Annotated in this window: 49 protein-coding genes, 2 pseudogenes and 1 CRISPR repeat array (1 of these 52 cut by a window edge); of the genes and pseudogenes, 28 read left to right on the forward strand and 23 right to left on the reverse strand. The window is 69.7% G+C overall.

Translation table 11 applies throughout. From position 1 onward, the window contains the following. Positions 1 to 133 precede the first annotated feature (133 nt). Positions 134 to 496 carry a hypothetical protein gene (locus PV679_RS11710; RefSeq protein ID WP_319680070.1) on the forward strand — a complete coding sequence of 121 codons (363 nt, stop codon included), beginning with the start codon at positions 134 to 136 and terminating at the stop codon, positions 494 to 496. Positions 497 to 1198: 702 nt separating this feature from the next. On the opposite strand, the gene PV679_RS11715 is transcribed toward PV679_RS11710, so the two are convergent. The 3 genes from PV679_RS11715 to PV679_RS11725 are packed head-to-tail and all read right to left on the reverse strand — an operon-like array spanning position 1199 to position 3890. Beyond that, complete coding sequence (locus tag PV679_RS11715; protein WP_319680071.1) at positions 1199 to 2434, reverse strand: hypothetical protein; 1236 nt, start codon at positions 2432 to 2434, stop codon at positions 1199 to 1201. Then, positions 2434 to 3261, reverse strand: coding sequence for a YwqG family protein (locus tag PV679_RS11720; protein ID WP_319680072.1), 828 nt, complete (start codon positions 3259 to 3261; stop codon positions 2434 to 2436). The genes PV679_RS11715 and PV679_RS11720 overlap by 1 nt, the downstream gene beginning before the upstream one ends. 47 nt (positions 3262 to 3308) lie before the next feature. After that, positions 3309 to 3890 (reverse strand): DUF5958 family protein, encoded by a 582-nt coding sequence (locus tag PV679_RS11725; protein ID WP_319680073.1) that lies wholly within the window; start codon positions 3888 to 3890, stop codon positions 3309 to 3311. A 351-nt stretch (positions 3891 to 4241) separates the two neighbouring features. On the opposite strand from PV679_RS11725, the gene PV679_RS11730 reads away from it, so the two are divergent. After that, positions 4242 to 5381: a DUF3103 family protein gene (locus PV679_RS11730; protein ID WP_319680074.1), complete on the forward strand. Its 1140-nt coding sequence runs from the start codon at positions 4242 to 4244 to the stop codon at positions 5379 to 5381. 147 nt (positions 5382 to 5528) lie between these two features. On the opposite strand, the gene PV679_RS11735 is transcribed toward PV679_RS11730, so the two are convergent. Continuing rightward, entirely contained in the window at positions 5529 to 6812 is a 1284-nt protein-coding gene (locus PV679_RS11735) for a cytochrome P450 (RefSeq protein WP_319680075.1), read from the reverse strand. A 277-nt stretch (positions 6813 to 7089) separates the two neighbouring features. On the opposite strand from PV679_RS11735, the gene PV679_RS11740 reads away from it, so the two are divergent. After that, positions 7090 to 7596 carry a DUF5949 family protein gene (locus PV679_RS11740; RefSeq protein ID WP_319680076.1) on the forward strand — a complete coding sequence of 169 codons (507 nt, stop codon included), beginning with the start codon at positions 7090 to 7092 and terminating at the stop codon, positions 7594 to 7596. Between the two features lie 437 nt (positions 7597 to 8033). Further along, positions 8034 to 8669: a vitamin K epoxide reductase family protein gene (locus tag PV679_RS11745; protein ID WP_319680077.1), complete on the forward strand. Its 636-nt coding sequence runs from the start codon at positions 8034 to 8036 to the stop codon at positions 8667 to 8669. Between the two features lie 119 nt (positions 8670 to 8788). Here the strand turns inward: PV679_RS11745 and PV679_RS11750 are convergent, their stop codons facing one another. Both PV679_RS11750 and PV679_RS11755 read right to left on the reverse strand, forming a co-directional pair. Then, the gene (locus PV679_RS11750; RefSeq protein ID WP_416069699.1) at positions 8789 to 9073 is read right to left on the reverse strand and encodes a hypothetical protein; all 285 of its coding nucleotides are present in this window, start codon (positions 9071 to 9073) and stop codon (positions 8789 to 8791) included. Positions 9074 to 9391: 318 nt separating this feature from the next. After that, entirely contained in the window at positions 9392 to 9631 is a 240-nt protein-coding gene (locus tag PV679_RS11755) for a chaplin (protein WP_319680079.1), read from the reverse strand. A gap of 272 nt (positions 9632 to 9903) precedes the next feature. On the opposite strand from PV679_RS11755, the gene PV679_RS11760 reads away from it, so the two are divergent. From PV679_RS11760 to PV679_RS11795, 8 genes are read left to right on the forward strand one after another with little or no spacing between them, the layout of a single operon-like run. Next, positions 9904 to 11091 (forward strand): glycosyltransferase, encoded by a 1188-nt coding sequence (locus PV679_RS11760; protein WP_319680080.1) that lies wholly within the window; start codon positions 9904 to 9906, stop codon positions 11089 to 11091. Continuing rightward, positions 11088 to 12599: a sugar transferase gene (locus PV679_RS11765; protein WP_319680081.1), complete on the forward strand. Its 1512-nt coding sequence runs from the start codon at positions 11088 to 11090 to the stop codon at positions 12597 to 12599. Before PV679_RS11760 ends, PV679_RS11765 begins: the two co-directional genes overlap by 4 nt. Next, positions 12599 to 14005 carry an O-antigen ligase family protein gene (locus tag PV679_RS11770; RefSeq protein ID WP_319680082.1) on the forward strand — a complete coding sequence of 469 codons (1407 nt, stop codon included), beginning with the start codon at positions 12599 to 12601 and terminating at the stop codon, positions 14003 to 14005. Before PV679_RS11765 ends, PV679_RS11770 begins: the two co-directional genes overlap by 1 nt. Positions 14006 to 14058: 53 nt before the next feature. Further along, positions 14059 to 15651, forward strand: coding sequence for a murein biosynthesis integral membrane protein MurJ (gene murJ / locus PV679_RS11775; RefSeq protein WP_319680084.1), 1593 nt, complete (start codon positions 14059 to 14061; stop codon positions 15649 to 15651). Further along, positions 15641 to 16456 carry a polysaccharide deacetylase family protein gene (locus PV679_RS11780; RefSeq protein ID WP_416069700.1) on the forward strand — a complete coding sequence of 272 codons (816 nt, stop codon included), beginning with the start codon at positions 15641 to 15643 and terminating at the stop codon, positions 16454 to 16456. Before murJ ends, PV679_RS11780 begins: the two co-directional genes overlap by 11 nt. Then, positions 16453 to 17595 (forward strand): glycosyltransferase, encoded by a 1143-nt coding sequence (locus PV679_RS11785; RefSeq protein ID WP_319680086.1) that lies wholly within the window; start codon positions 16453 to 16455, stop codon positions 17593 to 17595. The genes PV679_RS11780 and PV679_RS11785 overlap by 4 nt, the downstream gene beginning before the upstream one ends. Then, positions 17592 to 18287, forward strand: coding sequence for a lipopolysaccharide biosynthesis protein (locus tag PV679_RS11790; protein ID WP_319680087.1), 696 nt, complete (start codon positions 17592 to 17594; stop codon positions 18285 to 18287). The genes PV679_RS11785 and PV679_RS11790 overlap by 4 nt, the downstream gene beginning before the upstream one ends. Next, the gene (locus PV679_RS11795) at positions 18287 to 19468 is read left to right on the forward strand and encodes a GNAT family N-acetyltransferase (RefSeq protein ID WP_319680088.1); all 1182 of its coding nucleotides are present in this window, start codon (positions 18287 to 18289) and stop codon (positions 19466 to 19468) included. Before PV679_RS11790 ends, PV679_RS11795 begins: the two co-directional genes overlap by 1 nt. A gap of 36 nt (positions 19469 to 19504) precedes the next feature. Here PV679_RS11795 and PV679_RS11800 read toward each other — a convergent pair whose 3' ends face one another. From PV679_RS11800 to PV679_RS11815, 4 genes are all read right to left on the reverse strand, one after another. Beyond that, positions 19505 to 20755, reverse strand: coding sequence for a glycoside hydrolase family 26 protein (locus tag PV679_RS11800; protein ID WP_319680089.1), 1251 nt, complete (start codon positions 20753 to 20755; stop codon positions 19505 to 19507). A gap of 333 nt (positions 20756 to 21088) precedes the next feature. Next, the gene (locus PV679_RS11805; protein ID WP_319680090.1) at positions 21089 to 21871 is read right to left on the reverse strand and encodes a chaplin; all 783 of its coding nucleotides are present in this window, start codon (positions 21869 to 21871) and stop codon (positions 21089 to 21091) included. Between the two features lie 135 nt (positions 21872 to 22006). Beyond that, positions 22007 to 22240, reverse strand: coding sequence for a chaplin (locus PV679_RS11810; RefSeq protein WP_319680091.1), 234 nt, complete (start codon positions 22238 to 22240; stop codon positions 22007 to 22009). A 321-nt stretch (positions 22241 to 22561) separates the two neighbouring features. Continuing rightward, positions 22562 to 22975: a rodlin gene (locus PV679_RS11815; protein WP_319680092.1), complete on the reverse strand. Its 414-nt coding sequence runs from the start codon at positions 22973 to 22975 to the stop codon at positions 22562 to 22564. Between the two features lie 239 nt (positions 22976 to 23214). Between PV679_RS11815 and PV679_RS11820 the strand changes: the two genes are divergently transcribed. From PV679_RS11820 to PV679_RS11830, 3 genes are all read left to right on the forward strand, one after another. Then, on the forward strand, positions 23215 to 23625 hold the full coding sequence (locus tag PV679_RS11820) for a rodlin (RefSeq protein WP_319680093.1): 411 nt from the start codon (positions 23215 to 23217) through the stop codon (positions 23623 to 23625). 179 nt (positions 23626 to 23804) lie between these two features. Continuing rightward, positions 23805 to 24212: a rodlin gene (locus PV679_RS11825; protein ID WP_319680094.1), complete on the forward strand. Its 408-nt coding sequence runs from the start codon at positions 23805 to 23807 to the stop codon at positions 24210 to 24212. Positions 24213 to 24385: 173 nt separating this feature from the next. Continuing rightward, positions 24386 to 25183: an exodeoxyribonuclease III gene (locus tag PV679_RS11830; RefSeq protein ID WP_319680095.1), complete on the forward strand. Its 798-nt coding sequence runs from the start codon at positions 24386 to 24388 to the stop codon at positions 25181 to 25183. Positions 25184 to 25399: 216 nt separating this feature from the next. Here the strand turns inward: PV679_RS11830 and PV679_RS11835 are convergent, their stop codons facing one another. Further along, on the reverse strand, positions 25400 to 25597 hold the full coding sequence (locus PV679_RS11835; protein ID WP_319680096.1) for a hypothetical protein: 198 nt from the start codon (positions 25595 to 25597) through the stop codon (positions 25400 to 25402). Positions 25598 to 25879: 282 nt separating this feature from the next. Between PV679_RS11835 and PV679_RS11840 the strand changes: the two genes are divergently transcribed. After that, positions 25880 to 26461 (forward strand): XRE family transcriptional regulator, encoded by a 582-nt coding sequence (locus PV679_RS11840; protein ID WP_319680224.1) that lies wholly within the window; start codon positions 25880 to 25882, stop codon positions 26459 to 26461. A 24-nt stretch (positions 26462 to 26485) separates the two neighbouring features. On the opposite strand, the gene PV679_RS11845 is transcribed toward PV679_RS11840, so the two are convergent. The 3 genes from PV679_RS11845 to PV679_RS11855 all read right to left on the reverse strand — a co-directional run bounded on the left by PV679_RS11845 (position 26486) and on the right by PV679_RS11855 (position 30235). Further along, positions 26486 to 27862, reverse strand: a complete 1377-nt coding sequence (locus PV679_RS11845) for a helix-turn-helix transcriptional regulator (RefSeq protein ID WP_319680097.1) — start codon at positions 27860 to 27862, stop codon at positions 26486 to 26488. Between the two features lie 274 nt (positions 27863 to 28136). After that, on the reverse strand, positions 28137 to 29384 hold the full coding sequence (locus PV679_RS11850; RefSeq protein ID WP_319680098.1) for an MFS transporter: 1248 nt from the start codon (positions 29382 to 29384) through the stop codon (positions 28137 to 28139). A gap of 206 nt (positions 29385 to 29590) precedes the next feature. Further along, entirely contained in the window at positions 29591 to 30235 is a 645-nt protein-coding gene (locus PV679_RS11855; protein ID WP_416069705.1) for a MerR family transcriptional regulator, read from the reverse strand. A 172-nt stretch (positions 30236 to 30407) separates the two neighbouring features. Between PV679_RS11855 and PV679_RS11860 the strand changes: the two genes are divergently transcribed. From PV679_RS11860 to PV679_RS11875, 4 genes and pseudogenes are all read left to right on the forward strand, one after another. Next, entirely contained in the window at positions 30408 to 31922 is a 1515-nt protein-coding gene (locus PV679_RS11860; protein ID WP_319680100.1) for an NAD(P)/FAD-dependent oxidoreductase, read from the forward strand. Then, positions 31919 to 32860, forward strand: coding sequence for an alpha/beta hydrolase (locus tag PV679_RS11865; protein WP_319680101.1), 942 nt, complete (start codon positions 31919 to 31921; stop codon positions 32858 to 32860). Before PV679_RS11860 ends, PV679_RS11865 begins: the two co-directional genes overlap by 4 nt. Beyond that, positions 32857 to 33743 (forward strand): annotated as a pseudogene (locus PV679_RS11870) (SDR family oxidoreductase). Before PV679_RS11865 ends, PV679_RS11870 begins: the two are co-directional and overlap by 4 nt. 75 nt (positions 33744 to 33818) lie before the next feature. After that, on the forward strand, positions 33819 to 34133 hold the full coding sequence (locus PV679_RS11875) for a hypothetical protein (RefSeq protein ID WP_319680102.1): 315 nt from the start codon (positions 33819 to 33821) through the stop codon (positions 34131 to 34133). Positions 34134 to 34253: 120 nt separating this feature from the next. On the opposite strand, the gene PV679_RS11880 is transcribed toward PV679_RS11875, so the two are convergent. Continuing rightward, positions 34254 to 37574 (reverse strand): S41 family peptidase, encoded by a 3321-nt coding sequence (locus PV679_RS11880; protein WP_319680103.1) that lies wholly within the window; start codon positions 37572 to 37574, stop codon positions 34254 to 34256. Between the two features lie 222 nt (positions 37575 to 37796). Here PV679_RS11880 and PV679_RS11885 point away from each other — a divergent pair, with 222 nt between their 5' ends. Further along, entirely contained in the window at positions 37797 to 38369 is a 573-nt protein-coding gene (locus PV679_RS11885; protein WP_319680104.1) for a TetR/AcrR family transcriptional regulator, read from the forward strand. Between the two features lie 144 nt (positions 38370 to 38513). Beyond that, positions 38514 to 40748 carry an MMPL family transporter gene (locus PV679_RS11890; protein WP_319680105.1) on the forward strand — a complete coding sequence of 745 codons (2235 nt, stop codon included), beginning with the start codon at positions 38514 to 38516 and terminating at the stop codon, positions 40746 to 40748. A gap of 117 nt (positions 40749 to 40865) precedes the next feature. Here PV679_RS11890 and PV679_RS11895 read toward each other — a convergent pair whose 3' ends face one another. Continuing rightward, on the reverse strand, positions 40866 to 41279 hold the full coding sequence (locus tag PV679_RS11895) for an SsgA family sporulation/cell division regulator (RefSeq protein ID WP_319680106.1): 414 nt from the start codon (positions 41277 to 41279) through the stop codon (positions 40866 to 40868). Between the two features lie 322 nt (positions 41280 to 41601). On the opposite strand from PV679_RS11895, the gene PV679_RS11900 reads away from it, so the two are divergent. From PV679_RS11900 to PV679_RS11925, 6 genes are all read left to right on the forward strand, one after another. Continuing rightward, on the forward strand, positions 41602 to 42660 hold the full coding sequence (locus PV679_RS11900) for an energy-coupling factor ABC transporter permease (protein WP_319680107.1): 1059 nt from the start codon (positions 41602 to 41604) through the stop codon (positions 42658 to 42660). A 1-nt stretch (position 42661) separates the two neighbouring features. Next, positions 42662 to 43423, forward strand: coding sequence for a cobalt ECF transporter T component CbiQ (gene cbiQ, locus PV679_RS11905; RefSeq protein ID WP_319680108.1), 762 nt, complete (start codon positions 42662 to 42664; stop codon positions 43421 to 43423). After that, positions 43420 to 44202 carry an ABC transporter ATP-binding protein gene (locus PV679_RS11910; RefSeq protein WP_319680109.1) on the forward strand — a complete coding sequence of 261 codons (783 nt, stop codon included), beginning with the start codon at positions 43420 to 43422 and terminating at the stop codon, positions 44200 to 44202. The genes cbiQ and PV679_RS11910 overlap by 4 nt, the downstream gene beginning before the upstream one ends. Positions 44203 to 44252: 50 nt before the next feature. Continuing rightward, positions 44253 to 45410 carry a serine hydrolase domain-containing protein gene (locus PV679_RS11915; RefSeq protein ID WP_319680110.1) on the forward strand — a complete coding sequence of 386 codons (1158 nt, stop codon included), beginning with the start codon at positions 44253 to 44255 and terminating at the stop codon, positions 45408 to 45410. Positions 45411 to 45568: 158 nt separating this feature from the next. Further along, entirely contained in the window at positions 45569 to 46339 is a 771-nt protein-coding gene (locus tag PV679_RS11920) for an SDR family NAD(P)-dependent oxidoreductase (RefSeq protein ID WP_319680111.1), read from the forward strand. Between the two features lie 205 nt (positions 46340 to 46544). Continuing rightward, positions 46545 to 48056, forward strand: coding sequence for a GMC family oxidoreductase (locus PV679_RS11925; protein ID WP_319680112.1), 1512 nt, complete (start codon positions 46545 to 46547; stop codon positions 48054 to 48056). A 289-nt stretch (positions 48057 to 48345) separates the two neighbouring features. On the opposite strand, the gene PV679_RS11930 is transcribed toward PV679_RS11925, so the two are convergent. From PV679_RS11930 to cas7e, 7 genes and pseudogenes are all read right to left on the reverse strand, one after another. Continuing rightward, complete coding sequence (locus PV679_RS11930) at positions 48346 to 49791, reverse strand: MFS transporter (protein ID WP_319680113.1); 1446 nt, start codon at positions 49789 to 49791, stop codon at positions 48346 to 48348. Positions 49792 to 50456: 665 nt separating this feature from the next. Further along, complete coding sequence (locus PV679_RS11935; RefSeq protein ID WP_319680114.1) at positions 50457 to 50969, reverse strand: DinB family protein; 513 nt, start codon at positions 50967 to 50969, stop codon at positions 50457 to 50459. Positions 50970 to 51287: 318 nt separating this feature from the next. After that, positions 51288 to 53024: a CRISPR direct-repeat array (repeat unit 29 nt; unit sequence GGGAACAACCCCGCGTGCGCGGGGACCAC). Between the two features lie 164 nt (positions 53025 to 53188). Beyond that, a pseudogene (cas2e, locus tag PV679_RS11940) lies at positions 53189 to 53550 on the reverse strand (type I-E CRISPR-associated endoribonuclease Cas2e). Then, positions 53547 to 54497, reverse strand: a complete 951-nt coding sequence (gene cas1e, locus PV679_RS11945) for a type I-E CRISPR-associated endonuclease Cas1e (RefSeq protein ID WP_319680115.1) — start codon at positions 54495 to 54497, stop codon at positions 53547 to 53549. Before cas1e ends, cas2e begins: the two are co-directional and overlap by 4 nt. Positions 54498 to 54500: 3 nt before the next feature. After that, positions 54501 to 55211: a type I-E CRISPR-associated protein Cas6/Cse3/CasE gene (cas6e, locus tag PV679_RS11950; protein ID WP_319680116.1), complete on the reverse strand. Its 711-nt coding sequence runs from the start codon at positions 55209 to 55211 to the stop codon at positions 54501 to 54503. Further along, positions 55211 to 55915, reverse strand: coding sequence for a type I-E CRISPR-associated protein Cas5/CasD (gene cas5e, locus PV679_RS11955; RefSeq protein ID WP_319680117.1), 705 nt, complete (start codon positions 55913 to 55915; stop codon positions 55211 to 55213). The genes cas6e and cas5e overlap by 1 nt, the downstream gene beginning before the upstream one ends. Further along, positions 55912 to 57115, reverse strand: the 3' portion of a protein-coding gene (cas7e, locus tag PV679_RS11960) for a type I-E CRISPR-associated protein Cas7/Cse4/CasC (protein WP_319680118.1). It continues 5 nt past the right edge of the window; the window shows 1204 of its 1209 coding nt (coding positions 6-1209); its start codon lies off the right edge, out of view; the stop codon is at positions 55912 to 55914. The genes cas5e and cas7e overlap by 4 nt, the downstream gene beginning before the upstream one ends.

The raw sequence follows: 57115 nt of genomic DNA on the forward strand, positions 1-57115 counted from the left end.
GGGGCTACCTCACGCCCCACGAAACACGCCTGCGCTACCAGCAGGGACAGGCCCTCGCGGCATAACGGAAACGTGTCCATGATCACGGGGAAACTTCACCGCGTCCTACCTCACCAACGCACCGGAAGACCTGTTGAACGCCGTCTGCCGCCTGCTGACCGGGCAGGCCGAGGTCCGCACGCAGTTCGAAGCCGAGCCCACCGCCTACCGGTGGGTCCTCTACCGCCAGAACACCACAGTGTGGATACGCATCGTGCAACTCAGCCACGGCGAACTGCACGACAACGCCGGCACAGAGCTGTGGAACAGCTGGCAGCCCGTCGACCAGCTCGCCCGAGCAGTCATCCGCTGCTTCGACAAGGTGGCAGACACATACGGAGAGAGCGCCTACCGAGGCACATGGGGCGAGCATTTTCCGCGTACCGAGCTCGAAGCCCTCCGACGCCTCTGGCATACCTACCTCACGGGGAACGATCACTGCCACCACGGGGAATGATCTCCAAGAGCTACCCAGCAGCCCTGGTCAGACCCACTCGTGAACACCCCACAACAGGGCCGTTCACGAGTTAGCTCGTCAGCGGTTTACGAAATCCCGTCCGATCTGTGTGATCGGGCGGGATTTCGTCGTTTCTGGGCTGGCTGGAAGGTCTGGGTGCGCGGGTTGGGGTGGATGGACACGCGCGCTGTCGGGCCTGTTGGTGCGGTGTGGGTATGGCTGAGCACGCCGATCTGCGAGGTGATCGGCGTGCTCAGGTGGGCTGGGGAAGTGCGCGGCGAGGTTCCAACGACCTCGCTGGTGGGCAGTGGGCCGTCCGCCAGGAGCTCGGCGAGAGCCTCATTCTGCTGATCGCGAGTGCTCGCGTACTTCGCTGCCTCGACTCGGAGGTTCGCGAGTTCTGCCCCGAGCTCCGAGATCCGCGCCAGCGTTCGGTCGGTCCTGCGGGAGTAAATCCCAACAGCCGTGCGCAACCCGGGAGCCGCATCCGGCTCGCCACCCTCTGCAACGTCCAACCGCTCCTCCTCGACCCTCCCGTACGACAGGACAACGGCAGCCGTCGTAGGGAATGCCAGTCGTGCCCGGCAGTCAAATGGCCGATGAAGTCTGGCAGTTGAGGCATGCCGGAGAAGGAGCTTGATGTCTGGCGCCCCTGACCTGTGTGTCTGCGACGCCAGTCGTCATGCTTAACATCGTCAACAGTTACGGCTGATCATGCTCTGCCACGATTCCCGACGCCACGTCTTCGAGGACGAGGTTCGGAAGGATGGCCAGTCCCAGACTCTGAAGATCCACGTTCGGGCTGGCTGCCTTCTCCGCGACGCTGGGCAGCCAGGAGGCCAGCCGGTCCAGCGCAGATACCAAGCCTCCCTGGTCGCCACCGAGCAGCGCTGCCACGAGCGACACGACATCAGCGCGGGAACTGCCTGCTGGAGCCGGGAGAGCGGCCAGCCCTGAGAGTGCACGCTGGTCACGAGTGCCACAGAGCGCCGCGAGGGCGGCGAGAGCGAATCGGACGGCATCGCTCTCGTCTTCCCAGCGGGACAGCAGTCTCGATAGCTTGCTGCCGATGGCCCGCCGTGTCAGATATTCAGCTGCAGACTCCTCCCAGGCGCCTCCGAGTGCGGTGATGCGATCGGCCAGGGAGACTGCGGCTGCTGGCCCCGAAGCAGCGAGCCGGAACAGGTCGCCGAGCAGAACCAGCCGGCTACCGGGCGCGACATTGTCATCGCAGACCAGCTCCATGAGGAATGGGACAGCCTCGACGGTGGTGTCGGTGCAGGTGCCTTGGTGCGCCGCAGCATCCGCGAGATCGCCGAGGAACTCGCCCGTTGACCCGTAGGGCTCGCCGAACGCGAATTCCTCATCGAGCAGCCACCCGACGGCATCCGGAACGTCCTCCGCGCTGCTGTACATGCGCTCCGCGACCGCCACCACGGCCTGGACCAGCACTGCGGGCTCACCGACCTCACTGCCCTTCCACGGTGGTCCGGCTGGAGGTCGCGCGGGATCCTTGGGCAGAGGACTCGGAAGGGCGACGTTGGCGCCGGCCTGCTCATGGACCAGGCCGTTCCGTGCGAAGACTCCTTCGAGAGTCGCAGCATGCCCCTCGCTGTACCCCTGTTGAAAACCGCCGTGGGCACGGGCTGCATGGGCCACCCGAATCCGTTCACTCCGAAAGAACGGCTCGAGAGCCATGCGCTCGTACCCGCTGTAGATGGCCAGCGAGAAGACCTGCCACCACCCCTCCAGCTCCGGGTCCATCGACGGCTGGCCGTACCAGAAGCTCGACGGAACGAACCGGAAGTGATCGTGGACACGCACTGCCGTCAGTCGGTGCCCCATCCCGGACAGCTCGGCCGCGGCGGCGCGGGCAGCGCTCTCACTCGGCAGGCTCAGCGTGTACTGGACTCCCCAGGCGGGAGGTGCCTCGCTCATCAGCTGCACTGCCAGGTGAACATCGCCCGCTCGAAGCGCCGCTCGGCCAGATCTTCCGGGCGGATCAGCCAGTACAGGGCTCCGGCATCGCCCCACGTCATGTCCGCGGCGTCCTCGCTGTCGAACTGGGCCAGCAGCACCCAATTGCTCGCCTCCTCGGACAGACGCGGGTCCTCCCAGGACACCTCGCCGTCCAAAACCGCCTCCGCGATCTCGATCTCCACAGGGTTCTGCACGGAGTGAGCGTGGCCGCCGATCTGATGTCCCACCTCGTCGTCAAACTCCCACAGCGCCTCGAGGAACTCCTGCGAGCAGACGGGGTGGTCATATCGGTTCCCCAGCGGGGCGCCCGGGGCGAAGGCGGCCCGGGCGGACGGATGCCAGGGCTCGGTCGCCGTCATCTCCACCCGAGCCGTCAGCGGCACCACCGGATACGGCTTGAGCCCTGCGGGCGCCCCACGATCCGCCACCTCCTCGTCAGCCGCCACATAGAGCACGCGGGCGCCTGCCCAACTCTCCCGATCCTGGGCCAGAACGAGAGCATCGCCGTCGTCCAACTGCCCATCGAAATAGAAGAACAGCAGCGTCCCTGCTGCGGGCAGATCGATGTCCAGCGCAGCCGTGGGCAGGCGCGCGCAGTCGATCGAGGCAATGAAGGAGAGCGGACCGTGCCCATCCCACACCGGCCACTCTGCTGCGGCTGGCAGAGCAGGGCTGCCCCCGAGCCGGCCGACGGCATTGTCCGACCCGATCTCTGCGTCCAGACGCACGTCAGGGCGAAGCAGACCGCTCCACTTCTCGGCGATCTCCGGAGAAAGATGCTGCAAGGCAAGGGCCCTAAGGGCGTCTCGGGAACCATGTGTCATGCGCCCGATCATCCATGCCGCCACTGACAGGCTCGGGTGTCGCAACCGTCAGGAGCCGATCTGTGTCGCAGTGAGCGACTGAGCCTTCCTCGATCGCGCTCGCGCGTCAGCATCCAGGGGCTGCTGGCGCCCGGGTGGAGGGCCCGGGCGGGCGTATGGGTGGGGCGGAGTCCGGCACGGCGGATGCTCTCCGGTCCGTCCCCGGTAGTGGCACGGGCCTGTACGCAGTATTGGCACAAGAGCCGCAACACGTCGACCTGCTTCTCGGGCGGGAGACCCTCGAACCATTCGATGCCCTGAGACAGCGGGCGCAGCCCCTGTGCGAGCTCGTTGAGCATGATGACCCGCTCGTTCATGTCTCGTACCCCCGTCGAAGGGACAGCTATTCCTCGATTCGCAATCGACCAGCACTGCCATCTCGCGCGGCGACTCCATATGAGGCCCCAGGCAGCTCCGTAGCCTCCCTCAAACGAGAGCCGTGGCTTCCCAGGCAGCGGTGACACACCCTTCCTCCCAGTGCCACCACCCCTTTGCCTCACCGTGTTCCAAGAGCTTGCGGATTCGCGGCAGATCCGCCTCCGGCGGGACATCCGCCCAGGCCCGTGCGGGGACCGGGCGCCATCGCGGCGTCTTCACCACCTGTGTACGACGGCTTCGCGTTCGCGTTCGTAACCCGCTCCGGCGGCCCGTGGCCACGGCGCGGTGGTCGGTTCGCCGTCGGCGGAGCGAGAGCTGGGTCTCGCCGGTCGGCGCCAACTCGCCTGCCAGGCCGTGTTCTTGACACGTTGCCGCAACTGGAAATTTACCCTCGGGCATCTACTCGCATAGACCCCGTGCACGCGATCCTGAACTCACACGTCCCAGCACTCCGCCCGGCCACGGTATGCCCACCCGGTGACTGTGTCGTGGGCGGAGTCAGCGCTCGCCATCAGGAGGATCTCTTGAGTAAGAGAACGTTGCGGCGTACCGCCCTTGTCGGTGTCATTCTCTCCGCGCTCACCGCCGCCACCGCTCAGGGCGCGGTGTCGGCGGCGGCCGACGCACCGGCGCCGGTACGGTCCGTCGCCGCGCCGTCCACGATTCGCGGTATCGAGGACGAGACCGCTCGCTCCCTCGCCGCCTCGCTCGCGGACTCGGGCTGGCGCTCGCAGGTACGCGGCGCGGCCCTCTCTTCCGCCCAGGTCGATGTGCAAGCTCTGACGGCCCGGGCCACCACGCGCGGCGGCAAGGCCCTCTCCTCGGGGGTGCGTGCGGCCGACCGGAGGATCGCGGCGGCCAAGGGGCTGGACGCCGACACCGGTTCGCTGCTGCGTGTCCGCCTTGGTGACGCCTCCATGCGCGAAGACCTGACGGCCGGAGCCGTCCCTCTGGTGGCCGCGGCACCGGCCGATGACGACGTCGAGACGATCACGGCCTATGACAGCCGGGGCCGCGCGCACACGCTTGACGCCCGCCAGGTGCCCACGCGGCCGGTCTACATCGTGGACATCGACGTCTCCAAGGCGCTGGCCGCGGGCATGGACGTCCTGCGGGAGGAGTTCGCGAAGCACGGCGTCTCGGCCCCTCAGCCGCGGGCGGACCGGGCCGCGGGCGGCTGGTGGTCCACCCGCATCACCTCTGTCGCGCTGGCTGACGACGAGGAGCCCTGGATCAAGGGCGACGCCGAGGTGTACACGCTTGTCACCGGCTTCGGGCTGGACGGCAAGGCGCGCGTCGACACGGTGGACATGCCGTATCTGAACAGCGACGGCGTCGTCTACAGCCCCAACCAGATCCTGGTCAACTGGTCGAACTACAAGTACAACCTCGCCGACGCCGTGATGATGGAGGACGACGGCGACACCAACTACCAGGCCCTGGCCCAGGCCCTCACCACGGCCCTGCTCACCATCCTCGACCAGGGAGCGTACATACCTCTGGCGGACGCCCTGCTGGCGGCGATCCCCACCTCGTGGTGGACCGACGACCCGGACTACGTGGACTCCTGGTACACGCTGGCCCAGAGTGACTCCGGGCGGCGCGACGGTGCGGCCGGCAACGGCTGGATGACCGTCGAGCCGTACTTCGTGCAGGAGTTCTGACCGGGCCCGCTGTGCGCGGGATTTCAACGCGTGCCGCCCGCCGGCCGGGATCACGCGCATAGCCGGCTGCTCCCCGGATGCCGGGCCGCCATGGCCCGGCATCCGTCGTGTGCGGGCCGTCGTGTACGGGACCGGAAGTCCCGGTCCTCACGGCTTGGCGTACGCGCAGGGCATCGAGCGGACGCGGTTGTCGAAGTTCGACGGGACGAGGACCGGCGCGCCGGTGGTGTGCAGATCGGGAGACCTGGTGAGCAGCTCGCGGAACAGCGCCTTCATCTCCTGCTTGGCCAGATAGGTGCCCAGGCAGTAGTGCGGGCCGCCGCCGCCGAAGCCCAGGTGCGGGTTGGGCGTGCGCGTGATGTCGAAGGTGTCCGGGTCCGGGAAGACGGTCTCGTCGCGGTTGGCCGAGGCGTAGAAGAGGACGACCTTGTCCCCGCGGCGGAAGTCTTGGCCGCTCATCCGGTGATCCCTGGTGACGGTCCGGCGGAACTGGATGATCGGAGTCGAGTGGCGCACGATCTCGTCCATCGCGCTGTCCGCGAAGCGGTCGAAATCGTCGGTCAGCAGTGCGCGCTGGGCCGGGTTACGGGTCAGCAGGTCCAGGCCGTGGGCGATGGCGTTCCGGGTGGTCTCCACACCGGCGACCATCAGCAGGGAGAAGAACGCGCCGAGCTGGCGTCCGGTCAGCGCCTGGCCGTCGATGTCCGCCGTCACCAGCGCCGAGATGAGGTCGTCCGTGGGATTCCTGCGGCGCTCCCGGCCGAGGTCCGCGACCATTCCCTGCATCGAGGCCAGAGCGCGCAGCCCCTTTCCCGGCATCCGGAGCCGGCTGCGGGCCGCGCGTGCGACGCCGGTGTCGCCGGAGGCCCGGTTCACCTGAGCGAGGATCGCGGGTCGCTTCTGTTCCGGGATCCCCATCAGATTGCAGATGACTTCGAACGGCATGCGCGAGGCCACCGAGGTGACGAAATCGTCCGGTCGGCCGCTGAGTACGTCATCGACGATGCGGGTCGCCACCGCCCGGATGTCCGCCTCCGTGCGCCCGAGGATGCGCGGTGTGAATGCCTGGGAGACGATTCGGCGGAGCTGGGTGTGGTGCGGCGCGTCCAGATTGACCAGCGAATCGCCGAACAGGGCGCGTGCCCAGCGCGGTGGTTCCGGCGTGGTCGCGCCCGGCGCGCTCGCGAACACCTGTGGATGACGGCTCGCCTCCACCACATCGGCGTGGCTGACGAGCGCGTGGAATCCCTTCTCCGCTCGCCACGCGCTTCTGGGACGTTCGACGAAATACTGCGGCCGGCCGAACCGGCGAAGCTGAGCGAATGCCCGTACGCGCTCGGAATGAGGCAGTTGCCAGAACGACGGATCCCCGAGATCAGGTCTTTCCGGCTGCTGCCCGCCCCGTACCGCCTGTTCCGCGAACGCCGTCATGTCTATTTCTCCCAGGGATGCGAGTGGCCAGGGGCGCCCATGGATCAGGGGCCGGTCCAATCCTCGACCGGGTGATGTCATATGTCCGGCGTTGACGCGCGGATTCGATTGCGCACTCAGCTTCGCAGATGTGCTGATGTGCGGATCTACTGACGGTAAGAAGACGTGTACGGGACAGCAAGAGGGCCGCAAAACGCTCTGAGCAGCCCTTTGGACTAACCCACTCGGGTGATATGGGCTCACAGGCGTTCCCGATGGGCGGCTACTGTGCCGGAACATGACCTCTATCAACACCGCGTCGGGAACCGTCCAGTACGCGCCCTTGCTGGGCACGCTCTCGGTGATTCCCTGGACCAGCGATCCTTCCAACGGCCAACGGAACGCGCCTTTTCTGCTCGCCTATTCGCTCGGTGACGGCCGCGAAGGTCCGGAGGCCGGTGAGCGGGCGATGCGTACGGTCCTCGAAGGAATCGGGCTGTATCCCGGTGGCGATGTGGTCGATGTGGCGCAGCGGCCGAGCATGGCGATCACATTGCTGGTGGAGGCCGGGCAGGCGGTACTGACAATGCCGTATCTGAACGCGCAGTGCCCCGTCCCGCCGGAATGGGAGGCGGACGCGCGGCAGGCGGGCCGGATCTATTTCCTGGTCGCCACGCGGCCATGGGCGGAGGGCAGGCCCGGACAGCCGGTCAGCGCGGAGCGACTGCGCGCGTTCGCCGGTGACGCGGCCGTCCTTTCCACCGCCGCACACTGTCTGCTGCCGGTCAGCAGCCTGCGTGGCTGAACCGGGCAGCGCGTCGCCGGTTCACGAGCCCGCGGCGGATACGGGACGCCGGGTGAATCTCCGTTCGCGTTTGGCTTCCTGTGCTGTTCTGGCCGGGCCCTCGCTGTCCACGGGCACCGCGCGCCCGGCCGCGCACCATTCCTGTACCAGAGCGCTGTAGATCGGCGTCGGCGCCACCGGAAGAGCGGATTCGGTACGGAATTCGGGCGGCGCCGAAAAGCGCTCCCAACGGGATGCGCGGGCGGAGTTCATGCCCAGGGAAACGCCGTTGCCGACTCGGGAGTCACTCTGGGCGGTCCACGGCGAGGGACGGTTGAAACGCCTCTTCGACCGCGTGATTCATCCGACTTACGCGGTGTCCGTTCTTCCTGGATCTCCTCGGCCCGCGGCTCTTCCCAGTTCTCACTCGTCAAGTGAAAGAAAGCGGAGCGGACGTCATGGCGACGGCATTGGCCGAGAACGTAGTGGCCGACGATAAGACGGACGGCGTCAGTGGTGTACGGAGCGGCGGCCGGCCGCTCGCGCTGCTGCTGGTGATCACGGGCGCGGCCGGGTTGGTGGCCTCGTGGGTGATCACCTTCGACAAGTTCAAGCTGCTGGAGGATCCGGACTTCATCCCCGCGTGCAGCATGAACCCGGTGGTCTCCTGCGGGAACATCATGAAGAGCGACCAGGCGTCCGTCTTCGGCTTTCCGAATCCGATGCTGGGACTGGCGGCCTACGCGGTCGTCATCTGCGTCGGTACGGGTCTGCTGGCCGGCGCGCGCTATCGGCGCTGGTTCTGGCTGGGACTGAACGCCGGCACGCTCTTCGGTGTCGGATTCTGTACCTGGCTCCAGTATCAGTCGCTGTACCACATCAATTCGCTGTGTCTGTGGTGCTGTCTGGCCTGGGCCGCCACCATTGTGATGTTCTGCTATGTCACCGTCCACAACATCGAGCACCGCTTCCTGCCCGCGCCCGCCGGTCTTCGTGGCGCGCTGCGGGAGTTCCACTGGGCGCCGCCGGTGCTGTGGATCGGTGGCATCGGGATTCTTGTCCTGATCCGCTGGTGGGATTTCTGGATCAGTTGAGACCGTGCGTGTCGGTGGAGACCACGGGACAGTCCTCAGACGCGACGGAGCGGCTGTACGGAGCCCCAACTCCACACAGCCGCTCGGGGAAGCGATTCAGTGGTCTGCCCGGCCCGGAACTACTTGCCGAGCGGAATCCCACCGAGCAGCTTGCCCTTCTGTGAGGTGTTCAGTCCGTCCGTGGCGCCCTTTACCGTGTTGACGAGAGAGCCTTCCTTCTCGGTGTCCAGCGCGGTGGTGTTCAGCGCGGTGGTGTTCAGCGGCTTGGCGTCGCGGAGCCCCTGGCCGGCCAGGGTGTCGAGGCCGCCGTTCAGGCTGGTGGGAGTCAGGGCGTCGGCGGCGAATGCCGGAGTGGCGGCACCCAGAGCCATCATGGAACCGGCGACCACAGCGGCAACCTTCATGGGCTTCATTGTCGAATCCTTCTTTCGGCGTGTCTATTGCGAGGCAACTCTCGCCGCACACGGGCCTCTTGGAGGTTTCCCTCGCGTCGCCTCTTCACCTTTAACGATTCCCGGGCGCGGCGGAAACTCCGTAAGGAGGGAATTCTGGGCGGGCCGTCCGAATGAAGAGCGTCGGCCACCGGCGGGTCGCGGCGGGCGGATGGCGGAGTGTCTTCTCGTCCCGGGCGCGCGACCGCCTCCGGACAGCGTCAGAGCCGCCCTGCCCCGACAGGGAAGAGCGGCTCTGGCGCGCGGCGTCGCCGACGGTGGCGACGCCGGTCAGCTGTTGACGCAGACGTTTCCGAAAGCCGGGTTGAGCAGGCCGACAGCGTCGACGGTGTTGCCGCAGAGGTTCACCGGCACATGGACGGGGATCTGGACAATGTTGCCGGACAGGACACCCGGGGAGCCGACAGCCGCGGCCTTGGCGCCACTGTCGGCAACAGCGACGCCGGAGGCGCCGGCGACAGCGGCGACGGCCGCGGTGGACAGAACAACAGCCTTGGCGATACGCGACATGGAGAGGGCTCCTCGGTCTTAATGGACTGCATAAGCGCCGAGCGCGAGTGCCCGACTCATGCATCAACGCCGTAGGCGACCCGTGGTTGCGCGGCCGAATGAGTGAGACTTTTTCTGGGAGTGGTCGGAACCGATCACCCGACTGCGTCATCCGCGCCCGTGTACGTGAATCCTTTTATAGTTTGAGCGTGTTTCAGCGCGTCTAGCGTGATTTTCACTCCGGCCTCTGTAAATGTCCCGTCTTGGTTTGATCGTCAGGGCGGAGAGCCGGTATGCGGAATTCAGTGGTCGGTGTCACGGCGCTCCACCTCGTCCAGCCGGTCGACGGCGGAGTGGCCCGGGTCGTCACGGATCTGGTCGGGGCCCAGGTGGCCGCCGGAGTACGGGTCGCCGTCGCGTGCCCCGAGGACGGGCCGCTCGCGCGGGCGGTGGCCGGCCGCGGTGCCGAGGTCCACGTATGGAAGGCGACCCGCGCGCCCGGGCCCGGACTTCTCGGCGAGATCCGGCAGGTCGCCCGGCTGGTCGACCTGATCCGTCCCGACCTGGTCCACGCCCACAGCGCCAAGGCCGGTCTGGCCGGCCGGCTGGCGGTCCGGGGCCGGGTGCCGACCGTCTTCCAGCCGCACGCCTGGTCGTTCGAGGCGGTCGGCGGCCTCACCGCCCGGCTGGCCAGGCACTGGGAGCGATGGGCGATCCGCTGGACCGACCGTGTCGTCTGCGTCAGCGACGCCGAGCGGCGCACCGGCGAGCGGGCCGGTATCGACGCCTCCTGGTCCGTCGTCCACAACGGTGTCGATGTCGGCCGGTTCGGCGCCGGTTCCGGTTCCGGCGATCCGCTCGCCGCCGACATCACCGCCGCCCGCGCCGGCCTGCCGCTGCTGGCGGAGCTGCCGCCCAGAGCCCCCGTCGTGGTGTGCGTCGGCCGGCTGTGCAGACAGAAGGGACAGGACATCCTGCTGCGGGCCTGGCATCCGGTCGTACGGCAGCTTCCGCAGGCGCGGCTGGTGCTGCTCGGCGACGGCCCCGACGCGGCGGCGCTGCGCGGTACGGCACCGCCGTCCGTGCTCTTCGCCGGAGCCGTGGCGGACACCGCGCCCTGGTACCGCGCGGCCGATCTCGTGGTCCTCCCGTCCCGCTGGGAAGGCATGGCGGTGGCCCCGCTGGAGGCCATGGCGAGCGGCCGCGCGGTCGTCCTCACTGATGTGGACGGCGCGCGCGAGAGCCTGCCGCCCGGCAGCGAGACCCTCTGCCTCACCCCGCCCGAGGACCCGCCCGCGCTGGCGGCCGCCGTGAGCGCCCTGCTCCGCGACGGACGGCTGCGCGAAGCCATCGGCCGCCAGGGCCATCAACACGTACTGAGCACCTACGACGTGCGGCAGACCGCGCGGGCCATCGCGGACGTGTACCGCGAGGTCGCCGCTGTGCCGCGCCCCGAACGCAGGGAGCCGATCGCCCAGTGAGCACGGAAAGCACCAGCGTCCCTCCGCCGTACGGGCATGCGCGGACGGTCGGGGAGCCCGTCCGGCGGGTGTCGATCGGCCATCCCCGTGACACTTCCGACCGGGCGGCGCCGCCACCGCACCGCCCGGCGAGTGCCCCGCTGCGCTTCGGCCTGCCACTGCTCGCGGGAGACGTGCTCGCGGCCCTGCTGTCCACCACCGTCCTGAACGACGAGCAGGCCGACGCCTTCCTGATCGTCCAGCTCGTCGTCTGGGTGAGCGTGCTCAACGCGCTCGCGGGTCTCTACCGGCCCGGCGCCGTGCTGTCCGGCCTGGACCAACTGCCCGCGCTCGGCGCGCGGATCGCGGTGGCGTGGTGCGCGACCGCGGCCGTCCTCGCCGCGCTCTTTCCCGAGGAGGCCCTGGGCTTCACGGCGCTTCTCGGCGGCGCCGCCGTCCAGATCGTCGTGGCGTGCTGCTGCCGCTCGCTCGTCCACGGCCGACGGCGCGCGGCGGCGCGCGACCGGCCCCGGTCCGCCCTTGTCGTCGGCACCGGACACGCGGCGCGGCGGATGACCGCGCTGCTCTCCCAGCATCCGGAGTACGGCCTGCGGCCCGTCGGCATCGCCGCTCTCGTCGCTCCCGCCCAGGACGACGGCACGCACACGGGCCGGGACGGCGGTGCGAAGGACACCCGCGGCCTGCCGGTGCTGACCTCCGTCGAGGAGATCCAGCGCGCCGTCATCCAGAACGGTGTCCAGGAAGCCGTGTTCACCGACTCCGGTGACGGTGTGGACCGGTCGGCCCTCGCCGCGCTGTTCCACGAATACGGCTGCGCCACCTGGTTCACCGGCGACGGCCCCTGGGCCGACCCGGCCGCGCCCGCCGAGATGGCGCGGCACCTGTGGGGATTCGGCTACCGCCGCCTCGACCCGGCGGACGTACGCCTCCGCGGCACCTTCGCCAAGCGCCTGCTGGATGTGCTGATGGCGGGCCCGGCCCTGCTGGCCGTCTCCCCGGTGCTGCTGAGCTGCGCCCTCGCGGTCCGGCTGTGCGACGGCCGCGGAGTGCTGTTCCGGCAGGAACGCGTCGGCCAGGACGGCCGTCCCTTCACCCTGCTGAAGTTCCGCACGCTGCGCCCGGCCGACGAACACGAGTCCGCCACCCGCTGGAGCGTCGTCAACGACCGCCGGATGAGCCCGGTCGGCACCTTCCTGCGCCGTACGTCGATGGACGAGCTGCCGCAGCTCTGGAACGTACTGCGCGGCGACATGAGCCTGGTCGGACCCCGGCCCGAACGCCCCTTCTTCGTCGCCAACTTCAGCAAGACGCATCCCGGTTACGCCGCCAGGCACCGGATGCCCGTCGGCATCACCGGTCTCGCGCAGATCCACGGACTGCGCGGTGACACCTCCATCGAGGACCGTTCGCGGTTCGACAACCACTACATCGACCACTGGTCGCTGTGGCAGGACGTGTGCATCCTGCTGCGGACCGCCGTGTCCCTCGTCCGTCCGGCGGGTAGCTGATGGCCACCGGCACGACGGACCTGATGTCTCCGGCCGTCCGCCTGCCGCACGCGCCTGGACGCCTGCCGCACGCGGCCGGACGGTGGCCGGACGCACTGCGCCGGTCGGCGCCGCTGCTGCCCGCCGTCGCGGTCGTCGCGCTGCTGGTCCTGCCGTCGGCTCCGGCCGGTGGCGGGTCCGCCGGATCGGGCACCGCGGCGGACGCCGCGTCCGCGCTGCTCGTCCTGCACTGTCTCGTCCGTGTCCTGCGCGAACGGTCCCGCCCGCTGACCCGGACCGCCGCACTGGTCCTCGGACTTCCCGTACTCGGCGTGGCGGTCGCCGCCCTCACCTCTCACGACACGGTGTCCGTCCTGCCGGGGACGGCGCGCTATCTGCAGATCTTCGTGCTGGTACCGGCCGCGCTGCTGCTGCTCATCCGTGACCGCTGGGACTTCCGGGTGGTCGCCGGGTCCGTCGTCGTCCTCGCGCTGGCGCAGGGCGCGGTGGGTGTCGCGCAGTATCTGACCGGCACCGGCGCCTCGTACATGGGCGAGCAGGTGCGCGCCGTCGGCACGTTCGGGGCCACCGATGTGATGGGCATGGCCACCGCCGTCTCGTACGGACTGGTCATCGCCGTCGGATTCGCGCTCGGCGACGGCCGCGACATCCGGCGCGCGCAGCGCACCGTCGCGCTGCTCTGCGCCGTCCTGTTGTTCGTGCCGCTCGTGCTGTCCTTCAGCCGCGGCGCCTGGATCGCGACGGCCGTGGCGCTCGTGCTCCAGCTTCTCGCCTCCGGCGCGCGCCGGGCCGTGCGGATCGCGCTCGCCACCGGGGCGCTCGGCGTCGTACTCGTCTGCGGCCTCGGCGTCGGATCGCAGATGGTCAGCCAGCGGCTCGACAGCATCACGCAGGTCGCCGACGCGCCCGACCAGTCCGTCACCGACCGGTACACCATGTGGGCCGCGGCGGCCGGCATGTGGCGGCAGGAACCGGTCACCGGAGTCGGCCTGAAGGGCTTCCCCGCGCACCGCGACAGCCACGCCTCGCTGGCGCTCTCCGCCGCCAGCGACACCATGGGCGCCGGGCTGGCGTTCCAGCGCCGGCCTCTGCTCTCTCCGCACAACATGTATCTCCTCGTGCTGAGCGAGCAGGGTCTGCTGGGCATCATCGGCCTGGCGGGAAGCTGGGCCGCGCTCCTCGTCCTGGCGCTGCGCCGGCTGTCCGGCGCGCGCCGCGCACGCGCGGGCTCCGACTGCGCTCTCGCCGCCGCCGGGCTGCTGGTCTGGCAGCTCGTCAGCTTCAGTTACGGAGACATCGGCGGCCCCTCGACCGTGCTGACGGCCGTGATGCTCGGACTGGCCGCCTGGTGGGCGCTGCGGCCGGTCCGGGACCTGCCGGATCGTGACGGGACCGCCGCCGCGTGAGCGATACGAGGCAGTCCCCTCCCGCGGTACCCGCGCCGTCCGTTCCGCCGCCGGTGGAGCGCGCCACGGGCGGCCGCGGCGTGTTCTCCTCCGGCGGCTTTCTGGCGCGAGCGGCCTTCCTCACGGCCCTGCTGACGGCCGTCGCCGCGCTCTTCGGCCTGGTCCGCGACCAGACCATCGCGCATCTCTACGGCGCGGGCCCCGACACCGACGCCTTCCTGGTCGCCTGGACGGTGCCGGAGATGGCGTCCACGCTGCTCATCGAGGACGCCATGGCGCTGATCCTCGTACCGGCGTTCAGCCTGGCGCTGGCCCGGCGGGCCGGACGGCCGACGCCGGATCCCGTACGGCTGCTGATCCGCGCCACGCTGCCGCGGCTGTTCCTCGCCCTGAGCGCGGGAGCGGCCCTGCTGATCGCCGCCGCGCCCTGGGTGGTGGCCGTACTGGCACCCGGCCTGCCGGAACCGCGGCTCGCCGTCGACTGCACCAGGCTGACCGGCACCTGCGCCCTCACCTTCGGCGTGGCCGGTTACTTCAGCGCGGCGCTGCGCGCGCACGGCAGTTTTGTGGCGCCGGCGGCGATCTACGTCGGATACAACGTCGGCATCATCACCACGATGCTGGTCCTGCGCGACCAGTGGGGAGTACGGGCGGCGGCCGCCGGGGTCGCCGTCGGCGGCGTGCTGATGGTGCTGGTCCAGGCGCCGGTGCTGTGGCGCAGGCTGAGCGAGCGCCGGCCGGTGACCGGCCCGGGCCCGAAGGACACCGGGAGCGGACCGCCCGTCGGCCTGGGCCTGCTCGCTCCCGTCATCGTGTTCGCGCTCAGCAGGCAGTCACAGGTCCTCATCGAGCGTTTCCTCGCCGCGCCGCTGCCGGCCGGTGCCATCTCGCATCTCAACTACGCGCAGAAGGTCGCGCAGATCCCGATGACGCTCTCGCTGATGCTGTGCACCGTCACCTTCCCGGTCGTCGCCCGCGCCATCGCGGCGGGCGAGACCGACCGGGCGCGGCGCCGGATCGAACGCGATCTCACGCTGGCCGGAATCATCGTGCTGACGGGCGCCGCCACCGTCGTCGCCTGCGCGCCGCAGCTCATCGAAGTGCTCTTCCAGCGTGGCGCGTTCGACCGGGCGGACACGGCGGCGACCGCCGCCGTGATGCGGGTCTACGCGATCGGCCTGCTGGGCCACACCCTGGTCGGGGCGCTGGTGCGCTGCTACTTCTCCGCCGCGCGCCCGCTGTGGTTTCCCGCGTTCGCCATGCTCGGCGGACTCGCGCTGAACACCGGCGTGGGCGGCCTGCTGGTGCACGTCTGGGGCGTACGCGGCATCGCCGCCGCCAACGCGCTCGGCGTCACCGTCACAGCGGCGCTGATGCTGTACGGCACCCGCCGCCATCACGTGCCCGTCCGCATCCGCCACATGACCCTGGGACTGGTCAAACTCGCCACCGGCGCCACGGCCGCCACCGGCGCCGGATGGCTCTGCGGAGCCCTTGTCCCCGCTTCCGTATCTCCCGTAATCGGCACCGCGGTGGCCTGTCTGACGGTCCCCGCGGTGTTCCTCGTCGTCGCCGGCGCTCTGCGGGCGCCCGAGATCGACACCATCCTCCGCCCTCTCTCACGAAGGCTCGCGCATGTCCGCTGACACGGTGTCCGCAGGCCCCCCATCCGCATTGCGGGGGCCACGACACACATCCCGGTGCCCTCTGTGGGCCCTCATGTACCACTCGGTCGCCGACCGAACCGACGATCCGTACCAGGTGACGGTCTCGCCCGGCCGGCTCGAAAAACAGCTCCGCTGGCTGCGCCGTCAGGGACTGACCGGCGTCAGCATGGAACGGCTGCTGCGCGCCCGCGGCGAGGGACGCGGCGCCCGGCTGGTCGGGCTCACCTTCGACGACGGCTATGCCGACTTCGCCGACCAGGCCGTACCGCTGCTGCGCCGGTACGGCTTCACCGCCACCGTCTTCGTCCTGCCGGGCCGCCTCGGCGGTACGAACGAATGGGACAGTCCGGGACCGCGCAAACCACTCCTCACCGAGGACGGCATCCGCGCCGTCGCCGGAGCCGGTATGGAGATCGGCTCCCACGGCCTGTGCCACACCGATCTCACCGAGGCCGACGACGCGGTCCTCGCCGCCGAGACCGGACACAGCCGGGCGCTTCTGCGCACCATCACCGGCGGCGAGGCGGCCGGCTTCTGCTATCCGTACGGCACCGTCGACGCGCGTGTCATGGAGGCCGTACGCGCCGCGGGCTACACGTACGCCTGCGGCATCAGCCCGGGACCGCTCACCGGCGTCTTCGCGCTGCCGCGTGTCCATGTCGGCGAGAAGGACAGCGGTACGCGACTGCACCTCAAACGGCGACTGCACCGCTGGCGCCGCGAACCCGTTCCCGCCACCGGACATCCGGTGCCGGCTCCCAGGACAAGGAGGGCGGGACTGTGAAGGTACTGCACATCATCACCGGTCTGGGCATCGGCGGAGCGGAGCAGCAACTGCGGCTGCTGCTGCGGAAACTGCCGACCGAAAGCGAAGTCGTCACGCTCTCCAACCCGGGTCCGGTCGCCAGAGGAATCGTCGCCGACGGAGTGCCCGTCACCGACCTCGCCATGCGAGGCAACCAGGATCTCGGCGCGCTGCCCAGGCTCACCAGGCACATCCGGCGCGGCGGATACGACCTGGTGCACACGCACCTCTACCGCGCCTGTGTGTACGGACGCTTCGCGGCCCGCCTCGCCGGTGTACGGAGCGTCATCGCCACCGAACACTCCCTCGGCGCCGTCCAGATCGAGGGCCGGCCACTGAGCATGGGCGCCCGCTCGCTCTATCTCGCCGGAGAACGCCTGGGCAGTGCGACGGTCGCCGTCTCCGACACCGTCGCACGGCGGCTTGAGCGCTGGGGAGTGCGCCGCGACCGTATCCATGTGGTGCCCAACGGCATCGAGGTGGGCCGGTTCGCCTTCGACGAAGCCGCCCGCCGCGAAGTCCGTGAGCGGCTGGGCCTGCCTCAGGACGCCTTCGTGGTCGGCGGAGTCGGACGGCTCACCGGCAGCAAACGCTTCGAGACTCTCGTCCACGCGGTCTCGGACCTGGCCGGCGCGCGGCTGCTCCTGGTCGGCGAGGGCAGCGAACGCAACCGGCTCACACGCCTCGCCGAGGAGCGTGGCGCGCGCGACCGCATCCTGCTGTACGGCGCCTGCCAGGAGCCGCCCGCGCCGGCGCGCGCGCTCAGTCTGCCCGCGCTGCTCTCGGCCATGGACGTCTTCGTGTCCACCTCCCACGACGAGGCGTTCGGGCTCGCCATCGTCGAGGCTCTGGCTGCCGGGCTGCCGGTCCTCCATGTCACCTGCCCGGCACTCCAGGACCTGCCCGCCGAGGCCGCGCCGGGAGCGCGGCGGATCAGCGGCTCCGTCTCCGAACTGGTCACCGAGCTGCGGCGGTTCCGCGCGGCGGGACCGCGCAGGCTGCCGGTGCCGCCCGCCGCCCGCCATTACGACATCGCCCGCAGCGCCGGACAGCTCATGGCCGTCTACGAGAGCGCCGTCCGCCGACCGGCTCCCACCCGAGAAGCGAGTAGCTCATGATCCAGAAATCGAGTGGTGCCGGGCGGCGCTCGGCCGCGCGGCGCCCCGGGAGACTGCGGCGGGTGTTCTCGCGGCCGGCCCGGTGGGTGGTGCCGCTGGCGGTCCTGACCGGCGCGCTGGCCGGCGGCGCGTACGGCATGCTCCGCCCGCCCGAGTACTCGGCCACCAGCTATGTCCTCGTCGTACCGACGGAGAAGTCCGACCCGGCCATCGCGCTCGGGTTCGCCACGGCGTACGGACGGGTCGCCTACCAGGTCGCCGTGGTCGGAGACGCGCAGGTGTGGGCCGGAGTGTCGGCGAAGACCCTCAAGGAGAGCGTGCGGACGGCCACCTCGCCGGACGCACCCATGATCTCCGTGACGGCGACCGCGCGCCGCGCCTCGACCGCGATGAACATGGCGGACGGTGTCGCCCGCTCCCTGGTCGTCAACGGCTCGCACATGCAGGGCAGTACGAACGTGCGTGTGCTTCCGTTCTCCCGGGCCGTCAAGCCGACAGGCCCGGCGTCACTCCCGGCTCCGCTGGCGGCCCTGGTCGGCGGCTGCGCGGGCGGGCTGCTCGGCGGACTCGGGCTGCTGGTACGTCCGAAGCGCGGAGCGGCGCAGGTCCACGCGGCGGTCCCGGGCCCCGCGACGGCCCAGCCGCAGCCGAAGCCACAGCCACAGCCACAGCCACAGCCGGAAACGGTGTGATGGCCGCCGAACCGAGCACGCGGCGCGCCGCTCCGCCGCGCGCGCCGCTTTCGCCGCCTCGGTCCTCCTCCGCAGCCGCTCCCGCGTCCGGCCCGGTGTTCACCGCGGAGCTGTGCCGGGACACCGACCGCTTCGGTGAACTCGGCCCGGCGTGGCACGAGTTGTATCGCCGCTCCGGCACGGCCACGCCCTTCCAGAACCACTCCTGGCTGCACTCCTGGTGGCTGTCGTACGGAACACCGGGACGGCTGCGGGTCGTGCTCGTACACCGCGGCACCGAGCTGGTCGCGGCGGCGCCGCTCATGCTGGTCCACCGTCCCATGCCCGTCCTGGTGCAGCTCGGCGGCGCCATCTCGGACTTCTCCGACGTCCTGCTCGACGACGGCTGCGCCGACGCCGCGGCTCCGGCGCTGGCGAAGGCCCTCGCGGACACGGCCCGTACCGCGGTGATCGACCTGCGCGAAGTACGGCCCGGAGCGGCGGCGGAACGCGTCGTCGCCTGCTGGCAGGGGCCGCACCGGCGGCTGACGGACTCGACCTGTCTCGAACTGCCCGCCGTCCCCATGGACGAACTGGTGGGCAGGCTCACCTCCTCGCGCGCTCAGCGCACCCGCGCGAAGCTGCGCAAACTCGACGCGATCGGCATCGAGGAGCGGATGGTGCCCGAGGAGGAGATCCCGGCGGCGGTCGGACGGCTGCTGGAGCTGCACCGGCTCCAGTGGCAGGGCCGCGGCGTGACACCCGAGCACCTCAGCACGCGGTTCGCCGGGCATCTGACCCGGTCGGTCCCGCAGATGGCCGAGCGTGGTGACGCGATGGTGACCGAATTCCGGCTGGACGGGAAGGTGGTGGCCGCGGATCTCACGCTGATGTCCGGCCTGCTGTCGGGCGGCTATCTGTACGGCGCGGATCCGGCGCTGCGTGCCAGAAAGGCCGATGTGGCCACGATGATGCTGCGGAACGCGGCGCGGCGGACCGGCGAGAGCGGGCGCGCCACGCTGAGCATGCTGCGCGGCACCGAGCCGTACAAGCAGCACTGGAGTCCCGAGACCGTCCGCAACCAGCGGTTTCTGCTGGCCCGGCCATATCTGTCCCCGGCTCTGCGACTGCTGGCCGCGCACGCGGCGGGCCGGGGCCGGGCGGCGGCGCTCGTCAAGCGGCTGCGGCGGGGCGGCGGCTGACGATGACCGGGCCGCCGCCCGCGCCGGGACCGAGGGTCAGGAGGGCCAGCCGCTCCACCAGTCCATCCGGACACAGCCACGCCGGCCCAGCCAGTACTCGACCCAGGTGGCGAGATTCAGCGGGCGGCAGCTCCGCGTGCTCGGCGGGCCCTGCCTCGGGGCGGGCGCCTGGTTGATCGCGGGCGCCGGTTTCGGCTTCCCTGTCGGAGCCGGGCTCCGCGCCGGCGTCGGAGCGGATGCCGACGGGGACGCCGGCGCGGGTGACGGCTCGGCCGCCGGGCGCCTTCCCGACAGTGTGGAGCGATACACCTTCGACGACTCGGGATTCTCGGTGCACTGCCATACGCCGTGCGGACAGTAATCGGTGATGGTGTTGTACAGAGGTTTGTACGTGTCGATCCACCGCAGCATGCGCCGCATGTATTCCGCGTTGTCGCCATTGCGGAAGAGGCCCCACTCCGGATAGGAGATGACCTTTTTGTGCGCGGCGGCGAAGTTCACATGTTCCTGGAGCCCATAGGGCTCATTCACCTGTTCGTCAAAAGTATTGCCGGGTGGCTGGTCATAAGAATCCATGCCGATGATGTCCACAACACCGTCGCCGGGATAGCACTCGGTCCAGGGGATGGCGTCCCGGCCGCGGTTCGGAGCGAAGTCGAAACGGAATTGCTGTCCCGGGACCGCGCGCATGGTGGTGACGATGCGATTCCAGTACGCCTTCCACGCTCCGGGGTCGGGCCCGCAGCGATGGGTGTACGTGCTTCCGTTCATCTCCCAGCCGAGCACGATCACGGTGTCCTGGACACCGAGGCGGACCAGACGTTCCGCCAGGGTCTTGAAGTGGCTGTCGTATTCGCCGGCCGCGCCTCTGTTCAGCTCCCGGCGCACAAGAAAGTCGGGCACGCGGTCCTCGGTGCGTTCGAGCATGGGGACATTGAGGATGAACAGCCGGTCGTCGCGCGCCTTTCGCCACTCGGCCCAGGCCTCCAAAAACCTCGGATAGCCCTCGATGTTGGACCACTCGTCGCCGGGCAGATAGGAGTGCCCGGCCCGCAGTTCCGTACCGCCGAGCCACTCCTGCATCTCGGCGAGGCGCTGGGCGCCTTTGGGGCCGAAGTCGATGAACGCGCCCATCGCGGGCGCGGCGACCGGCGGCGGTTTCGCCTTGCCGGGCCGTTCCGGATCGGTCTCGGGAGTCGGGACGGGCAGCACCGCACCTGAGGCAAGGAGGCCGGCCGCGAACACACCCAGAAAGGTGGTCAGCAGCCGTCGACGTCGATGGGACATGTCCGCTCCTTATGAGTTGGACGATTCTCCCGTGACCGCGATCCGTGGACACGATGATCCAAAAGTATTTCTAATAAGCCGATCGGGAACCTGGCCTGACGCTTGAGTAGTCCGTCCGTGCATTTGATCCCCCGCATGGGTTACCGCGAGGAAGGGGCGCCGACGTGCCGGGCTTCGGCGGCCGCTTTTCCGTCGTACGCACAAGGCCCGGCCGGACGCGTTTCCTCTCGGCGGCCGCGGCTGTCCTGACGGTGCCTCGGTCCTGTCGGCCGGGAGAATCCTCGGCGATTCTCCCGGCCGGCCCGGTACGTCCCGTATGTCCCGGAGGACGGCTCAGACGCGCGCGGCGGCGGTACGCCGGCGGTAGAGAACGCCGCCGCCGATCAGCAGACCGAAGCTCATCGCTGCCATGGCGAGAAGGTTCGAGTCGTTGCCGGTGGTCGCGAGCTGCACCTCGGAAGAGGGCTCCTCGTGGGGCTCGTGGACGACCGGTTCCGGGGCGGGCGGCTCGACCGGGGCCGGCGGCTCGTACCCGTGGTCCTCCGGAGTGTGGACCTCGGGGGCCCGCGGAGGCTCGGGGGCCACTTCCGGCGCGCCGTTGGCGCAGTGGTTGCCGAAGGCCGGGTTGAGGAGCCCGGTCGCGTTCACGGAATTGCCGCAGACATTCAGCGGCGCCTCGACGGGCGCCTGGAAGCTGTTGCCCGAGAGCACGCCGGGTGATCCCTTGACGACGCTGGTGGCACTGGTCGAGGAACCGCCCGCGCCGTCACGGATGTCCACCGGCGCCTGCTGGGAGCCGTATCCGCCGGACGAGCCGGACGCCTGCTGGGAGCCGTACCCCTCGTGCGAGACCCCCGCCTCGGGCTGAGGCGCGGCCGACGTGTTGGCGCAGGCGTTGCCGAAGGCGGGGTTGAGCGCCCCGACGGGATTCACGGTGTTCCCGCAGACATTGACCGGGATCTCCACGGGTGCCTGGACATTGTTGCCCGACAGCAGCCCCGGTGAGCCCGCGGCCACTCCGTCACTCTCCGCCGCGTGGGCGTAAGCGCCGCCCAGGGACAGCACACTTGTCGCCGCGGCGGCTGTGAGCAGTCCTTTGCTGATGAGGTCTCGCATCTGGTTCTCCTCCTGCTGGCATCTTCCGCAAGCAGTTATCGCTGGTGATATCGGTGCTAGCCGGGCCGGTCCCGAAGCGCGGTTGGCTCGCACTTCGGAACCGGCCCGGACACCCGGAGGGGTGGCTGTGCAAGGTCAGCTGTTGAAGCAGACGTTGCCGAAAGCGGGGTTCAGCAGGGCGGTGGCAGCGACGCTGTTGCCGCACAGGTTGACGGGGATGTGGACGGGATACTGAAGAACGTTGCCCGACAGGACACCGGGGGAGCCGACCGCGGCACCCTTGGCGTCGGAGTCGGCGGCAGCCGGGGCCGCTGCGCCCGCGGCCATGATCAGCCCTGCGACAACTGTGGCGGCTTTCTTGCACTTCATCTTGTGTCCTCTCCGCAGCGGCGAATACGTTCGCACGAATTTCGTGGTACGTGAGCATCCTTTTTCTCAGCTCTCACGTCCGCTGCTGGAACTCCAACGAGCAGGCCAGAGGCAGGAAACTGCCCCGTTTTGTGCCGCTCGTCGGTTCACTCGATTGCCGCGTCGAAATCTTGCGTTTCTGCTCCACCGGCGGTCCGCAATTCTTCGCCGGAAACGCTGATTCGGGTGCCGGTCCGCCGACCGGCGGGAACACGGCTGCCCGTGCCGGCCCGTCGGCCCGGACTTCCGGGCGTCGCGTGCCGTACGGATCGGCGGCACGGATCAGTTGTTGCGCACGCCATTGCCCGAGAGCACCGGGATGTCGTCCAGGATGTGCGACAGCGGCTCGTCGCCCTTCGCCTGGGTGGAGTTCTCCGCGCACTGCTGGTTCTGCGGAGAGGACAGGACATTGATGTCCTGAAGTGAGATCGGTGCGAGCTCCGTCGTGAGATTGGCGGTGTTCGCCGTGGCGGGCGCGCCGACGCAGAGCTTGTTCAGCGAGCCCTGGATCAGCTCCACCTGAGGGCTCATGTCGCCATAGGTCTTCGAGTTGCCGAAGGACTGAGCGGCACCGTTGCCGCTGGCGGAAGTGGTGCCGTCGTCGTTGCCGATGGCGAGCGCCTGAGGCACCGCCGCGGCCGAAATGCCGACCACGGAGGCGGCGACGGCCGCCATGGCCATAACCTTCTTGATCACGGTGTGTTTCCTTTTCTCAGGAATGCATGTGGAGCGACTTGAACAACACGATGTCGAGTGTTTAGTTCCGCTGCTTCACTCGATCGGCTTGTAAGTGTGGCGAGTTGATTGGCCGGGGTATCCGCTTTGCTGATCGCCGTTAATGGGCCATTTGAGTGAAGACACGGAACCAAACCCGTGATGGGAAGTTGCTCAGGGGGCCCCTGGGACTTGGGGCATCCTTCAGAAGGGGACACATCGTGATCAAGAAGGTTATGGCCGTGGCGGCCGTCGCCGCCTCCGTCGTCGGCGTTTCGGCCGCGGCGGCTCCGCAGGCCCTGGCCACCGGCAATGACGGCGGCACCACCTCCGCCAGCGGCAACTTCGCCAGTCAGCACTACGGCAACTCCGCGACGTACGGGAACATGAGCCCGCAGATGGCGCTCATCCAGGGCTCGCTGAACAAGCCGTGTATCGGTCTGCCGGCCAAGCTGAACACCGCCACCCTCGCGGGTGCCACGCCGATCTCACTTCAGGACATCAATGTCCTGTCCTCTCCGCAGAACCAGCAGTGTGTCGAGAACTCCACCCAGGCGAAGGGCGACGAGCCGCTGTCGCACATCCTGGAGGACATCCCGGTGCTGTCGGGCAATGGAGTCCGCAACAACTGATAAATCGACTGACTGGCCGGACTGCCGCTGAATCATGCGGCGGTCCGGCTTTTTCCGTGCATTGCGACAACTCGCGTCAATGGGCCGTTCGGGGGAATAGCCGAAACCAAACCGCCCGAATGGAAGTTGAGGAAGTCGGACTCCACCGGTGGGGTCCGCCTTTCTGGAAGGGTATTTAAATGAAGAAGCTGTGGGCAACCGCCGCTGTCGCGGTATCGATCGTCGGAGCGTCGGTCGGTGCAGCCTCACCGGCGCTGGCGATCGCTGATGACGGTGGCACGACGTCGTTCAGTGGAAACGGTGCCGAGCAGGCCTTCGGCAACTCGTCGACCCACGGGGACATGAGCCCGCAGCTGGGCCTGGTCCAGGGCTCGCTGAACAAGCCGTGCCTGGGTCTGCCGGCGAAGCTGAACACCGCCACCCTCACGGGTGCCACGCCGATCTCCGTTCAGGACTTCAATCTCCTGTCCTCCCCGCAGAACCAGCAGTGTGTCGAGAACTCCACCCAGGCGAAGGGCGACGAGCCGCTGTCGCACATCCTGGACGACATCCCGGTCCTGTCCGGGAACGGCGTCGGCAACAGCTGATCCTGATCCTCACTCTCACAGCGGCCCGGTCCGGCATGAAGCGGACCGGGCCTCTGCTGTGTGCCGATGCCTACCGGTCCTTGCGGGCTTACCGGATTTTCCGGGCTTTCCGGTATGAGAGGGGCTTTTAGGTGTGTGAATGTACGCCGACGCGCGGTCGGTAGTGTGCGGGAATGCTCACCGTGACGTCCGTGAATGTGAATGGCCTCCGCGCCGCCGCCAAGAAGGGGTTCGTGGAATGGCTGGCGGAGACCGCCGCCGATGTCGTCTGCCTTCAGGAGGTACGGGCCGAGCCCGAGCAGCTTCCCGAGAGCGTGCGGAACGCCGAGGGCTGGCATGCCGTGTACGCGCCGGCGGCGGCCAAGGGCCGCGCCGGGGTCGCGCTCTTGTCGCGGCGGGAGCCGGAGCGTACGCGGATCGGATTCGGCAGCGCAGAGTTCGACACGAGCGGTCGTTATGTCGAGATCGATCTTCCCGGTGTCACCGTGGCCAGCCTCTATCTGCCTTCGGGCGAGGTGGGCACCGAGCGGCAGAACGAGAAGATCCGGTTCATGGACGAGTTCCTCAGCTATCTGGAGCGGCTGAGGAAGCGCGCGGCGGCCGACGGCCGTGAGGTGCTGGTCTGCGGCGACTGGAACATCGCGCATCAGCAGGCCGATCTCAAGAACTGGCGGGCCAACGCCAAGTCCTCCGGGTTTCTTCCCGAGGAGCGTGCCTGGCTGACCCGGGTGTTCGAGGAGACGGGCTATGTCGATGTGGTCCGCGCGCTGCACCCGGACCAGGAGGGGCCGTACTCGTGGTGGTCCTATCGAGGCCGCGCCTTCGACAACGACTCCGGCTGGCGCATCGACTACCAGGTGGCGACGGCGGGCCTGGCCGGCCGCGCGGTCAAGGCATACGTGGAGCGGGCTGCCAGTCACGCGGAACGCTGGAGCGACCACGCGCCGGTGACAGCGGTTTTCGACCTGTAGGCAGTGGCAGCGGAAGGCCCCGCTCATGTGCCATGGGGCGGCACGTGAACGAGGCCGGCGCCGAGCACGCTGTAACCGCGTCGCCCGCCGCCGATCAGCCGCTCAGGAAAAGTCGGTGCGGATCACGCGCGCTTGATCGGTGAAGGCGCGGCGGAACACGTCGTGACCGGTGAGCTCCGTAGGCCGCAGCGTCCGTGCTCACTGGTGACGCTTCACTCACTGGTGCCCCTCCGGGTGCCGTCGCATGAAGACGTTGCAGTCGGACACAGTGGTCATGTCGCCTCCCGCACGCGCGCGGTCGCGCACGCTGGCGAGTTCGACGCAACCTGGGCACCCCTCAACCGGAGTCGGCTCCAAGTCCATGCGCGACGGCAGCTCAACCGGCGCCGTCTGGTATCTCGTCGGTTCGGTCATGCTGTGATCGTGGAGCTTCCTTACGGACGTATCCGCCCCCGAAGCAAGGACAGTTGGGCCATTGCCCGCTACGGTCACAGAAAGCCTCAAACGTCCGTGGGAGATGTCTTGAACTCTGCCCTACGCTCGGCTATGTCGGATGCCAACCTCACCACCCGTCAGCTTGCCACTCGCGTCGGCGTGACCGGCAAGACCGTCGAACGGTGGTTGGCGGACGCTGAGCTGACACCACACGCACGAAACCGCGATGACGCTTGTCGGGCGTTGGGAGTGGACGAGGAAATGATCTGGCCCCAGGTAGTCAAGGACCGCATCAAGAGCGGCCACGACCGTGAACTGGTTCACAGCTACCCGTACCGTTCGGCATGCCCCTCGACGGTGTGGAGTGAGCTGATCGGCGACACCGGCGGAGATCTCTTCTTCGCCGGGTACACGAACTACTTCTTGTGGACCCAGGTACCCGCGTTTCCGGAAACGCTGCGCCGAAAGGTTGCTTCAGGGTGCCGGGTGCGCTTCCTGCTGGGCGACCCGGACGGCGAAGTGACCCGCCGGCGGGAGACGATCGAAGATGTCGCCCTCACGGTTTCCACGCGCATCCGAATCACACTGGAAAATCTTGAACGCCTCGGCCCTTTGGAGGGCCTTGAGACACGCTTCAGCGCCCCGGACGACGCGATCAACCATGTGAGCCTGTCCGTGTTCCGCTTCGATCACGACGCGCTCGTAACACCGCACCTTGCCCGGCTGGTCGGGCATGACTCTCCGCTGCTTCACCTGCGCAGACAGGGGGAGAGCGGCATGTTCGACCGCTTCAGCGAACACGCCGAGGAGCTCTGGAGCAGAGGGGTGGCAAACCAGGCGTGAGGGCCGAACCCGGACACGAGACCTTCAGCCGTGCACGGCTCCGGTGCGTATCGCGAATTCCTTCAGCCCCGGCAGGCTGACCGGCGCGTACACCAGATCCGTGGTGAGGGCCCGGACCGAGGGGCGGCGGGCTTCCTCCGGCGCCTGGCGTTCGATCGACCGCAGTGCCGCGTAGGTACGGCGGTGGTCGCCGAGCTGATGCCACATGCGAGCGGTGTCGGTGAAGCAGCGGGCCCTGCGCTCGGCGGTCGGGAACTTCGCCGGTTCGAGACGCCGGGCGTACTCGACTCCTTCGTCCGGCGTGCCCAGGGCGTTGAAGACGCTGACGCGGTAGAGCGCGCACTGCTGGGCCGTGGCCTCCACCGTGAACAGCCCGCCGACCGGATCGGCCGGGAGCCGCGCGGCGGCACGCTCGGCCTCGTCGGCCAGGGCCAGCGCACCGGCGCGGTCTCCACACCGCGCGGCGGAGTAGGCCGCTGTCAGCAGGAGCGAGGTCCTGACGGCGAGGGTCCCGGCGGAGGCGGCACCGCGCTCACCATCGAGCGAGGTGGCGGTACGGGTCAGCAGGTCGACGGCGGCGTGGCCGCGGCCGGCCCGGCGCATCGTGATGGCCAGGACCCTGGCGGCCTCGCCCAGCGGAGCGGCGTGTCCGCCGGCGCGCGCGGCCCTCAGCGCACGGTCGGCGCTCACCCAGGCCGTCTCGCTGTGTATTTTCACGGCGAGCCCGGAGGCGAGCACATAGGCACGGGCCACCATCGCGTGGGCGCGGTCGCGGCGCAGGCCCGGCGCGAGGGAGTCACGGGTGGCTTCGGCGGTCGCGATCAGCCGGGGCAGCTCCTCGCTCAGGCTCTCGTACCGCGCTCCGGCGAAGTCGCCGCGAGCGGCGGCCAGAGCGAGAGCGAGCCGGTCGAGCGGCAGCGGCTCCGCTGCGGGCGGCTGGAACAGGGCGGCTTCCAGCGCCGCCGCCGGATCGGCGAAAGCGGGTCCGGTCCGCGCGACCGCCGCCGCCGCCGGGCCCGTCGCCATGGCGGCGCCCAGGCCGACCGCTCCCGCGAGAAAGTGCCTGCGTCGCACCGCGTCGTCCTCCCGGTCCTTGGAGACGTGCTCTGTGGTCGTCCCGGCGCCGGGCACCACCGCGCCGGAGGTCTCCGGGGCCGGCGGCCGCGCCGGACGGACGAGGCCGAGCTGCTCGGGCGTGAAGTCCAGGATGTTCGCGACGCTGAGCAGGATCTCCCGTGGCGGTGTGATCTCGTTCGCCTCGACGCGCGAGACCCAGGACTCCGAGTAGCCGAGCAGTCGGCCCAACTGGGCCTGCGTCATGCGCGGGCGGCGGCTGTTGCGGCCGCCGCGGATGAGCGCGCCGAGGTCGAGGACGTCCGCCCGTGGTTGACGGGAAGGCATGGCGTGGACGCGCATCGGGCCTCCAGACCCCGTGTCTCGGGGTGGGTCCACGGTATCCACCGGCCCGGCGGGCGCGGCAGGGCGCACGCAGAGAACTTGCGGCATCCGCAGCGGACTTGAGTGCCGCGCGCGAGCCGTTCCCGCGCGGGCTGGCGGCCGGTTTCCTGGAGCTGTCGCCGTGGCACCGCGAGGACGCACAGCGACACGGGGTGACAGCCCCGTCCCGCTCGCCGGGCTCCCGCCGCCTGTCGCCTCACCGCCGGCGGGGGCCCGGTCAGGTCTCCGTGCCGGCCGGTATCCGGGCCGCGCCCGGCTTCGCCGTGACGGGACGGTCCACCATGCGGCTGCCGGCCCACCAGCCCGCCAGCGCGACGGACGACAACAGCACGCCGGCGCCGACGAACGCCCTCGTCGGCGCCGCGTCGACAGCGAGCGGAAGCAGCAGCATCCCGGCCGTCCCCGCCGTCCGGATCGCGGTCTGGTCGACTGTCAGAAGCCGCAGCCGCACGCCTGCCGGGAACCGCGACAAGTGGGTGCGCAAGGTGACCGCCGAGACCGGGATGAGCAGTCCGGAGGCGGTGCACAGCGCGATGACGGCGGGCAGTGAGCCGACCAGGCCGAGCGCGGCCAGCGCCGTCCCGACCGCCGTCCAGGCGGCGCAGTACGTCCCGAGCCACGGCCAGCGGTCCGGGATGCTGCCGATCAGCAGGTTTCCGGCCAGCGCGCCGGTCGCGGTCGCGGCGAGCGCCACGCCGTATCCGGCGGCGCCCTGGCCCATGCGGGAGGCGAGCAGCGCGGGCAGCCCCACCGCGGAGACGGCCGCGACGAACAGCCCGGCCGCGTGCACGCCGATGGCGACGCCCACTCGCGGGTGTTCGCGGATCACGGGCCGGGCGCGCACGGTCTCCTGCCGTCCGGTATCGGCGGAGTGCTGTCCGCCGCCCGCCGCCGACCGCCCCAGCCGGCTCAGCGCGACCGCCGAGACGGCGAAGGTGACCGCGTCCACGGCGAAGAGCTGGATCTCCGACACAACGAGCAGCAGCGCACCGACACTTCCCGGGCCGGCGACCGCGGCGATCCTGGAGGTGAGATCGAACAACGCGCTGACCTGCTGGACTTCATCGGGCTCGACGAGCTCGGGAGCGAGGGCGCCGAGATTCGGATCGAAGACCGCTCCCAGTGTGCCGAGGAGCAGGACCAGTACGAGCAGTACGGCGAAGCCACTCGGGTCGGGCGACCAGGTCAGCGGTACCGCCATCGCGACCACGGCGCGTGCCGCGTCCACCCGGGCCAGCCGGCGCCAGGAGGCGAAACGCTCCATCAGCGCGGCCGAGCCGCCGAGCGCGATGTACGGCAGCGACTCGACGACGGCCACCAGGCCCATCAGCGACGCGGAGCCCGTCGCCTCGTACACCACCCACATCACGGCCAGCGCGTACAGCCGGTCGCCGAGGACCGAGAGCGCCATCGACAGCCACAGCGTCCGGACCGGACGGCGGCGCAGCAGCCGCATGTACCCCATGGCGCACGTTCCTCCGGAACCTCACAGAACCCGCCGGGGACCGGTTTCCGGCGGCAGGCACGTCACCCTAGGACCGGTTTCGCCAACAACACCGGCAAATCCCGCAATTCGACCCGAGGCCACTCGCACGGGAGCCGCACCGGTCAGAGGCGGGCATCTCGCGTACTGATGAGTGCGGATTCCGACGTCCGGGCGACCGATACTGATTACCGCTCGGCGGAGGCCGCGGGACGCCGGTCCGGACGCGGCCGGCGGTCCAGCGCGATGGAGAACTCCGCCTCCACCACGCTCTTCGCCAGCGGCCGGAGTACGGCCGGATCGATGTCCGCGGCATGCGCGCCGAAGACCTCGGTGAACAGGTCCGCCAGGGCCTCCGTGTGCGCCTGGACGCGGCGGCCCGTCTCCAGGACCGCGGCGAGCGGCACGCCCTGCCGGACCAGAGCCGCCGAGACGTCCAGCAGACGGCGGCTGATGTGGACGATCTCGTCGCCGTCCGTGGCGAGATGGCCGAGCTCCAGTGCGGCCGCCAGATTCTCCGAGGTGACCTCGCCTTCGAAGCGGTCGGCCAGCTCCTCGGGAGAGAGCCGGACCGGCGTCTCCTCGGTCGGTTCGCCCAGGCCCAGCACCTCGCCCACGTCCCGGCCGCTCTCGAAGACGGCGGCGAGGTCGGCGATGCCGCTGAGCGTGTGGCCGCGCTCCAGCAGGGCCGCGATCGTACGGAGCCGGGCCAGATGGTGGTCGTCGTACCAGGCGACGCGGCCCTCGCGGCGCGGTGGCGGGATCAGGCCGCGCTCGCGGTAGAAGCGCACGGTACGCACGGTGATGCCCGCCTCGCGGGCCAGCTCCGCCATGCGGTACTCGCGGTGTTCGCGACCCTCAGCCATATCCGGCAGCCTATGTCGTACCGCCAGTAACTCGTCATGTCGAACCCCTGCCCATGAATACGGAGCCGCTCTACTCTCCGAACCATGCCAGTGATCGCTGGCATGGTCCTGGAAGTGTCCGGTGGGCGGAGGCGGCGGCATGAGCCAGCACGAACACGTACACGTGGCGGTGATCGGATCCGGATTCGGTGGCCTGGGCGCGGCCGTCCGGCTGCGCCGCGAGGGAATCACCGGCTTCGTCGTCCTGGAGCGGGCCGGCTCGGTCGGCGGGACCTGGCGCGACAACAGCTATCCCGGGTGCGCCTGCGACGTGCCCTCGCATCTCTACTCGTTCTCGTTCGCACCAAATCCCGACTGGCCGCGCACCTTCTCCGGGCAGCGGCACATCAGGGCCTATCTGGAGCGGATCGCGGACACCTTCGGACTGCGGCCGCATCTGCGCCTGAACCACGAGGTGCTGACGGTGCGCTGGGACAACGGCGCGCTGCGCTGGGAGATCGAGACCTCACGCGGGACGTTCAGCGCGACGATGGTGGTCTCCGCGACCGGCGCGCTCTCGGACCCGAGGATTCCGGAGATCCCGGGACTCGCCGGATTCCCGGGAAAGGTCTTTCACTCGGCGCGCTGGGACCACCACTACGACCTGCGGGGCAAGCGGGTCGCGGTGATCGGCACCGGCGCGTCGGCGATCCAGGTCGTGCCGGCGATCCAGCCGGCCGTCGCGAAGCTGACGCTGTTCCAGCGAACTCCGCCGTGGGTGATGCCGCGCACCGACCGCGCGATCTCGGCGGTCGAGCGCCGGCTGCACCGGACACTGCCGTTCACCGGCGTTCTGAGGCGTCAACTCCTCTGGGCCATAAGGGAGTCGCAGGTCCAGGCATTCACCAGGCGGCCGGCCGAGCCGGGCCTTGTCGAGGCCCTCGCCAAGGCCCATATGGCGAGGGCCGTCAAGGACCCGGCGCTGCGAGCCAGGCTGACGCCGTCGTACCGCATCGGCTGCAAGCGCATCCTGCTCTCCAGTACGTACTATCCGGCGCTCGTCCGGCCCAATGTGGAACTGGTCGCCTCCGGGCTGTCGGAGGTGCGCGGCAGCACGCTGGTCGCGGCGGACGGCACGGAGACGGAGGCGGACGCGGTCATCTTCGGGACCGGCTTCCATGTGACGGACATGCCGATCGCCGAGCGGGTGGTGGGCGCCGACGGGATCACGCTCGCCGAGGCCTGGAAGGACGGCATGGAGTCGCTGCGTGGCGCGACGGCGGCCGGGTTTCCCAACTGGATGACGGTCGTCGGGCCCAACACCGGTCTCGGGAACTCCTCGATGATCCTGATGATCGAGGCCCAGTTGAACTATCTGGCCGATTGTCTGCGGCAGTTGGACGTCCTGGGCGGCCGAGTGGCGCTGGCCGCCCGGCCGTCGGCCGTACACGCCTGGAACCGACGGGTGCGGGAGCGGATGAAACGGACCGTGTGGAACACGGGCGGCTGCACGAGCTGGTATCTGGACCACAACGGCCGCAACACCACCATCTGGCCCGGAACCACGACCGAGTTCCGCAGGGCGACGCGCGTGGTCGATCTCGCGGAGTACGAGGTGATCCGGCCGGGCGGCCCGGTGGACGAGCGGGACGGTTCGAAGGAGGCCGTCCGATGAGCCGGCCGCCGCTGCCTCCGGCCACCGAACTGACCGCCGTCTCCGCCGACGGCTCCCGTATCCATGTCGAGGTGTACGGCGCCGAGGACCGGCCCGCGGTGGTCCTGGCGCACGGCTGGACCTGCTCGATCCGCTTCTGGGCGGCGCAGACGGCCGAACTGGCCGCCGGCCACCGGGTGATCGTCTACGACCAGCGAGGACATGGCCGTACACCACTGCCCGGACGGGACGGTTATGGGACCGGCGCTCTCGCCGACGATCTGGAAGCGGTGCTCAGCGCCGCGCTGAAGCCGGGAGAGCGGGCCGTGGTGGCCGGGCATTCGATGGGCGGTATGACGATCATGGCCGCCTCGGCGCGTCCCGTCTTCCGGCGCCATGTGGCGGCCACGCTGCTGTGCAGCACGGGCAGTTCACGGCTGGTCGCCGAGTCGCTCGTGCTGCCGCTGCGGGCCGGCCGGACACGGACCCGGCTCACACGGCTGGTGCTCGGCGCGCGGGCTCCGCTGGGCCCGGTCACACCGCTGTCCAGGCGGATCCTGCGGTACGGGACGATGGGCCCCGCTTCCGCGCCGGAGATGGTCATGGAGTGCGCGCGGATCGTGCACGCCTGTCCGCGCGCCTCCCGGGTGGCCTGGTCGCATGTTCTCGGAGAACTCGATCTCGACCGGGACGTCAGGGAGTTGCGGGTCCCGACGGCGGTGCTCGTGGGCACCGCCGACCGGCTGACCCCGCCGGTCCAGGCGCGGGCGCTGGCCGCCGCGCTGCCCGACTGCGTGGGCCTCACCGAACTCGCCGGAGTGGGGCACATGACGCCGGTGGAGGCTCCGGACGCCGTCACCGCCAGGATTCGCGAGCTGGTCGCCACCTGTCTGAGCGCGCGGCCGAGTCCGGCCACCGGCCCGGGCGCGGCCACGCGTACGAAGGAGGACCCGGCATGAGCGGGACCGGTCTCGAAGGGCAGGTCGCGGTCGTCACCGGCGCGGCGCGCGGGGTCGGTGAACTGCTGGCCCGCGAACTCTCGGCGCGCGGCGCGGCGCGGCGGTGGCGCTTGTCGGTCTGGAGGAGGACGAGCTGCGGCGGGTCGCCGCCAGGCTGCACGGCGACGGCGGCCACTGGTACGCGGATGTCACCGACCACGCGGCGATGGTCCGGGTCGCCGGTGAGGTCAAGGAGCGGTTCGGAACGGTGGACATCGTCGTCGCCAACGCCGGCGTGGCGGCCGGAGGGCCGTTCGCGGACTCGGATCCGGAGGCGTGGCGGCGGGTCATCGAGGTCAATCTGATCGGCGGCGCGGTGACGGCGTGGGCGTTCCTGCCGGTTCTGACGGAGAGCCGCGGCTACTTCCTGCAGATCGCGTCGCCGGCCGCGATCGTGCCCGCGCCGATGATGACCGCGTACTGCGCGTCCAAGTCCGGTGTCGAGGCGTTCGCGCACAGCCTGCGCGCGGAGGCCGGCCACCGGGGCGTCCGGGTCGGCGTCGGATATCTGTCCTGGACCGACACCGACATGGTGCGCGGGGCGGACCAGGACGAGGTGATGCGCGAGCTCCGGCAGCGGCTGCCGTGGCCGGCGAACCGTACGTATCCGCTCGGTCCCCCCGTGGATCGGATCGTGACCGGCGTCGAGCGGCGCTCCGCGTATGTGTACGCCCAGTGGTGGCTGCGCGGGACGCGGTCCGTGCGCGGGTGGCTTCCGGGGCTTGTCGCCTCGGTCGGACAGCGGGAGATGCGGAGGTTCGAGCCACGGCTCGCAGGAGTGCGCACCGGGCTCGTCGGCGCGGGCGGAGCGGCTGACGAGAAGGAGCGCACGGAGCGTAACTGACCGAAATGCGCAGAATGTCCGGCCGTGAAAGTCTGAGCGTGCCCCACCCCCACACCCCTCTTGGAGTGAATTCCCATGGGTATTTCAGACCAGTTCAAGGACAAGGCGCAGGAGCTCGCCGACCAGGCGAAGGCCAAGCCGGTCGCCGACCACGACGACCGTTCGCAGCGCCCCGCGCAGGGCCGCGACCACCTGCAGGACGTCCGCGAGCAGGCGCAGGCCAGGCCGCAGGACAGGCCGCAGGGCGGCCGCGACCAGGCGCAGGGCAACAAGCCGCAGAGCCGGCCCCAGGACCGCCCGGGGGACCGGCCGCAGGACCGTCAGCAGGACCGCCCCGGGGCCCGTCCGCAGGGCGCCCGCGACGAGTTCGACGACCACTTCGACGCCTGACCCGACGGTTTGGTCTTGAAGATTCCGTCCTGAGGCACCGATCCTGAGGTTCTGACAAGCGACGAGAGGCGCACCCGGTCCGCCGGGTGCGCCTTTCGCGTGAGGGCCGGTGCGTGGTGTTCAGCCGGCCTTGCGCGGCGGCAGTCCGGGCCGTCGCAGGTCCGGGACCGCCTCGTGTCCCGGTGGCTCCGAAGGCTGCCGCGCGGCGAGCAGATCCAGCGCCACCCACACCGCGTCGTCGAGCTGCGCGTGCCGGCCCTCCGCCCAGTCGAGCGGAGTGCGCAGGGCCTCGATGTCCGGCTCCACACCGTGGTTCTCGATGGACCAGCCGTACTCCGTGAACCAGGCCGCGTTCATCGGCACCGTGATCACCGTGCCGTCGCCCAGCCGGTGCCGTCCGGTGATGCCGACCACGCCTCCCCAGGTGCGCTGGCCGACGACGGGGCCCAGTTCCAGCAGCCGGAAGGCCGCGGTGATCATGTCGCCGTCGGAGGAGGTCGCTTCGTCGGCGATGGCGACGACCGGGCCGCGCGGCGCGTTGGAGGCGTACGAGACGGGCTGGGCGTCGCGGGTGAGGTCCCAGCCGATGATCCGGCGGCTGAGCTTCTCCACGACGAGCTCACTGATGTGGCCGCCCGCGTTGCCCCGTACGTCCACGATCAGCGCCTGGCGGGAGACCTCCAGGCGCAGGTCCCGGTTGAACTGGGCCCAGCCGGAGCCGCCGGTGTCCGGGATGTGCAGATAACCGCAGCGGCCACCGCTGATCTCCCGGACGACCTCACGGCGTTTGGCGACCCAGTCCTGGTAGCGCAGCGGCCGTTCGTCGATGAGCGGGACGATCGCGACGCGACGCGAGACGCCGTCGTGCTCCGGAGGACGGAAGGTCAGCTCGACGGTGGTGCCGCCGGCGGCGGACAGCAGCGGATAGGGCCCGGCCACCGGATCGACGGGCCGTCCGTCGACATGGGTGAGGACCGAGCCCTCGCGGATGCCCGTACCGGCCAGCGGTGAGCGGGCCTTGGAGTCGGAGGAGTCACCGGGCAGGATGCGCTTGATCATCCAGGCGCCGTCGCGCGGGACCAGGTTGGCGCCGAGCAGGCCCATCGCGCGCTGGTAGTGCGGCGGGCCCTCGTTGCGGCGGGCCGGTGTGACATAGGCGTGGGAGGTGCCCAGCTCGCCGAGGACCTCGCGCAGCAGATCCGCGAACTCGTCGGGAGACGCGACTCGTTCGACCAGCGGACGGTACTGGGCGAGGACACCGTCCCAGTCGATGCCGCACATGCCGGGATCCCAGAAGTAGGCGCGGATGAGGCGGCCCGCCTCCTCGTACGCCTGGCGCCACTCCGCCTCCGGATCGACGTCGTGCAGGATGCGGCGCAGGTCGAGATAGACGGTCGAGTCACTGTCGCCGGGCTCGGTGGCCGGTACGGCACGCAGCTCTCCTTCGTCCACGACGACCAGCCGGCTGCCGTCACCGCTCAGCGCGAACCAGTCCAGATGGGCTACGAGTTCGCTCCTGCGGGCCTTTGTGATGTCGAAGTGTTCGAGCGTGGGACGTCCCGAGGTGTCCGCCGGGTTGGCGAAGGTCTCGCCGAGCGCGCCGGAGATCGGCCAGCGCAGCCAGACCAGTCCGCCGCCGCTGACCGGGCGCAGCGCGGAGTACTTGGACGCCGTGACGGGAAACGGAGTGACCCGGTTCGCCAGGCCCTCGGCCTCGACGATGACCGTCCCTTCGTCCGACTCGCCGATGGACGGGTCGAGTCCGCCGGCCGCCGGCCTGCCGTCCGGCGACAGCGCGAACGGCGACGGAGTCGCGGAGGACAGCGGTACGAGATACGGGCGGCAGCCCAGCGGGAAGGAGAGGTCTCCGGTGTGCACGTCGTACACCGGGTCGAAGCCGCGCCAGGACAGAAACGCCAGATAGCGGCCGTCGCTGGTGAAGACCGGATTCTCGTCCTCGAAGCGGCCGTTGGTGACATCGATGACCGTACGGTCCGGGCCGCCGGCGATCCGGGCCATCTTGATCTGGCGCAGCGAGCGGCCGATGCCGGGATGGGACCAGGTCAGCCAGTCGCCGTCGGGCGAGAAGGCCAGATCGGTCACCGGGCCGTTGATGGACCGGATCAGCTCCGTGACCTCCGCCGCGGCGTCGCCTCCGGCGGGCTCCGTCGTCTCGCCCGCTTCCGTCTCCATCTCCGTCGTCGCTTCCTCCGCGACGGCTATGAGGAGCAGCCGGCCGTCGTGCGCGGCGACGGCGATCCGCTCGCCCTCCGGATCGGCCACCATCTCCAGCACACGTCCGAGCTGTCCGGAGGCCAGCCGCCGCGGCCGCCGGTCGCCGCTCGCCCGTGGCAGATACGCGATCTCGATCGCGTCCTCGCCTTCCGCGTCGGTGACATAGGCGACCTGGCCGCCACTGCCGAGCGTCTCCGGCAGCCGGACCCGGACGCCGGGAGTGTCCGCGATCGTGCGCGCCGGACCGTCGCGGTGGGTGAGCCAGTACAGGCTGCCGCGTACGGAGACGGCGCTGGCCCGGCCCGTCGTGTCCACGGCGATCCCGGCGACATGGCTGGCGGCCGGGACCTGGTAGCCGCGCCGTCCGGCCCGGGGTCCGCCGATCCGTACGTCCAGCCTGCGCGGCCGCGAGTCGGGAGTCAGCGCGTCGACCAGCCAGATGTCGCCCGCGCACTGATAGACGATCCGGTGTCCGTCGCAGGACGCGTGGCGCGCGTAGAAGGCGTCGTGATCGGTGTGGCGGCGCAGATCGGTGCCGTCGGGCAGACAGGAGTAGAGATTGCCGACGCCCTCGTGGTCGGAGAGGAACGCGACGCGGCCCTGGACGAACATCGGGCAGTCGAGATGGCCGCCGAGATCCGCGAGCAGCCGCTCGCCGTGCAGCCACAGCCGGCCGGTCGCTCCGCCGCGGTACCGCTTCCACGCGGCCGGTTCGTGCGGCGGCTTGCCGGTGAGCAGGAGCGTGCGGTGCTCGCCGTCGATGTCCACGACGGCTATGTCGGACACCGGGCCCCACGGCAGCTTGGCGCCGGGCGAGCCGTCGGTCGGGACGCTGTAGGCCCAGGAGTAGTACGAGAAGGGCTGGCCGTGCGAGGAGACCGCGAGGATCTGGCCGTCCGGGGTCCAGCCGCAGACGCGGGTGTCGGTGGAGCCCCAGTAGCTGAGGCGGCGGGCCGGACCGCCGTCCACCGGAGCGAGATGGATCTCCGGGTCGAGACTGCGCCAGTTCGTATAGGCGATATGCCGGCCGTCGGGCGAGAAGCGCGGGTGGCCGACCCTGGTGCGGTCGACGGTCACCCGCCAGGCGCGTCCGGGCCGGTGCCCGGCCGGCACGAGCGGTGCGACCCAGAGGTCGTCCTCGGCGGCGAAGCACAGCAAGTCGTCGTGCAGGTGCGGGAAGCGGAGATACGCGACGTCGTCACTCACCCCACAATGCTTTCCGCGTAAGGGGGGTGCGGCAACTTATGGCCGTCGTGCATCGGAAGCGCGGTTCGCGCCGGGGCGCTGAACGCGCTCGTGTGGCACAGCACACAAGCGAAACGGTTTCGTTTCGTTGAGGCCGGAGTTATCTTCGTACTGTACGAAACGGTTTCGTTCACGGAACGGGCCGGAACGCACCGGCGACGACGCATCGGCAGGAGGTCGGCCATGGCACGCACCAGGCTCACGCCCGAACGTGAGACCGAGCTGTACGCGGCCGTGCTCGATCTGCTGCGCGAGGTCGGCTATGACGCCCTCACCATGGACGCCATCGCCGCCCGTACCCACTCCAGCAAGGCCACCCTCTACCGCCAGTGGGGGAGTAAACCCGAGCTGGTCGTGCGGGCGATGCGTGACAACAAGCCGGTCGGCCCCGGCCAGATGGACACCGGTTCGCTGCGCGGGGACCTCCACGCGATGGTGTCGCGCAGCGACGACTGCAAGATGGAGCAGGACTCCGCGCTGATGCGGGGCCTGTTGCATGCCGTACACGACAATCCCGATCTCCATCAGGCACTGCGTGAGCTGCTGGTCGAGCCAGAGATGAACGGGCTCGCGGAGCTGATGCGGCGCGCCGTGGACCGGGGCGAGATCGCCGCGGACAATCCCGCGCTGGACTTCGTCCCGCACATGCTGGTCGGCGCTGTCGTCGCCCGGCAACTGATCGAGGACCGGTCCATCGACCGGAGCTTCCTCCTTTCCTATCTCGACGCCGTGGTCCTCCCCGCCCTCGGCCTCTGACCTTCCCCGAGCACCTCGCGCGGTATTCACGTCGCAGCACGTGGCTCCCGCGTACCCGTACCACCTGACGCGTCCCGCTCTCGCCGTCGGGCCGGCTCCCCACGCCATGCCCCTGTTCCCTTCACAGACCGGGAGTACGCCCTCGTGGCCACGTTCCTCTACAAGCTTGGACGGCTCGCCTTCCGGCGCCGCCGCTATGTCGCTCTGCTGTGGGTGGCGCTGCTGGCGCTCGCCGGCTTCGGCGCGCTCTCCGCGCCCGCCGCCACCTCCAGCTCCTTCTCCATCCCGGGAACGGAGGCCCAGAAGGCCTTCGACCTGCTTGAACAGCGCTTCCCCGGAGCGAGCGCCGACGGAGCGACCGCCAGGGTCGTCTTCAAGGCACCCGCCGGCGAGAAGATGACCGACGCCGGACACAAGGCCGAGGTCGGCGAGATCAGGGACGAGCTGTCGTCCGGATCCGACCAGATCTCCTCGGTGACCGACCCGTACGCCGCGAAGGCCGTGTCGAAGGACGGCTCGACCGCGTATGTCTCGGTCTCGTACAAGGTCAGCTCGATGGAGCTGACCGACGAGACCCGTACGGCGCTCGAAGAGACTGGTGCCGACGCCCGTGCCCAGGGCCTGACGGTGGAGATCGGCGGAGACGCGCTCCAGGCGGCGCCGGAGACCGGGTCCACCGAGATCATCGGGGTGGCCATCGCCGCGGTGGTGCTCCTCATCACCTTCGGCTCCGTGGTCGCGGCCGGACTGCCGCTGCTCACCGCGCTCATCGGGGTCGGAGTCGGAGTCTCCACGATCACCGCGCTCGCCAGTGTGCTGGATCTCGGCTCCACCACATCCATCCTCGCGATGATGATCGGCCTCGCGGTCGGGATCGACTACGCGCTGTTCATCGTCTCCCGCTACCGGGCCGAGCTGGCCGAAGGCAGGGAACGCGAGGAAGCGGCCGGCCGGGCCGTCGGCACCGCCGGATCCGCCGTGGTCTTCGCCGGGCTCACGGTCGTCATCGCGCTGGTCGGCCTGGCCGTCGTCAATATCCCGATGCTCAGCAAGATGGGCTTCGCCGCCGCCGGTACGGTCGTGATCGCCGTCCTCATCGCGCTCACGCTCATCCCGGCGATGCTGGGCTTCGCCGGCAAGCGGGTGCACGGCCGCAAGGGCCGCACGGCGATGGAGAACAAGGCCGCGGGCGCCGCCGAGGAGAAGCCCAACATGGGCACCCGCTGGGCGCGCCTCGTGCTGCGCCGGCCGGTCGCCGTCCTGATCGCCGGTGTGGTGGGCCTCGGCGCCATCGCCATCCCGGCCGCCTCGCTGGAGCTGGGTCTGCCCGACGACGGTTCACAGCCGGTGAGCACCACGCAGCGCAAGGCGTACGACCTGCTCTCCGACGGCTTCGGTCCCGGCTTCAACGGGCCGCTGGTGGTGGTCGTCGACGGCAAGGCCGACAACAATGCCAAGGCCGCGGCGGCCGAGGTCTCCGACACCGTGAAGAAGATGGACGGCGTCGCCGTCGTCACACCGTCGACCCTCAACAAGGCGGGCGACACCGCGACGATCACGGTGATTCCCAAGGACCGGCCCTCCTCGGTCCAGACCGAGGAACTGGTCCACTCCATCCGTGACACCGGCGGCCGGATCGCGTCGGACAGCGGCGCCGAGGTGCTGGTCACCGGTGCCACCGCGATGAACATCGACTTCTCGCAGAAGATGAACGACGCGCTGCTGCCCTATCTCGCGCTCGTCGTCGGCCTGGCGTTCCTGCTGCTGATGGTGGTCTTCCGGTCGGTGCTGGTGCCGCTCAAGGCGGCCCTCGGCTTTCTGCTCTCGGTGGTCGCGGCCCTGGGCGCGGTCGTCGCCGTCTTCCAGTGGGGCTGGCTGGGCGGTTTGCTCGGCGTCGAGCAGACCGGCCCGGTGATGTCGATGATGCCGATCTTCATGGTGGGCGTGGTCTTCGGTCTCGCCATGGACTACGAGGTCTTCCTCGTCACGCGGATGCGGGAGGCGTATGTCCACGGCGAGCGGCCCGGCGGCGCGATCGTCACCGGCTTCCAGCACGGAGCGCGAGTGGTCTCCGCCGCCGCGGTGATCATGATCGCCGTCTTCGCGGGCTTCATCGGCTCCGGCGAGGCGATGATCAAGATGATCGGCTTCGGGCTCGCCATCGCCGTCTTCTTCGACGCCTTCGTCGTCCGTATGGCGATCGTCCCGGCCGTGCTCGCGCTGCTCGGCAACAAGGCGTGGTGGCTGCCGCGCTGGCTCGACCGGGCGCTGCCCAATGTGGACGTCGAGGGCGAGGCGCTGCGCAAGCGGCTCGGCGACGGTGCCACGGACGGCTCCGACAGCGGTCCTGAGGCGGAGCGGGAACTGGTCCGCGTCTGACGGCGGAAGGCGCGCACCACACGCGGCCCGGTCCCGCGCCCCGAGGGGTGTGGGACCGGGCCGTCGCCGTTGGCGCCGAAAGACCTCGGCGCCGAAAGACCTCAGCTCCGCTGGACCTCAGGTCCGGTGGAGCAGTTTGCCCAGTTCGTTCTCGACCTCGATGTCATGGCGCTCCTCGCCGGCCGGCACCATCGAGTAGGAACTCTCCAGGAACCGGTGGAGCGGCGTCGAGTCGAACTGCACCATCGCCACTCCTTCCCGCGAGTGGAATTCCAGAATGGTCTGGGCGCGGCCGCAGGGCCATACCTGTACATCGCCATGACCCGACGGCAGTCGCAGGCCGGATTCGAGGAGATCGCGGGCGAAGGCCCAGATCACCTCGTCATGGTCGAGAGACACCTCGGGCGGGAACACGATGCGCATCGCCAGTGGATCGGCGCCGTCATAGCGAAGGGTCACGGAGACGGCTTTGTGGTGAGGCGCGTCCGTGATGAGACGGGCCTTCGCGGATTGCTCGATGATAGGAGGCATCGGCTGGCTCCTCTTCGGCTGGGGCGGAACTGGAGCACGGTTCCTGCTGCTGAGCTTCCTGAGGTTCGACCACGGTCGGGAGCTCGTCATGACGCCGATTCGGGAGCGAAGTGCGTGATACGAGTCACACAAACCTCACCTATGGGACGTCATTCACTTAAGTCTACAAACTAAATCAATTTACCCATAAGTTTGCCGTCGCCACATCCGCACGACATCGTCCCGGCAGTCCGCATACAACCTGCTCTTGCAAGCAGTTCGCAACAGGGCTCTATCATCAGACGGTCCTCGCCGAACTCTCCCGCAGGAAGCGGAGCCCCGCATGCATGTCCCCGACGGATTCATCGACGTGCCCGTCTCGGTCGCCACCGGTGTCGTCGCCGCGGGAGCCGTGGCCGTCAGCCTGCGCGGCGCGCGCCGCGAGCTGGACGAGCGCACGGCACCGCTCGCCGGACTCGTCGCCGCCTTCATCTTCGCCGTACAGATGCTGAACTTCCCGGTCGCGGCCGGGACCAGCGGCCATCTGCTGGGCGGAGCCCTGGCCGCGATACTCGTCGGCCCGTATACCGGCGTCCTCTGCATCTCCGTCGTCCTGCTGATGCAGGGCATCCTCTTCGCGGACGGCGGACTCACCGCTCTCGGTGTGAACATCACCGACATGGCCGTGGTGACGACCGTCGTCTCGTACGCGCTCTTCCGCGGGCTGGTGAAGATCCTGCCTCGCACCCGCCGCGCCGTGACCGTCTCCTCCTTCGCTGCGGCGCTGGTCTCCGTACCGGCCGCGGCCCTCGCCTTCACCGCGCTCTACGCCGTCGGCGGCACCACGGACATCCCGATCGGCAAGGTACTGACCGCGATGGTCGGCGTCCATGTGCTCATCGGTATCGGCGAGGCCGCGATCACCGCGCTGACGGTCGGCGCCGTCATCGCCGTACGCCCCGACCTCGTCCACGGCGCCCGAGGACTCACCGCACCGCTGAAGCTGCGGGTCGGCGGCGAACTGGTCGACGCCGCGCCCGCGCCATCCGCCGCGCCGGTGGCGGCCCGCTCCACCCGCAAGGTCTGGGCGACGGGCCTGGTCACCGCGCTCGTCCTGGCCGGCTTCGTCTCCTTCTACGCCTCCGCCAACCCGGACGGCCTGGAGAAGGTCGCCGCGGACAAGGGCATCGACGCGAAGACCGAACCGCACCACACCGCCGACTCCCCGCTGGCCGACTACGGCGTCCGGGACATCTCCGACGCGCGGATCTCCGGCGGTCTCGCCGGTGTGATCGGCGTCGGCTCCACCGTCGTCGTGGGCAGCGGGATCTTCTGGGCCGTACGCCGTCGCCGCACCGACGCCGGCGCCACCGGCTCCGTCATCGCCGGCGGGAAGATCTGACATGGGCGCGGGCCACGCACACAAGCTCTACCGGCACGGGCATTCGCCGGTCCACGAGCTGCCTCCGCACTGCAAGCTCGCCGCCGTCTTCTGCTTCGTCGTCGTGGTGGTCTCCACGCCGCGCGAGGCGGTCTGGGCCTTCGGCCTGTACGCGGTGCTGCTCGCGGCGGTCGCGGTCGTGGCCCGGATTCCCGCCGGTTTTCTGCTGCGCAGGCTGCTGATCGAGATCCCGTTCGTGGCCTTCGCGATCCTCATGCCGTTTGTCGTCCCGGGCGACCAGGTCCACTTCGCCGGTCTCTCCTTGAGCGTCCCGGGCCTCTGGGGCGCCTGGAACGTCCTCGCGAAAGGCACGCTGGGCGTCGCCGCGTCGGTGATCCTCGCGTCCACCACCGAGCTGCGTTCGCTGCTGCTGGGTCTCCAGCGGCTCAGGCTGCCGTCCCTGCTCGTCCAGATCGCGTCCTTCATGATCCGTTACGGCGATGTCATCACCGACGAGATGCGCCGGATGTCGATCGCCCGGCGCTCGCGCGGCTTCGAGGCGCGCGGCGTACGGCACTGGGGCGTGCTGGCCAAGACCGCGGGCGCGCTCTTCATCCGCTCCTACGAGCGAGGCGAGCGCGTGCATCTGGCGATGGTCAGCCGGGGCTACGCGGGCACCATGCCGGTCATCGACGAGGTGACCGCGTCCCGGGCGCAGTGGTCGTACGCCGCCGCCCTCCCGTTCTCGGCGCTCGCCGTCTGTCTGCTTGGCTGGACCCTATGACTGTGGATTCCCTGTCCGCTCCTCCGGCGTCCCTTGAGGTCAGCGGCCTCGCGTATGCCTATCCCGACGGCCACCAGGCGCTCTTCGGCGTCGATCTGACCGTCGGGCGCGGCGAGCGAGTGGCTCTGCTCGGCCCCAACGGCGCCGGCAAGACCACGCTCGTCCTGCATCTCAACGGCATCCTCACCGCGGGCGCCGGTACGGTCGCGGTCGCCGGACTGCCGGTCGAGAAGCGGAATCTGGCGGAGATCCGCCGCCGGGTCGGCATCGTCTTCCAGGACCCGGACGACCAGCTCTTCATGCCGACGGTGCGGGAGGACGTGGCGTTCGGCCCGGCCGCCGCCGGACTGCGCGGTCCCGAGCTGGAGGCCCGGGTCGGCACCGCGCTGACCCGGGTCGGCATGGCGGAGTACGCGGACCGGCCGCCGCACCATCTCTCCTTCGGCCAGCGCCGCCGGGTCGCCGTGGCGACCGTGCTGGCGATGGAGCCGGAGATCCTCGTCCTCGACGAACCCTCGTCCAACCTCGATCCGGCGTCCCGGCGCGAACTCGCGGACATCCTGCGGTCGCTGGACATCACCGTGCTGATGGTCACACACGATCTGCCGTACGCTCTCGAACTCTGTCCCCGCGCGGTCATCCTCAGCGAAGGCGTCATCGTGGCGGACGGACCCACCCAGCAACTCCTCGGCGACGAGACCCTGATGGGCGCGCACCGGCTGGAGCTGCCGTTCGGGTTCGACCCGCGTTCCGTCTCGCCGGGGCACGTTGCACCATAGAGGGGGTCGCGCCGCCGGGGCGCGGCGGGACGACGGGCGGGAGTGCGGGCGTGGACGTCCAGGGCACGGTGGAGGCGGGCTTCGAGCCGGTCAGGGACGCTTTTGTACGGAACTTTGAACAGCTCGGTGAACGCGGCGCGGCGGTCGCCGTCTACCGGGACGGCCGCAAGGTCGTCGACCTCTGGGCGGGCACCCGTGATGTGGACGGCCGGGAACCGTGGGCCGTGGACACCGCGCAGGTCGTCCGCTCGGCCACCAAGGGCGTCGCCGCCGCCGTACCGCTGCTGCTGCACCAGCGCGGCCAGATCGATCTCGACGCTCCGGTCGGCACGTACTGGCCGGAGTTCAAGGCCGCGGGCAAGGAGCGGGCGCTCGTCCGCCATCTTCTCTCGCACCGCGCCGGAGTGCCGGTGCTCGACCGGCCGCTGACCCCGGCCCAGGCCGTCGACGGCGAGTCGGGCGCCCGCGCGCTGGCCGCTCAGCGGCCCGTCTGGGAGCCGGGCACCGAACACGGCTACCACGCGCACACCTATAGCTGGCTGATGGCGGAACTGGTCCGGCGCGTGACGGGCCGGAGCATCGGCCGCTGGATCGCCGAGGAGATCGCGCGCCCGCTCGGCCTGGACTTCTGGGTCGGACTGCCGCGGGAGGAGGCGCACCGGGTGGGCCGGATCGGCCCGGTGGAGCAGCCCTCGGCCGGAGGCGGCGAACTCCGGCTACGGCCCAAGCGCTCCGTGTCGGAGGCGTACCAGGACCCGGAGTCGCTCACACGGCGGGCGTTCGCCGTCATCGATCCGCTGCCCGACGAGAACGACCCGGCGTACCGCGCGGCCGAACTCCCGGCCTCCGCCGGCATTTCGACCGCCCGCGCACTGGCCCGCTGCTACGCCGCGATGATCGGCCCGGTGGACGGCCACCGGCTGTTCGCTCCCGCCACCCTCACGCTGGCCCGCACGGAGGAGTCCGCGGGCCCGGACCGGGTCCTGGTCGTCGCCACCCGTTTCGGCCTGGGCTTCATGCTGCACGGACCCGCCGCGCCGCTGCTCGGGCCGGGCTCTTTCGGGCATCCGGGACGCGGCGGCTCTCTCGGTTTCGCGGACCCCGAGTCCGGCATCGCCTTCGGCTATGTCACCAACGGAATGCGCAAAGGGGTCACGGCGGACCCGCGCGCACAGGCCCTGGTGCGTGCGGTGCGGTCGGCGACATGAGGTGGGCGCGGGTGGCTCTGCCCGGGAGCGACGACGGCGGCTGAGGCGGTCCGCCACGCGCTCGGCCAACGCGCCGGGTGACTCGATCAGGTCCCTCGGCCGCGGCCACCGGACCGCGGTCTCTGGTGTGATGCCGCTGTCGGCGAGATCATCGGCGGATGAGGCGATTCGAGGGATACGGCGTACTGATCACCGGCGCCGGCCGGGGCATCGGCGAGGCCACCGCCCGCCGGCTGGCGGACGAAGGCGCGCGTGTCCTGGTCACGGACCTGGACGAGAAGCGGGCCGCGCGGACGGCCGGGACCATCCCGGGCGCCGCGTCGATCGGCTGTGACGTGGCCGACCGGTCCGCGGTCGAGACGGCGGTGGCCTACGCGGTCGAACGCTTCGGCTCCCTCGACGTCCTCGTCAACAACGCCTACGCGTGCGGGACGGACGCTCCGCTCTTCGAGGACGAACCGGACGAGATCTGGGCGCGGGACCTCGACATCACACTGACGGGCGCCTTCCGCTGCGCGCGCGCCGCGCTTCCGCATCTCGCGGCCTCCGGACGCGGCGTGATCATCTCCATCGGATCGGTCAACGGCGAACAGGACTTCGGCAACCACGCCTACAGCGCGGCCAAGGCGGGCCTGGCGAGCCTGACCCGTACGCTCGCGGGCCATGCGGCGCCGAGGGGCGTCCGCGTCAATCTCGTCGCGCCGGGAACCATTCGTACGGACGCCTGGGCGAACCGCCGGACCGAACTGGCCCGCGCCGCGAGCCAGTATCCGATGGGCCGGGTCGGCACTCCGGAGGACATCGCCGCCGCCGTCGCGTTCCTGGCGTCCGCCGACGCCTCCTGGATCACGGGCGTGACGCTGCCGGTGGACGGCGGGATCCTGTCCGGCAACGTGGGGCTGAGGCGGGCCATCGCGGGCGAGAGCTGAGCGGCGAGACCGCCGTACACCGGTGGCCGAGGGGGCACGGGCCCGGCGGTGAGCGGTACGGCCCAGCGCCGACGAGCACCGGACACAGGTCGCACGGACATTCATCATGATCTGCGAAACAATGAACAATGGCACGAATCATGACGAAGAGCGGTAAATCCTCTGAAGATGCCGGTCCTGGACCCGGCACGGGTGGTGGTCCGCCGTGAAGAGCTATGACTACATCGTCGTCGGCGCCGGAACAGCGGGCTGTGTGCTCGCCGCGCGGCTGTCGGAGGACGGCGACGCACAGGTGCTTCTGCTGGAGGCCGGCAGCGGACAGTCGCCGGCCGCCGTCGCCGTCCCGTCGGCCTGGCCCGCGCTGAGGGGCACCTCGATGGACTGGGCGGACGAGACGGTCACGCAGACGGCCACGGGCAGGGTCGTCCCATGGGCCCGAGGGCGTGGACTGGGCGGGTCCTCGGCTGTCAACGGCATGGTCTTCCTGCGTGGCCACCGCACCTGCTACGACGCCTGGGCCTCGGCCGGCGCGGACGGCTGGGGATTCGACGACCTGCTTCCGTTTTTCCGGCGCAGCGAGAACGCCGAAGGACGCGATCCCGCCGTACGAGGTCTGGGCGGTCCGCTGAATGTCGCGCCCGCCGCACGCGGTCATCCGCTCGCGGCGGCCTGTCTGGACGCGGCCGAAGAGGCCGGTTATCCGAAGGCGGCCGACCTCGGCAGCGGCCTTGAGGAAGGCGCCGGCTGGTGCGATCTGAACATCGTCGACGGCAAGCGGCAGAGCGCCGCCGACGCCTACCTCCGTCCGGCGTCGGGCCGCGCCAATCTGGAGGTGGTCACCGACGCGCTCGCGCACCGGGTGACGCTGGACGGCGAGCGCTGCACCGGAGTGGAGTACAGCGTGGGCACGCGGGCGCACACCGCGCGCTGCTCGGGAGAGGTCGTGCTCGCCGCGGGCGCCATCGGGTCACCACAGCTTCTGATGCTCTCCGGTATCGGACCCCCGGCCCAGCTGCGGGAGAACGGGATCGGACCCGCTCTGGCCCTGCCAGGCGTCGGAGCCAATCTGCACGACCATCCGATGTCCGGCATCGTCTACCGGGCCGCCGGACCGGTACCCGCCGCGGCGAACAATCACGCCGAGGCGCAGATCCTGCTGCGCGGTGACGCCGGGCTGGACGCACCTGACCTGCAGATGATGGTCGTCGACCTACCGCTGCGCGAGGAGACACTGCCGGGTCCCGGAGCAGGAGAGGGATACACCGTCGTCGTCTCGCTCATGGCTCCGTACAGCCGGGGCCGGGTCATGCTGGCCGGCGCGGCTCCCGGAACGGCACCCGTGATCGATCCCGAGTACTACACCGACAGCCGCGACCTCGACCGGATGACCGTCGGACTACGCCTGGCCCGTGAGATCGGCCGTACGACCGCATTGGATCCCTGGCGGGGCGAGGAGGTGCTGCCGGGGCGCGCGGTCCAGGACGAGGAGCCGCTGCGCGACTATCTGAGAAGGAATCTCAGGTCCTACCACCATCCCGGCGGCACGTGCGGGATCGGTGAGGACGAGACGGCCGTCGTCGACGCGCGTCTGCGCGTGCGCGGCCTCAGCGGGCTGCGGGTGGCGGATGCCTCGGTGATGCCGTCTCCTGTCTCGGCCAACAGCAACGCGACGGTCTACGGGATCGCGGAACGGGCGGCGGAGCTGCTGCGGTCGTAGCGCGGCGGGCCCGGCTGCGGTCGTAGCGCGGCGGGCCCGGCGTGGGCCGGGCCGGGTCGGGCTCGTGGGACGGGCTGGTTCGTACGAGGCGCGGCTGGTTCGTGCGGGCTGGTTCGTACGAGGCGCGGGCTGGTTCGTGCGGGCTGATTCGTACGAGAAGAGATGACAGGTGCCCGGCGTCGCGCCGGTCATCGGCAGCGGCATACGGGCACCTGAGAATCGCGCATGGCACGGCGTCAGACACCGGCCCCGGTGTGCGGCCCGGGGCGCCGGCGCCTACGACAGAGGCTTACGGCTTTCTGGTCGTGGCGCGCGTGTGCGGCGAAGGAATGATGGCCGTCGGTGAACCCTCCGGCCGGGACGCCGTATTGATGTTCTCCAGCGACAGCCCTCGCGTCCGCACGCCGAAAGCGACAGCGGTCGCGGCCAGCAGCATCGCCGTCGCTCCGACGATGAATACGGCACCCACTCCGGCGCCGTAGAAGAGCGGGACCATATAGAAGGGCGCCGCCGCGCTGGACAGCCGGTTCAGCGAGAACAGCCAGCCGTTCGCCGTGGTGCGCAGGCTCGTCGGGAACTGTTCCAACTGGTAGATGTGCGTGGCATTGGTCTTGATGTTGGCCACCACGGTGAAGCAGAAACCGAGGACCGTGATCATCACCGCCGACTGCGCGTATCCGTAGGCGAGTCCGATCGCCGCCATGATCACCAGCGCCACACACAGGATCCATTTCCGCTCGGCCCTCTCCACAATGTGCATGGAAAGATACGAGCCGATCGGCGATCCGAGGAACGACAGCGTCATAAACGTCAGCGAGCTGCTGAGATCGAAGCCTTTCGCTTCCAGAGAGAGCGTGGCGAGGGCGCTAAAGCCGTAGTACCCGATGGGCCCGAGGGCCCACAGAAAGGCCATCAGTGCCGTACGGCGGGCCAGAGGCGCCTGAAAGAGCATCCGGACGGGCAGGCGCTTCTCCACCGGCGGCGGGACCGTCTCTTCGTTCATGACGGCGAGCGGTGGCCTCCAGCCTTCCGCCTCCGCGGACTTCTCGAAGGTGGTGGTCACCTTGTCCGCTTCCGCCCGCCTGCCGACCGTCTCCAGCCAGCGGGGCGATTCGGGCAGACCTCTGCGGGCGAAGAAGGTCAACAGTGCGCCGAGGGACCCGATCGCGAACATCCACCGCCATCCCGCGACACCGAACGGGGCCCTGTCGACCAGCAGCAGACCCATAACACCGACCACGGGTACGGCGACATGAGCGCAGGTGTATGCCCTTGCCGCGTAATAACCGCGTCGGGCCGGCGGCAGAATGTCGGCCAGATAGGAATCCGTGACCGGAAGTTCGCCACCGAGTCCGATGCCGATGACAAAGCGGCAGGCGATCAGAGTCCAGACGTTCGGCGCGCAGGCGCAGGCGATCGTGCCCGCCGAGTACAGGCTGAGCGTGATCATGTAGGCGCCCCGACGCCCGATCTTGTCCGCCACCCGGCCCACCACGACCGCGCCGAGGAAGCCTCCGACGACGGTCGACGCGAGAAACAGCGACAGAGAGAATCCGTTCAGGGCGAATGTTTTCTTGAGAGTGCTCAACAGGACACTCGTCAGGAAGAGTTCGTAGATTTCGAAGAAGTTGCCGAGCGCCATTACATTAACGAAGCGCTTGTGGCGTGCTGTTACCGGCAGTCTGTCGAGCCGGGCTCCGATTGATGGTCCGACAGTACCTCGCGAACTATGCATATGTTCTTCCCCTCAGGGGCTCCGAAACGGAATCCCTTGGTCATGGGAATTACTTGAGCAGGCCGATCTACGGAGAGGGTAGGGAGGTTGACGGCGTGACACGCGCAACTACCCTCTGTGCCCACTGGAAGCAGGCATCGGCGCACAGCCGTGCGAAGGTCCTTCGCCGGCAAGGAACTTCGGCCTGGAAGACGGGTATGGGCGGGTGCGGCGGCGGCTGAGCGACTCCGGCCTGGTGGCGCGGTCAGTTACTCTCTGTGCTGGACCGGACGTCAATCACATCAAGGCATTTACGGATGGACAGAGCGGCGCGGAGCCTGGCTGGCGGTGTCGGGCGGCGTCCGGCATGGCAGGCGGCGTCCATTGTTTTCTCGTGCGTTTCGGTGCTTCGGTGCTTCGGTGCTTCGGAGCTTTCGGCTTTTCGGCACTTCGGCGCGGCAGATGGAGGCGAGGCATTGTGAAGAACTGAGAACTGCGGGAATTCCACACCGCAGTTGGCTGCCAATGCCGCGCCGGGATCTTCGGAGGCCACCAACGACACTCAAACCGAAAACCGACGGACCGACTGCCAACGCCACGACGGCAAAGGCGGCCGGCCCGCTGGCTGAAGGGTGTCCGTAATCCCTGGCGTAGTCAGCACGAACGGAGGTCTCAGACGCGGGCTCTCAGACGCCCGTACGACCGTCGACGCGCTCGCGGATCAGGTCGGCATGGCCGCAGTGGCGGGCGTACTCGCCGATCATGTGCGTGTAGATCCAGCGCAGGGTGACCTGGCCGCCCATGAAAGGGCTGGTGTCCTCCAGCGCGCGGGCGGCGCAGTTCCGCCGGGCGCGGTTTACCTCGGCCTGCCACACAGACACCGCGCTTTCGTAAGTGACCGCCTCGTCGAGGTCGAAGCCGCCATCAGCGGTCCCGGGCCTGGCGTCGGCGGCGAAGATCGGCGGAGCGTCCTCCTGGGCCAGGACCCGGCGGAACCAGTTCCGCTCGACCTCCGCCATGTGCTGGACGAGTCCGAGCAGCGTGATCGGCGAAGGCGCCACGGACGCCTCGCGAAGCTGGTCCTCCGTCAGGCCGTCGCATTTCTGAGCGAGGGTGCTGCGGTAAAAGCTGAGCCAGCTCTCCAAGGTGGTCCGCTCATCGGCGTCCAAGGGAGGCATGGCGCGTTCGGAAGTGCTCATGGCCGCGATCGTGGCACGAGGGTCTGACAACACGATCGTCTTTCGTGGCGGCCAGGGAGGCCCCCACGCGCCGCCGGCGCCTCCGCTATCGGCGCGAGGCGGAGGCGGGACGGGAGCACGGAAGGCATCGACCGGCCGCCGTATCGCACTACTTCCGGCCGCCACCAGACAACGAGACAAAGACGCGCCGACGGCACCGGAACCAATCCCGCAGGTGCGGGGACCATGTCCCATAGGGGTCGGATGGCGTGGCTGTCTGGGAGCAACCCCCAGGCGCGGGGACCACGATGCGCCAATCGAGAACGCGGATGCCCGCGCGAGAACAACCCCGCGTGCGCGGGGACCACAAGCCGGGCTTGGCCTGCCGGACGCCGGAGCCGGGACCAACCCCGCGTGCGCGGGGACCACGGCGAGCGCCTGATCCTGCACAGCGCCCACGAGGGAACAACCCCGCAGGCGCGGGGACCACGACGAGTCGGCGTAGCAGTGGGTGCATTCGAGGGGAACAACCCCGCGTGCGCGGGGACCACCCCGGCAGCAGGGAGGCGACGTCAAAGATCAGGGGAACAACCCCGCGTGCGCGGGGACCACCCTATGTCGATGCTCGGGAAGAACCGAAACTCGGGAACAACCCCGCGTGCGCGGGGACCACGCCCCGCGGTGAGGCGCCTGGTTCAAGCGGATGGGAACAACCCCGCGTGCGCGGGGACCACCCTGCGTTCCTTCGTCTCGTGAGGCCCGTCGAGGGAACAACCCCGCGTGCGCGGGGACCACGGAGGCCCTTGAGGGGGACACCGAGGCGGCTTGGGAACAACCCCGCGTGCGCGGGGACCACGCGAGGATGTTGGGGACCTGGGTGTGTGTTGGGGGAACAACCCCGCGTGCGCGGGGACCACCGAACCCTTCTTCAGAGGCGGTTCAAGTGGCCGGGAACAACCCCGCGTGCGCGGGGACCACTGTGTATCTAAGAGAGGCTCTCTGCCCGTGACGGGAACAACCCCGCGTGCGCGGGGACCACGGGTTGCGGTTCACAGCCACGGCGAACACGGCGGGAACAACCCCGCGTGCGCGGGGACCACGGCGGTCCGCAGGACATACACGAGCTGCGTCAGGGAACAACCCCGCGTGCGCGGGGACCACATGTTGCACACCGAGTAGTGGCCCTGAGCCGGGGGAACAACCCCGCGTGCGCGGGGACCACGCGGACCGTCTTGCGGCTGGAGCCAAACACACGGGAACAACCCCGCGTGCGCGGGGACCACCAATACCAGCTAGACCATGCCCTTCGCGAAATGGGAACAACCCCGCGTGCGCGGGGACCACAGCTTGAAATCAAGGCCGTACGTGAGCCTGCCGGGAACAACCCCGCGTGCGCGGGGACCACGAGTTGAGTGTCGGCCCGGCCCCGCGCCAGATGGGAACAACCCCGCGTGCGCGGGGACCACATGGCTTCCACCAGGTCTTCGCCCATGTGCTTGGGAACAACCCCGCGTGCGCGGGGACCACTCTTTGCGTGTCTTGTACATGCCGATGGGCAGGGGAACAACCCCGCGTGCGCGGGGACCACTGGAGGCCGGAGATTGTGTGTACAACCGGCTGGGGAACAACCCCGCGTGCGCGGGGACCACACGATGCGGCGCATCCAGGCGGGCTTGGACAAGGGAACAACCCCGCGTGCGCGGGGACCACCCTGGCCAGCAGTACCCGTGAGGGTCGGTGTAGGGAACAACCCCGCGTGCGCGGGGACCACCCTTCGCCGCAGGCCCCAGCGCGGGAACCGTCGGGAACAACCCCGCGTGCGCGGGGACCACAGGAGAATCCTTGCGGCGAGGTTGATGGTCGGGGGAACAACCCCGCGTGCGCGGGGACCACCGATCATTTCCCGCGCCCCAGCGCGCCCGCAAGGGAACAACCCCGCGTGCGCGGGGACCACGCTGATGGTGCCGGGCTTGAGTCCGAGCGCCCGGGAACAACCCCGCGTGCGCGGGGACCACTTGAGCCTCTTGTAGCGCTTGTCCGAGCGCCCGGGAACAACCCCGCGTGCGCGGGGACCACAGGAGCTGACCTGGGGGTTCAGGCGGGCCGGAGCCTGTTTTACTTACTTTCCGAGATTCCGACATAGTTCCGGATGGTCGATCTTTCTGGGCAAAACGCCCGCCGTTCGGTGTCGTCATCATTGCGCCAGTCCCCTGCCCGGCTCGCCGGGACGGTGTTTCCCTTCATCTGCCGCCGAATTTCCGCCGTTTGGACGCTTTGCTCCAGCCCTGCCGTGGGAGGTCCGCCGACTGCCGCTGGCCACGCTGCGCCTTGGGGTTCGGTCGGTGGATCAGTGTCAGCCCTTCGTGGTCGGTGGGCTGCCACGCGTGGTCGTAAGTTTCGAATGTGTAGCCCTGCTCGTTGTTGGTCTGGTAGGCGAGCAGCGCGCGGCCCTGGCCCGCGTATTGGCGGACCTCATCCACAGGGCTTCGCGTACACGGGCGGAGGGAGCGCCGAGGAAGACCCCCGGAGAGATCTCCAGCAGCCAGCGGGTGAGGAAACCACGAAGGCCCGCAGGACAGTTGGTGAGCACGATGACGGTCACCAGATGATCTCGTCACCGTAGTTGCGGCCACCGTCGACGTGCAGGTCGGCGTCGGACTGGAGGGTGACGCGGTCCTGGGTGGTGTCGCCTGTGTCGCGGGTGCCGTCGTAGCCGAGCAGGTCCTTGATGTCCCGTACACACCGGTCAAGTAATTTCGCCTCGTTGATGCGGTCCCGGAGCATCCGGCGGGTCCGAGCCGCGACATCCTCCTCTCCCTCGGCCGCCGCTTCGAATGCCGCCGGGATGGCGACTTCGGTCTTGTACAGGTCAGCTACATCCATGACGAATGAACGCTCGTGGCCGGAGTGGACGAAGCCCAGGCCGGGAGAGCAGCCGAGTGCCGCGACGACGGCATGGGCGATTCCGTACATACATTGTGCCGCCGCGGTCACGCCCTGGTTCGGTGCGTCTCCGGCGGAGAAGTCGTCGCGGTGGTACTCACGGCGCCGCCACGGGACGCCGGTGCGGGCGGACTCACGCCGGTAGCACTCCTTCAGGCGCCGGCCTTCCATGCCGAGAAGGTCCTGCCGGGTACGGCCGGTGGGATCCTCGTCCGGGAAGCGCAGCCGGTACATGGCGCGTGCCACCTCCAGCCGGGTGCGGCGGTTCGCCCAAGCTGTTGCCTGTGCCTCTACCAGGCCCGAGGAACGGGTCAGGGCCCTTCCGCCCGCGTAGTACCGCACGCCGTGCTCACCGACCCATGCCACGCCCGCGCCGCAGTCACCGAGGACGGACATCGCCTGGTGGGTGATACGTGTCCCCGGGCCGAGGAGGAGCGTGCCGATGGTGGCGGACGGAATGTGCGTCACTCCCTCCGCGTCCTCCGCGGTGAGCGCGTTGGAATCCCGGTGGACTGTGCACCGCTCCAGATAGACGAAGGAGAGACGGTCACCGATTCGGGTGAGCTCGCGAGGAGAGGAGGCGCCCCGGCGGCTGACAGTTGTCATCCGTCACCGCACCGGGGCGAGGGTCATCAGGCCACAGCCGTACGCTTTCGCCTTGCCCAGTCCCGAGGTGAGCGTGCGGCGCAGCGCGTCGGGATCGGTGATCCGCAGCCGGCCCTCGTACGTGGCCGTCGTCAGGGAAACGTGATTCTGCTTGCCTGAGTCCTCCTCCTGCTTGGTGAAGAGGAGTCCTCGCTGCTTGTGGACGATCAACTCGTGCTCGTCCCCTTCTGGCAGCAGCCGGTGCTCGATCGTTTTCTCCACGACGTTGAAGCCGGCGCGGAGTTGCCGGTCAAGCAGCCAGCGGGTCTGATGGCGCGGGGTGAGATGCGCCGTACGCTTGGTCTGTTCGCCCGCCCGGAGACGGATGTTGTGCACGGGGTTCGCGGTGAGCCGGAACGCCCAGATGTCGCCTTCCGTCAATGTGGCGAGGAACCCGCCGTAGCCGTACGTGTCCCATCCTGCCGCCGGGCTCGTCGGCCAGCCGGCCTGCTCGACCAGGTGCGTGAGGTCGGGCCTGGCGGGGCTGACGATGTAGAGCAGGAGTTTCGCCTTGGTGTCACTGTCGAGGCGCCACAGCACGCGGGGGCCCGATCCGTCGCGTGGCGGTGGCTCGGCGAAGGACATCATGACGGCGGCATGCAGGCGCTGCGGAGAGCTCAGCAGGCGGCGCGCACCGGCGCGTGCGGTGTTGACGCGGAAACGGGTCAGGAACATCAGGCTCCCTCCAGCACGGCGGTCGGATCGTGGTCGAGCTGTCCCGGACCACGCGTCGGCAGGTCCACCGTGGTCGAACTGATGCCGCGCAGCCCGTAACGGCGGTGGCGCGGATCGAAACTGTGCGGCTGGTCGCGGAGAGTGAGATCGGGGTCCTGGCCGCTCGCGGTTTCGATGAGCAGATCGAGGGAGACGGTCGCGTGCCGGGCATAGCGCCGCTTGTGCCACGCGCTCGCCTGCCACTCCTCCTGGCGCAGCGCCTGGCCGAAACCGACATCGGTGCGGACCCGTAGATCGATCCGCCGCGCCGGAGGACAGGAGCGCCGCCCCAGATACGGCAAGTACACCGGCGTGAGCAGCGCGGCGTGCAGCGCGTCGATCAGGGAGCGCTCGCCCTCCACGGCAGCCACGAACACCGCGTCCGCCAGATAGAACCGGTCCGACAGCGGCATGGCCTTGTCCGTGTCACCGTGGTGCGCCGTCTGGAAGTCCCTGACCCGCGTGCCGCGTTGGTCGATACGTACGCCGAATCGCAGCGCGGCCAGGTCGGACAGATCGGCCTCGCGGGACCGGCCCTGAGCTGCGGCAAGAAGTCCGATGATCCCGCTCTTCGTCGGCGCCGATTCTGTGGTGCGACGGGCGAAACGAGCCGCGGACCCCCATGCCTGGAGCGGTCCCGCCAATCGCAGGAGCAGCACGCTCATGCACCCGACTCCAGCCGGTCCGCGACCACCGAACCCACAGCTTCCACCAGGCCGGTCAGATTCTTCTCCGTGCCCAGCGCGGCGAGCGGCCGCGTGTCGTCGCCGAAGCGAAGCACCCAGGTGCGGGAGCGGTCCTCGGCCCCATAAGCGCTCTCGATCTCCGGCACATAGCGGGCCAGCTTCTCGCACGCGGGCTGGAGGAAGCCACCGGTGTCACCCGTGGTGACGGGTTCCTCGAAGGCGCCGACAAAACTGATGGGGCGTTTGGTGCGGAGCTTTACGATGACCGCGTCGGGCAGTGTGTTGTGGCCGAAGGTGTTGATCTTTCCGGTGGGGAGGGAGGTGATGAAGCCTTCGAGAAATGCCTCGACGGCCCGCCGTGTCGGCTGTGCGGCCGATTCGTTCTCGCGGAGCCCTTCGCCGAGATTGCGCAGGAGATGGTCCACGTCCAGGGCGGCGTAGCGGTAGAGCGTCGCGGAGTTGAAGTCGACGACACCGATCATGCCGGCACCGGACTGTGACTCCGTGTTGCGGTCGTCGACCGCCGTGAAGTAGTCCGACTCATTGTCCACGGCGTGCACGCTGAGCGCATGGGCGACCTGCGTGGCGGCGTCGACATTGAGGTCGGTCGAGTCGGCGACCATGCGGCCGAACAGCGCGATGTCCACCGAGTGCCGGGTGTCGACGTACTGGCGAGCCAGTGCTTTGCCCTCCTTGCTCTTGAGGTAGTCCTTGAGCACCTTGAGATCGCCGGTGCCCTTCGCGCCCTCGACGGTCAGACGCGCGAGCCCCTCCAACTGGCGGGCGCTCAGGAACATCAGATACCCAGACTCCGGCGCGAGTCCGTCCTCGGCCGTCTCGCTGTCCTTCGACTTGCGCTTCGGGACCTCGATCTTTGAGCCGGTGGCTGTCCGCATGGTCTCGGCCGCCAGCGCCAGGGCCTCCGACTGCTTCAACGACTCGTCCAGTACGCCGATCCGTTCGGCCAGGGCCTCGGCGACCTTCTTGGTGCGGACACCCAGTTCGCTGGGGTCGAGCAGTGCGGGGAAGGCGTTTCGAGTGGCGCGTTTCCACGCCTGGCTGGAGACACGGGCCCGGCGCACTCCGCCGTAGACGGCGGTTTTCGGTGCTCCGGTGTCGTCCCGGTTGAGGTTGCTCGGAGGGACGGTCTGGAGGACGTGGACGTCAAGAATGGTGCGG

The organism is Streptomyces sp. AK02-01A, assembly GCF_033795305.1.
GTDB lineage: Bacteria > Actinomycetota > Actinomycetes > Streptomycetales > Streptomycetaceae > Streptomyces.

What these genes read in the sequence shown, in the direction of transcription:
- PV679_RS11895 (WP_319680106.1), bottom strand. Translation starts at nt 41,279, where the DNA reads ATGCCTCCTATCATCGAGCAATCCGCGAAGGCCCGTCTCATCACGGAC.
- PV679_RS11810 (WP_319680091.1), bottom strand. Translation starts at nt 22,240, where the DNA reads ATGAAGTGCAAGAAAGCCGCCACAGTTGTCGCAGGGCTGATCATGGCC.
- PV679_RS11835 (WP_319680096.1), bottom strand. Translation starts at nt 25,597, where the DNA reads ATGACCGAACCGACGAGATACCAGACGGCGCCGGTTGAGCTGCCGTCG.
- PV679_RS11740 (WP_319680076.1), top strand. Translation starts at nt 7,090, where the DNA reads ATGACCTCTATCAACACCGCGTCGGGAACCGTCCAGTACGCGCCCTTG.
- PV679_RS11760 (WP_319680080.1), top strand. Translation starts at nt 9,904, where the DNA reads ATGCGGAATTCAGTGGTCGGTGTCACGGCGCTCCACCTCGTCCAGCCG.
- PV679_RS11860 (WP_319680100.1), top strand. Translation starts at nt 30,408, where the DNA reads ATGAGCCAGCACGAACACGTACACGTGGCGGTGATCGGATCCGGATTC.
- PV679_RS11875 (WP_319680102.1), top strand. Translation starts at nt 33,819, where the DNA reads ATGGGTATTTCAGACCAGTTCAAGGACAAGGCGCAGGAGCTCGCCGAC.
- cbiQ (WP_319680108.1), top strand. Translation starts at nt 42,662, where the DNA reads ATGGGCGCGGGCCACGCACACAAGCTCTACCGGCACGGGCATTCGCCG.
- PV679_RS11795 (WP_319680088.1), top strand. Translation starts at nt 18,287, where the DNA reads ATGGCCGCCGAACCGAGCACGCGGCGCGCCGCTCCGCCGCGCGCGCCG.
- PV679_RS11840 (WP_319680224.1), top strand. Translation starts at nt 25,880, where the DNA reads ATGATCTGGCCCCAGGTAGTCAAGGACCGCATCAAGAGCGGCCACGAC.
- PV679_RS11770 (WP_319680082.1), top strand. Translation starts at nt 12,599, where the DNA reads ATGGCCACCGGCACGACGGACCTGATGTCTCCGGCCGTCCGCCTGCCG.
- PV679_RS11825 (WP_319680094.1), top strand. Translation starts at nt 23,805, where the DNA reads ATGAAGAAGCTGTGGGCAACCGCCGCTGTCGCGGTATCGATCGTCGGA.
- PV679_RS11935 (WP_319680114.1), bottom strand. Translation starts at nt 50,969, where the DNA reads ATGAGCACTTCCGAACGCGCCATGCCTCCCTTGGACGCCGATGAGCGG.
- PV679_RS11725 (WP_319680073.1), bottom strand. Translation starts at nt 3,890, where the DNA reads ATGTCCCGCCGGAGGCGGATCTGCCGCGAATCCGCAAGCTCTTGGAAC.
- PV679_RS11780 (WP_416069700.1), top strand. Translation starts at nt 15,641, where the DNA reads ATGTCCGCTGACACGGTGTCCGCAGGCCCCCCATCCGCATTGCGGGGG.
- cas6e (WP_319680116.1), bottom strand. Translation starts at nt 55,211, where the DNA reads ATGTTCCTGACCCGTTTCCGCGTCAACACCGCACGCGCCGGTGCGCGC.
- PV679_RS11750 (WP_416069699.1), bottom strand. Translation starts at nt 9,073, where the DNA reads ATGAAGGTTGCCGCTGTGGTCGCCGGTTCCATGATGGCTCTGGGTGCC.
- cas5e (WP_319680117.1), bottom strand. Translation starts at nt 55,915, where the DNA reads ATGAGCGTGCTGCTCCTGCGATTGGCGGGACCGCTCCAGGCATGGGGG.
- PV679_RS11735 (WP_319680075.1), bottom strand. Translation starts at nt 6,812, where the DNA reads ATGACGGCGTTCGCGGAACAGGCGGTACGGGGCGGGCAGCAGCCGGAA.
- PV679_RS11715 (WP_319680071.1), bottom strand. Translation starts at nt 2,434, where the DNA reads ATGAGCGAGGCACCTCCCGCCTGGGGAGTCCAGTACACGCTGAGCCTG.
- PV679_RS11855 (WP_416069705.1), bottom strand. Translation starts at nt 30,235, where the DNA reads ATGGCGGAGCTGGCCCGCGAGGCGGGCATCACCGTGCGTACCGTGCGC.
- PV679_RS11790 (WP_319680087.1), top strand. Translation starts at nt 17,592, where the DNA reads ATGATCCAGAAATCGAGTGGTGCCGGGCGGCGCTCGGCCGCGCGGCGC.
- PV679_RS11805 (WP_319680090.1), bottom strand. Translation starts at nt 21,871, where the DNA reads ATGCGAGACCTCATCAGCAAAGGACTGCTCACAGCCGCCGCGGCGACA.
- PV679_RS11865 (WP_319680101.1), top strand. Translation starts at nt 31,919, where the DNA reads ATGAGCCGGCCGCCGCTGCCTCCGGCCACCGAACTGACCGCCGTCTCC.
- PV679_RS11910 (WP_319680109.1), top strand. Translation starts at nt 43,420, where the DNA reads ATGACTGTGGATTCCCTGTCCGCTCCTCCGGCGTCCCTTGAGGTCAGC.
- PV679_RS11900 (WP_319680107.1), top strand. Translation starts at nt 41,602, where the DNA reads ATGCATGTCCCCGACGGATTCATCGACGTGCCCGTCTCGGTCGCCACC.
- PV679_RS11755 (WP_319680079.1), bottom strand. Translation starts at nt 9,631, where the DNA reads ATGTCGCGTATCGCCAAGGCTGTTGTTCTGTCCACCGCGGCCGTCGCC.
- PV679_RS11885 (WP_319680104.1), top strand. Translation starts at nt 37,797, where the DNA reads ATGGCACGCACCAGGCTCACGCCCGAACGTGAGACCGAGCTGTACGCG.
- cas1e (WP_319680115.1), bottom strand. Translation starts at nt 54,497, where the DNA reads ATGACAACTGTCAGCCGCCGGGGCGCCTCCTCTCCTCGCGAGCTCACC.
- PV679_RS11830 (WP_319680095.1), top strand. Translation starts at nt 24,386, where the DNA reads ATGCTCACCGTGACGTCCGTGAATGTGAATGGCCTCCGCGCCGCCGCC.
- PV679_RS11850 (WP_319680098.1), bottom strand. Translation starts at nt 29,384, where the DNA reads ATGGGGTACATGCGGCTGCTGCGCCGCCGTCCGGTCCGGACGCTGTGG.
- PV679_RS11745 (WP_319680077.1), top strand. Translation starts at nt 8,034, where the DNA reads ATGGCGACGGCATTGGCCGAGAACGTAGTGGCCGACGATAAGACGGAC.
- PV679_RS11930 (WP_319680113.1), bottom strand. Translation starts at nt 49,791, where the DNA reads ATGCATAGTTCGCGAGGTACTGTCGGACCATCAATCGGAGCCCGGCTC.
- PV679_RS11845 (WP_319680097.1), bottom strand. Translation starts at nt 27,862, where the DNA reads ATGCCTTCCCGTCAACCACGGGCGGACGTCCTCGACCTCGGCGCGCTC.
- PV679_RS11920 (WP_319680111.1), top strand. Translation starts at nt 45,569, where the DNA reads ATGAGGCGATTCGAGGGATACGGCGTACTGATCACCGGCGCCGGCCGG.
- PV679_RS11800 (WP_319680089.1), bottom strand. Translation starts at nt 20,755, where the DNA reads ATGTCCCATCGACGTCGACGGCTGCTGACCACCTTTCTGGGTGTGTTC.